This window comes from Novosphingobium pentaromativorans US6-1 (assembly GCF_000767465.1).
GTDB classification, from domain to species: domain Bacteria; phylum Pseudomonadota; class Alphaproteobacteria; order Sphingomonadales; family Sphingomonadaceae; genus Novosphingobium; species Novosphingobium pentaromativorans.
In genome coordinates, this window is the sequence record NZ_CP009291.1 from 1,715,950 (window position 1) to 1,773,620 (window position 57,671).

Genomic DNA, 57,671 nt, shown 5'->3' on the forward strand with positions numbered 1-57,671 from the left:
AAGTCATAAAGGCTCTCGGGTGGGCGACCTTCCTCGGCGAGCACGCTGGCGATGATCTTGCCGGTCTCGGCCTTGGAAAAGCCGCGCTTCCTCAGGAAGTCCTCGCGGTCCTCGTCCTTGCGGGCAACGATACGCTCGCGGGCCTGCTTGATGCCGTGGACGAAGCTTCGGGGCGAGGAATCCGCGAAGTGCGCCAAGGCAGGTGCAGCCTCATGCGCGAAACGGTTTGCGGCAAACTTCGAATGGCGGATATTAATCTCCTCGAAATCCTCGACGCCGTCGGGTAGGGGCGAGGGTTCCCGGTGGGATTGTCCTCTACCCCTCCCACGAAACCGGACTTGATAGTTTCCCATCATCCGGCTTCTACGCTTGCACCATACGATCCAGTCGTTCCTGTAGCCGTCCGGCATGATGCGCGACATGGCAGTCGCGGCAGAGCACCACACGCTTGCGCGTTCGGGCCGCCTTGATGCGGGTCCACAAGGTGGTCCCCTGCATATCACTCATCTTGCGAACGTGATGCACCTCCACCGGCACGTCTTCGGTGCCGCACGCCTGACATGCCCTTGCCCGCAGACGGTCGACAAAGTCATTCCGTCCTGCAAAGTGGATATGCGCAAACGTTTGGCGGTCAACATGCCCGGATGCCGGTGTTGGCCGAACATCCTTGAGGCGGAACATCGGCATGAAGCGCCGCTGATGGCGGCCCTCATACCACAGGCCGAGGCGATCCCCGTTCCGGAGCCTCTCTGCCGTCACCTTGACCGAACATTTATGCTTCCGCGAGATGGTCTTCATGAAGCTCCACCACCAGAGGTGATGAAGCCGTCCGACCTCATCTTTCCAGAGCGTGCCGAGTTTGTAATACTCAGCCAGCCCCCGCATCATCGCATTATATCCGGTCAGGATCGCGACATCGGAGTTGTTGATCAGTTCGCAGCGTGCCTCACCCCGGTTGATATAGATATTTCCGAGGCGTTGGCGTTCCGCAAACCGGGCAAGCCTGTCCACCGGCACGTGAAGTTGCATCCGGTCGCCAGGCAAACGCATGGTGACGGCACGGCCGCCCTTGATCATGCGTTTGGTTCGCCCATCGCCGTATGTCTTCAACTGATAGCCGAGGAACATGGCGCCCTCGTCCGCCTTCCTGATCCCGCTTTTCTCCTCAGACACCTCAAGCTTCAGGGTTTCCGCCAGATAGGTTCTGACTTCGGCCATGATACTGCGGGCATCGTCCTTGCTACCGATCACGCCGATAACGAAGTCGTCGGCATAGCGGCAGTAGCGGAGTCTGCGGTAGTTGGGGTCGAACGGGTCGAGGGCCGGCTCTTCGAGCCGTCGCCGCTCCCATTCCCTGATCTCTTCGACGAGCGCGGGGATTTCCTCCTCTTGGCCATTGGCCCGCCGCCGTTCGATCATTCTGCGTCGGATCTGGATCCGTTTCGAGGCTTCGAGATAGGCGGCACTGCGCCGTCTCGATTGCCCCTTGTCGAACCGCGCCTTCATGCCTGCCATGAACTCGTCGAGTTCATGGAGGTAGATATTGGCGAGGATCGGCGAGATCACGCCGCCTTGTGGAGCGCCGCTGAACGTCCGGTGGAACGTCCAGTCTTCAAGGTAGCCAGCCTTGAGCATCCGTCCGATCAGCCGTATCAAGCGATCATCATCAATGCGCCTGCGTAGGAGACCGAGCAGGATGTCATGGTCGATATTGTCGTAGTAGCCGACTATATCGACCTCGATCAGCCACTTCACGCCATGCCATGTGCGCCTGATTTCAGTCAGAGCGCTGTGACATGACCGCCCCCGGCGGAAGCCATGCGATTGATCGGCAAAGACCGGCTCGTAAACATGTTCGAGCAGAATCTTCACCGCCGCCTGCACCAGCTTGTCGTCGGCAGTAGGAATGCCCAACGGGCGTTTCTTCCCATTGGGTTTGGGGATGTATTGCCTGCGGGCCGGAGAGAAGCGATACGAACCGTCCAGCACGGCGGCCATGATCCGTTCCATCCTTTCGAGCGAGAAGCCGTCGAGGGTGTTATCGGGATCAATGCCGGGCGTGAGCGCCCCCTTATTGGGAGCGACCTGCTCATAGGCCCGTTCCCAGAGGGACGGACAGCCGAGCAGCCGGAACAGACCGTTGATACGCTTTCCCTGGCGTGACAGGTCGATGACCGAGTCCAGTCTCTTCTCTACGGTGAGCAGTTGCATCAGCAGACCTCCGTTATGAAGTTGAAAGACCCAGCAAGCGCGCCGCCCTTCACCCGCGCAGAGGGGATTCCCCGTCCGGTTACCCGGCCAGTTTCACCCATGCCCGTCCATCCTTGGATGGCTGTCCCGGGCATTACCCCGGGCGTTTGGCTAATATGGCGGCTCCGTCGCCTTACGGGACACCGGAGAGGTGCCCGCTTAGGCGATCCCATGTTTACACGATCAGTGAGATGCGACGTGGTTAGGTGGCCCGTTCGATCGTTGGCCTCTCGACGAGAGGTGGACCGTGCGACCAAGTTTAGGAGGACGCTATGGGGTAGTCCTCCCTTCGCACGGCATGACGCGTCAACCATTGCTGCGTCATGACTCGCATAAAGTTCCTGAATCTGGGCTTCACGCAATCCAGCATTCACCATGCACGTCTTGCCCTGACGTCCCGATAGCCTACAATGGCTTCGGCCCGGATGACGCCTTTTGCCCGACATGCTATTGTCCCCTGCCGCTTTCACGGTCGCAGCCATTGCTGGCCAAGGTAAGTCGGGTGAGCATCAGGCTGTTCTTGGTTTCCTGAGAAGTCATCCTTCACTCAATTGATCGCGCCACCATGGCGCACCCACAAGTTTCGGTTCATACACACCGCGCGAAGGTAAAACGTCGCGATTCCCAACGTCTTGGAGCCAACCTCGGAGTTCCAGGCATAGAAGCCCCGGAAGAAGAGATCGGGCTCGCCATTGGGCAGCTTGCCGGCCTCGATTGGATGGGTGTCATCGACCAGGAACAGAAAGACATCGCGGTCGGAGGCATAGAGCGTCGTCGTTTCGCTGCTGACATCGACATGGGGGTTGTAGACCATCGAGCCCCAGTCGAGCACGCCGGGGACCTTCCAACGCGTATCGCCAACGCCGTCTCCGGCAATCCGCATGACCGCGCTCACCAGTTCGTGATCCCAGATGCGGCCATTATCCCGACTCTTCAGGACCGTCTCACAGACGCAATGATGATGAGGCAGCTCCATGATCGATCGCCTTCCTGTTGGAGGTGCGATGTTTTGCCGGGGTGGGCTCGAGCCCACCCCGGCAAAACATCGGCGCCCGGAGACTTCCCATCCCCAAGCTCTTCTTCACCGATCTCTCCTCCCTCCCCTCCACCGTCGTAATCGATGGGCAGGTTCACGGGCTGACGCCTGACGAAATCTCAGCAGCCAGCAGGTGTGGACTGGTCGATGGAATGCCGTTTATCCTGCGCGATGACGGGAGCTATGATCATCAGCTCAACCGCTTCTTCCGCTCCTGTCCCACGATGGGCGTGCGGTCGCTCAACAGCCTTCGGGCCTACGCGCGCGATATCGTCGTCTGGATGCGGTTCCTGGGCGAACGCAGAAACGGCAAATCCCTCTGGCAGGCCGATCGTGATGACGTCACCGCCTTCCACCATGCCCGGCGGCTGTCGAAGCCGCCCTATCGAATCTCGGCCGCATCGTGGAATCGCGCCGTAGCCGCGCTCGACAAACTCTATCGCTGGGCGCGCGACGAGAATCTGGTCGCCGATCTGCCGTTCACCTATCGCCAGAGCTGGGTCCGTTCGGCGCCGGACGGACCACGTCAGGCCGTAGCCGCCAATTGCGCGCGCGAGCCTGGGGCACGCAAGGGTAACATGCGCTTCGTCGATCTGGAGCGCTATATGCTGTTCCGGGATGTCGGCCTGCGAGGCCGGCTGCCGGATGGACGTGAGGATCCATACTGGCGTGGACGCCACGGTGAGCGCAACGCTCTGTTCGCCGAGTTCCTGATCACGACGGGGCTAAGGCTGCAGGAAGCATCGAGCCTGCTGCTCGGCGAGCTTCCACACCATAAGCTCTCCGACCCGTCGATCCGATCGGTGCCGTATCGGCTTGCGGCGGCTACGGCGAAGGGAGGTCGCGGACGAGATATCCGCCTGCCCGTCAGGCTGCTGGCCCAACTGCACGACTATGCGCGCATCGAACGGGAAAATGCCGTCAGCAAGCGAGGAGGCCGCGCCCCACCTTCGAATGCGCGGCCAATCCTCGCGACGCCGACTGGGCGTAGATCCCTTCGTGTCAGCAACGGTGATCGTGAAGCTGTCGTCAGCGTCGATCGCTTGTCTCCGACCGAACGCGCCAGGCTCATCGATGCAGATACGTTCGCACCGTTAAGCCTGTGGCTCACCGAAACCGGGCGGCCGATGACGATGCCGGCATGGGAGGCGGTATTCATGCGCGCGAGCGCCCGCTGCCATGCACTGGGGGTTGAAATCGACGTGACCCCACACATGCTGCGCCACGCCTTTGCCGTCCATATGCTTGCCCTGCTTCTGCGCGAGCAGGTCAAATACGCCGCCAGCGGTGACGCGGGGCAGACCGGCTCGGTCTATCGGCGCCTGATCGGCGATCCGCTGCTCAAGCTGCAGCGGCTGATGGGACACAGCCGGATCGAGAGCACCTACATCTATCTGGATCATCTCGACGAAAGTCAGGCGATTATCGATGTGGCGGTGGAGCAGTGGGGGCTTGATCTCGCGCCGGAAAAAGCAGCGTGACACGCGGGCACCATGCCCGCTTCCCGGAAGCTGCGCCGGAGTCCCCAACAGGTGCAACGGCGCTCGATCCGCGGCGGTTCGCTGTTCGCTGCGATGACGGCAGCGAGGTGCTGGTAGACATGCGCAACTGGAAGCGCACAGCCCTTACAGCCGAAATGGCGGTGTTGCTCGATGAATATATCCGCCGGATGGGACCAAGCCCCATCGCCCGTTCGGTTCAACGAAAGGTCAGGCAACTGGGTCTGTTCTGGACGTTCCTGGATATGAATGATCTGTCGGTGAGCGGGCTCGGCGACATCGATACGACGCTGATCAACGATTACGAACTCTGGTTGGAGCGCAATGGCGGAGGGCGCTTCCACCAGCGTCACCTTCTCGCAACGCTGATTGGGCTTCTGCGCCTTGCACCGGAAATGCGCGGCGGCATCCTCTCGCAGGAGACGGTCGCACGCCTGACCTTCATCGGCCACGGCGAAGGCGGGGTCAGCCAGCCACGAGATGCCTATAGCAGCGGCATTGCAAACCGGCTGAGAAATGCCGCCCGCGTACAGATCGAAGACGCGCGACGCCGGATAGCACTGGGCGACGCGCGACCGCCGATTCCGAAGCGCATGGAGATCGGGACTCGCGTCCACGAGCATTATGCCGCCGTGGTCGACGCGATCGTTCGCTTGGGTCAGGTCGGCACACGCCGCAAGGACGTAAGACGCTTCGTCCAACTCGCCGGGCACCGTGGGATCGATAATACGATGGAAGCCCTGCATGCCGGCTTCTACCTGACCCGGCTCGACTTCATCGCGTTCCTCGTGCTCCTGTCTCTTGAGACCGGCATGGAAATGGAATGCCTGCTGCGTCTCAAGGCGGACTGCCTGCGTAATCCCACCAAGGGCTATGTCGAGATCGAGTATTACAAGCGTCGCGCGCGCGGATCGGAATGGAAACGCTTGCGTGTACGCGATGGTGGTAGTGGCACGCCAGGCGGCCTGATCAAGCTCGCCCTCGCGCTGACCGAGCGGGCGCGAGGGCATCTCGGAACAGATCGGTTGTGGGCGATCTGGACCATCACAGGGCTCCGCGTGGCTGGCGACGATAGCCGCAAAGGCATAGAGGTCTTTGTCCGTCACCACCAATTGCTCGATGATGACGGCGCGCCGCTACACCTGTCGCTGTCGCGCCTTCGCAAGACCAACAAGGCCGAATGGTATCGCAAGACCGGTGGGCAGCTCGAGCACTTCGCTGTTGGGCACTCGATACCGGTCGCGGCGCGGCATTATGCCGAAATCCCGGCACTTCGACCGATCCACGAGCGAACCGTCGCCGAGGCCATCGGAGACGCGCTGGAAATGGCGCTACGGCCAACTATCCTGTTGCCCGACGCCGATGGAGATCAGCATACTGCGGGCGAGCAAGGTGGGAAACCTGCGTACTGTAGATCTTCATCCGGTGAGGACCTGTGGCTTGCCCGCTGTAGCGGCTTCTTCAAAAGCCCGTTCGGTTCAGCGGGCGAAGCCTGCCCGACGCCCTTCTGGGGGTGCCTTGAATGCGAAAACGCGGTGATCACGGCGCGCAAGCTGCCGGCGCTTGTTGCCTTCCAAACCTTCATGGTTGCGCAGCGCGAGGTGCTCGACGCCGAAGAGTGGGCAAGCAAGTTCGGCCGGGCCTGGTGGCGGATTGCGGGCCAGATCCTGCCAGCCTTCCCCATGGCGCTGGTCGAGGCAGCCCGCACCGAAGCCGAATTATCGGGCACGGAACTGTTCTATCTTCCCGTGGAAGCACGACTATGAGCGAGAGCCAGCCAGCCCTTGCGCCGGGACTTTCCGCGATACGCGCCCATGATGACGTTGTGCTGGCTTCGATGGCGCTCAAGGATGGCACCGACCGTGCCAAACTGTCCCGATTCCACGACGATATCTGGGATATCGACCCCGCAATCATTCACGTCACAGCGCGCAATGCCTTCCGCACGATCGACTTCAGCGGGATTGCCTGCCCCATCGAACGTCTGACAGCCAAGGAATATATCTATGCATGGCTGAACGAACTACTCCCGGATCGCGCGGGGCGTTTACGCCCGCTATCGACCCGCACCGCGCTGGCGACGCTCTGCAGGTTCATGGCGTTCGTCCGGGAGCGAGTCGGACGGTTCGACGTTCGGATCATCGACCAGGCATTGCTCGATGGATATCTCGCCGAACTGAGGGCGCGAAACGTGCAGCCGAGCCGGGTGGCGGCATGCCTGCGGCCGATCGTGCAGCTTCGCCGCCTGGCACCCTTCCTGTCCCACGGTGGGCTGCGCTTCGTGCCTTGGCACGGACGCGCGATCTACACCGTCGCGGGCTGCAAGGGTCGGCCCTCCGAGAATCTCACGCCGCGCATACCTGAGCCGGTAATCGGCGCACTTATCCGTTGGTCGCTCAAATATATCGACATCTTCGCGGCCGACATCTTCGCAGCGCGCGCTGAACTGGATGCACTTGAAACGGCCTATGCCGAGCGCCCCGCCAGTACAAAGCATAGCCGTCTGGCGGACCGGATGGCGGAGTGGACCGCTGCCCGTCGGTTGGCGGGCCGTGGTGTTCCTGTCTGGAACCGCCCACAGCGGAATGGGGGGATGAGCCAGGCCATCGCGGAATCCGACCGTTACGACGGTCACGTCGTGAACATGCGGCTGATCGCCATGCAGGCAGGGATCCATCCGACCACGCTCAGTCAGCCCAACATGAGGGCGCTCGTGCTCTCGGCAATCGAGGAACTCGGCATCGAGCATGGCGGTATGGACACGCTAATCACCCTCGATCCCGATAGCGGACGTCCTTGGCGTGAACGGTTCGATGCGTTCGATCTTGTCCGAGAAGAGCGGCACCTGCAAACGGCAGCCTACATTCTGTGTTCCTATCTGACCGGCATGCGCGATGGCGAAATCCAGGCCATGCGCCCGAATTGCATCAAGCGAGGCAAAAGTGCCGATGGGCGGATCGAGCGGATCGCGGTGCAGAGCATGATCTACAAGGGACGCGGGACACACGGTGAGATCGAAGAATGGGTGACGATTGCACCCGTCGCACGCGCCGTTGAGGTGGCCGAGCGCCTTGCGCGCCGCCATCGCGCACCGCATCAGCATGACGGTTTATGGATCGTGCTCGAACGGGGCACAGCCGTTGAGCGCACGCTTCCCCACATCGTGCAGCAGATCAACCGCTATCGTGAGCACCTCGACGCGCAATATGGCTCTGTCGACATGCCTGCCGTGCCGCTCGTTGATGGCCGAAACTGGGTCTTCAACACCCGCCAGTTCCGTCGCACGCTTGCCTGGTATATCGCCAATCGGCCGTTCGGCGTGGTTGCCGGGAAAATCCAGTACAAGCACGCCTCGGTCGCCATGTTCGACGGCTACGCCGGAGCGTCAGCATCCGGGTTCCGGCAGGAGGTCGAGCAGGAACGCGCCCTTGGTCAACTCGATGATATCGTCGTCCAATATGAGGGCTACCGCAATGGCGAGAGACTGGCGGGACCTGCAGGCGCTCGGATCACTGCGGAAATGATGCGGGTAGCAACTGCCGCCGAGCTGCCCGGCATTGTTGCAGACGAAAAACGGGTGAAAGCGATGCTCGCTCATCTGGCGCGAACGCTGCATGTGGGCGTGCTCAACGACTGCTTCTTCGATCGCGCGACCGCGCTATGCCTGCGGAGCGCCAACGAAGGTGCGGCGCCGCGGCTCTCAAACTGCGCGCCGGATCGCTGTCCGAACTCGTGTATCACGAGCCGCCATGTTCCGGCATGGCAATCCGCCATCGATGATGCCGAGGCGGTGTTGAAGAGCAAGCGCCTGTCAGCCGCCCAACGCACGGCGATACGTGCGGATCGGGACCGCATGAAGAAGGTGATCGCGCTATGGGCGGATCCAGCGGCATGAAGCCGGTCAGCACCGAGACCGAACGCAGATTACGGGGCGCCCTGGCGCGCCTCGTGGCGAGCGGCGACCGGCTGTCGGTCGCGAACCTGGCGCGGCAGGCGGGTGTGAGCCGCGCTACCGCGAACAGGGCGGTTGCGGTCCGGGCAGAGCTGCGCGAGGCCGCAGCCGGGCGCCAAGGTGCCGCACCGGCAGCAATCGACAGCGGCGAGCAGTCGCAGACCATAGGCGAGAATATCCTCGCCCAACACGTGCAGGTACGTGCGCTGCTACGCGGCGAGGAACGCAGGCGAAATGCCGACGCCGGCAACGTCGTCCCCATCCTGCGGCGATGATACAATCTGCTCCGGCGGGGGCGTTGGCTGCTGAGCGTGCATCCAGTCCGCAGCCTGCTGCGCCTTGCTGGCAGCCGTGAAGATCGCGCGTGAGTCATTCTTCAACACCTCGAGCCAGGAGGCAATGTACGCTGCATGATCGGGACGTGGGTGATGCGCGATGCCGAGGTCCGCGAGCACGAGGCCGCTCAGAATCTCAACGCAGCACTCCTCGGCCGCATAAGCGGCGGAACCGAAGCGGCCGGAGAGGTCGCGATCGAGCCGATGCTTGGCTCCTGAGGCGTGGCCGTTCTCGTGAAGCCAGACACCGTAAAAAGAGGCAGCGTCGCGGAAACACTCGAACGGGGGCATGCACACCGTATCCGTCGAGGGGCGATAATAGGCCTCCGAACCGCCAAAGACAGTCGCGATACCCAGGCTGGAAATGAACGCTTCCGCTGCGGCATGGCGCGCCGTGTCCGGGAGCATCGTGATGGGCGGCACCTCATAGCCATCAACCTGCGCCACGTTGAAGACGGAAAATGCGCGCGCGAACATCTTGCGATGGCCATTCTCGTCCTCATCGCTGTCATCGTCGGCAGCGGAAGACACCTGCTTCCAGAACACCACGGTGGTGGCGTGCTCGCCCTTGCGGACTTGCGCGCCGGCCTCGATCCATTGGCGATAGGTGCCCCACAGCCCATCGCTGTAGCCGCCCGCCATCGCCGCCACCCAGAGCGCCACGGTGTTTATGCCGCGATAGCGCTTGGCCGAACTGACGTTGGTCGGGCGCGCAACGCTGGTGCCATGATGATGCCAAGGTGCGCGCCAGTCACCGGCCCCGTTCTCAATAGCTGCGATAATCTCGGCGGTGACGCGCGTGTAGACGTCAGCGCGCTCGCCAGCCTGCTTGCGATATGCCATGTTCATCTCCTGGGAAATGGCCGCGAGCGCACGTCGGCATCGCCCGCATCGGGGCGCGCACGGGGCTCAGCGGTGCGATGGAAAGATTAGTGAGCCGTCGGTGAGACAGGTTGACTGTTCAGATAACGCCCGTAATCGGGGCCCGTGACCGCGCGCAGTTCGGTACGGCCGTCGTCGGTCTGGAGCAGCTTCACCTGTTCGCCGCGATGGGAGAGTAGGCCGTGTTGCATGTTGATCCCGGCAAGGGCCGCAGGCAGCGTGCGCAGATAGGACGCGGGCGCCCCTACCAGGCTCGCGAGCTGACCGAAGGACCAGTTGGTCGGGGCAATCGGCGTGTCGTCGCCGGGCGCGATCAGCGTGAGCAGTTCCGGATCCTCGCTACGCGCCTCGACACGGACAGACCTGCTTTCGACGATCCGTGTGGTCGCCTGATCGGCCCGGCGGCGCACGCTGGCGTGAAGGTCGGTGAGTGAGAGATAACGTTCGTCGTCCGGGCGCGAGAACCATTCGGATGAAACGCGGGAGATGTTCTGGCCACGCGAGATATCGACGCGGTATCCGCCGCTGACGGGCGCGTCTGAGGGTTGCTCGATGATGCGGGCGATGGTGGCCATGGTGGTGTTCCTCGAAGATGGTGATGATCAAAAGCCCGAAGCGTCGCCGCCCTCAGGCTCATCCTCTTCATCCCCCTTCCCTTTCGTCACATGGCAGTTGACCCCGCCCCGTTGGGGCCGGCGATCAGCGGTTGCCATTCGTAAAGCAGGTGAGCATCCGGATCGTGTTCGTTCCCGATCGCGATCCGCACCAGGCGTCCATCGCAGGCAAAATTGGCGGCGCGCGGGAAATCGCAGTAGCTGCGCCCTTCGAACACGAAATCCCGGGAGCGAACCTCAATGATCTTGCGCGCTGCGCCCAGTGCGCGATGGGTGAAGGGTGCGTGCAGGAGGGTGAGGGTATCGCCGGGTTTGAGGCGCTTCCTGAAGCTGGCGAGCGAGACCAGATTGTCGACCGGATTGGCCTTCCCGCGCCGGGCAGCGAGCGCCGCCCAATAGGCCTGCCTAATGGCGACTTCTGCATAGAACGAGCAGTTCCAGTAATCCTGGAGCGGGTTGGTGCGGCAAAAGCCGAAGCGCTCGATCTGATCGCGCACCGTCGTGATGAACGTCTCCTGCGCGTCGCGCGTTGACAGATCACGCGGAGCGTCGAGAACTTCGGCCGTGATCTTGCGGCCACCGGTAAATCGCTCGCTGCGAAGGGCGAAGCGGATTTCAGGGAAATGGTTCGCAAGGTGCGTTTCGATCCGGCGGCACAATGTGCTGTGGTCCTCGGACGCACGATAGAGGTCGCCCTGATAGTGGAAATTGCCGCGTTCGTCGTAGGGGGTCTCGCTGTAGAGGCGCGCGGGCGCCTCCACCGGGGTGGTGGATGGCATCATCGTGTCCTTTTTCATTGAGTAAGAAGGAGTGTCAGACGCGGCCCGCGGCTACCCAGGCCCAGTACCCGAGCCGGGTGTCGTCATTGGCCACTTCGGCCTGCCAATCGGCGATGGGATATTCGGGATCCTCGCTCCAGCCATTGCGGCTTTCAGCGGCAGTGGCTGCATGAGATTTTCGCGACAGCATGTCATTCAGCACGGCGCCTGTGGTCTTGAAGACCATACCATCGGCAAAGATCGCGCAGGCCCCGCCCCCGAATTCACCCACCTTGGGACGAGAGCAACTGCATGCCCATTCGAACCCGATGGGCGCCTGACGCAGGGTTTCCTGGCAGCAATGCCGGATCAGCTGCGCGAGAGCATCCGGCTGGAAGTCAGTGGTCGAATAGAGGCAGACGGTGGATAGTTCCGGACGGTCACGCGGGTTTTCGGCTGCGAATTCCACGCCAAAGTCCGGAAAATCCGGATCGGCAAAGATGGCAAGAAACCCGCTCCACGGCTCGTCCGGATTGACCGGCGGAAAGGCGGCCAAAAACTCCGGCGATGGATCCTTGGGGGTGTCTTCGGCCATGAAGGCGTAGCTCGCCTCGAATGCCTCCTCGATCAGCGCCAGTTCGGCATGGGTGCAACTGAAGGAGAAACTGCCTTGGATGTAGGTGTCAGCCATTGTCCGTTTCCCCATTCACGTCGATGCATGCAGGGCCGCCTGCGATGGTGACTGGCGGGGGCTGGAATTCCGCGCTTTCGAACCATGCTTCGATCGCCTCCATGGTTCCAAGCGCGCAGATCATGCTGTGGGCAAGGACGATTTCCTCGTTCTCGGTCATGTCGAACTGTGCGGGCGTGCCGGTGCCGGTAAAGACCACGCGCTCAGGTCCGAAAACACCGCTGCAGCTGCCGGAATCGCGTACAAAGGCGATGCCATGGTCTTCGCAGAACTGCTCGGTCCACTCGAACATGCCGCCGGGCTGCGCATAGGCGAAGGCCGCGAGGGTCTCGCCGGGACGCAGCGATGCAGGATCGAGTGGCTCGCCTTCCCAGTCGGCGCGCCCTCCGTCGCGGTCAATCGCTTCGAACAGGCCAGAAATACACACATGAGGGATCACACCGCCGATGAGGATCGATGCACTTGCCCGGTCAGCCATCTGGGTTCTCCATATTTGAGGTTCTGAAATGCGCGCCCGGCCAACCGGGCGCACCTACCCTCCCCCCACTCCCTTCACGAGCCAGGGCGTGATGGTGCGGATGCCGGAGCCGAGAACCCTTGCGATATCGCGGAAAGGACCTCTTCAGCCCGATCGAGGGGCACGAAAATGCGCGTGGTGTACTGGATCACCTCGGTGAAGCAGCCCCGCGCCTTGAGCCAGTCCCGGTCGCCGGGACCGGCACCGCGCAGTTCCAGGCGGCGGCTGTTGTTGACGAAGACCGAGGCCAGGCGAACGCCGTCGAGCCCGGGAACAGGCACACCGCCGTCGCTTCGCGCGGCAGCAATCAGTTCGGCCGGCGTCAGGCGCACGGATGCTGCAAGGCCAAACTCGGCCTGAAGTTTCTCGACGGCGGCCGGCATAACGATCCGGCCGAGCAATGCTTCGCTGGTCCTGTCGGTAATCCTCCAGACCCGAACATCGTCCGATGGGAGCTTGTGCCAGACCGGCAGCAGGAGCCCGGTCGCCAGGCTGATGGTCTCGACATCAAGCTGGGCCGAGGCTGCCGTCACTTCGGTCTCCCACAATGTGCGGAACGCATCCTGCTCGATCGGCTGCCAGTGGGTGCCCTCCAGGGCATGCGCGGACAGGCGTTCGCTTCCTGTGGGCCGGACCAGTTGGCACATGGGCACCGGGCGCCCCTCGTCATCGGTGATCGACCAGGAGGGAACGCGCAGCGCGACCTTGCCCGAGCGGCCGTTCCGCAGCCAGGCAACGCCCTCGGTGCCTTCCCACATGCGCGTGAGCCGCGCCCATGACATGGTGCGCGGTTTGGTGTGAAGTTCGAGGCGCAGCAGGCGTGTCTGCGCACCGGTGACGGGATCCGTGCGCAAGACCTGCTCCCCAAGCGGCACGACCCGTTCGGCGACAATGGTCTCGACGCCCAGATCGAGCGTGCCCGCCTCGCGCGCGGCATCGATACGGGCCTGGATGAGCCCGCCATATTCCTCGAAAATGGCATTCTGCGCCGCGATTCTGAGCGCCAGGATGCGATTGAGCCAGCGCTGGATCGGCGGTAGGCGCTCCAGCAGAGCGCCGCTATCATCCTCGACCAGCTTGAGACCGGTCATGTTCGTAAAGTCGGGAAGTGTTGTGCTGGAAAGCTTGCCGGCGTGCAGCAGGTGATACCACTGGGTCAGGGCTTCGCGGGCATAGGTACTTTCGAGGCTGTCAGCCGGGTTGAAGAGGTTCTGCCCGCCAGTCTGGCGCTGGCCGCGCGTCAGTGCCCCCAGGCTGTCGAGCCGCCGTGCGATGGTACTGATGAACCGTCGCTCGCCCTTGCAGTCGGTGGTAACGGGACGGAAGACCGGCGCACTGGCCTGGTTAGTACGATGGGTGCGCCCGAGCCCCTGGATGGCGCTTGCCGCCTTCCAGCCCGGTTCGAGCAGGAAGTGAATGCGGCGTTTCCCGGCGCTGCCGCTGCCCAGGTCAGCGTGGTAGGAACGCCCCGTGCCGCCGGCATCGGAAAAGGCGAGAATCGGCTTGCGGCCGGCCATGAAGGCATCGCTGTCAGCCTTGCGCGCGCCGGGGCTGCGCGTTTCCAGTTTCTGGTTGCCGTGCGGATCGAGAACAATGCGTTTGGTCCGGCCAGTCACTTCAGCGACTGCATCCTTGCCGAAGTGGGCGATCAAGGCATCGAGCGCAGCGGGAATGGGCGGCATGCCGCACAGCTGCTCGATCAGATCGTCGCGCGCAGCCATGGCTTCGCGGCACGGCACCGGCGCGCCGTGTTCGTCGACCATCAGTTCGGAACGGGCGGTGCCATCGCTGGCCGTGAATACCCGCATCTGCCGGGTCGGAAAGGCATTCCTGAGGTAATCCACAAGCCCGTCCCTGGGCGAAACGTCCACAGCGAGATGCGCGCGCTCCTGCGCCGAGAGGCCCGACAGGCGCCGTTCAAGGACGGCTTCCCCCGTCGTCACCAGTTGCACGACGGCGGCATGGCCGGTCGCGACTTCGGTTTCGATCGCCCGGATCAGGCTCGGCATCTTCATCGACAGGAGCACCTGGCTGAAGAAACGCTGCTTGGCACTTTCGAACCGGGAGAGCGCCGAACCCTTGGCCTGCGCGTTCAGGGTATCGCCCGACATGCGATCGACGACGCCGGTGGCTTTCAGGGCCTCGTCCAAGTGCTGATGTATGATTCCTTATCGCGAGGAAGCGATAATGCGCAGGAACGCGGCGTAGGCCCCGCCAGACTGCGGAACATTACGGCATTTCCTGCGCATTATTTCACAGGGTGTCGAGCCACTCCATCAGGCTGGCATCCCGTTTCCACGAAGGGGGTACGTTGCTCGCCGCCGGCGCACCCACCTGTTCCAGCGCCTTTCGCTTGGTCTCGAGATTGGCCTGTGCGTAGTGGTTGGTCGTGTCGAGGCTGACATGCCCCAGCCAACTGCGGATAACGGTAATGTCCACTCCGGCTGCTACAAGGTGGACGGCGGTTGCGTGCCGGAAGCTGTGCGGCGTCACATGCTTGGACCGGAGCGACGGCACAGCCTTGGCTGCCTCGTCAACATAGGCGGCGAGTTTGAACCGCACGCCCGACGCGCCCAGCGGCTTGCCATATCGGTTGACGAAGATGCGCTCGTCTGGCGCACGCGGTTGGCGTTCCAGTAACTTTTCGATCAACGTCACGGTTTCCGGCCAGAGCGGACAGATCCGTTCCTTGCGCCCCTTGCCATTGAGGCGAGCGCAGTGGGGTGCATCGAACCGGATCGCGTCGGGGCACAGATCAAGCGCTTCCTGGATCCGCGCGCCGCTGTTGTACAGGAACGAGAGCAACGCATGGTCGCGCATTCCCGCGACAGTGCTCCGATCGGGTTGGGCGAGAATCGCCTCGACTTCCGCCGGCTCGAGATAGCACGGCGCGGATGTCGGTTCCCGCTTGAGCGGTACGGTCAGAACCTCTGCGCATTGCGCGACATATTCCGGATTCCTGTCCGCCACGAAGCTGAAGAAGCTGCGGATCGCGGCGAGCCGGCAGTTACGCGTGCCGATCGTGGACCCGCGCCCATGTTCGGTATGGTGGAGGAACGCGCGCACCTCGTCGGCAGAGATATCGGCCAGTGCGACTCGCGCGACCCCGCCGCCTTTTCGCTCGGCGATAAAGCGCAGCAACAGCCGCCAGGTGTCACGATAGGACCGGATCGTATGGACCGAAGCACTGCGTTGCTCGACCAGCCATTCCTGGAAGAACGCCCGCAACAGAGAGGGGAACGGGTCGCTTCTCGTCATGGCCGCGCCTCCATGGTGAGGCATCGGGCGCCGACGGCACGGAAGCGTTCGCTTGCTTCCTGCAGCAGATCCTGCGTGACGGTGATGTAGACCAGCGTGGAGTTGATATCCCGGTGGCCCATGTAGGTGGAGAGGAAGTGCAGCTTGTCCTGCGGATTGACGCCGGCCCGGTACCATTGGAGTATCCGGTTGACGACCATCGAATGGCGCAGATCGTGAACGCGCGGCCCCGTTCGCCCGGTCGGGGCCTTGAACCCGGCGCGGCGCATGACATCGGTGATCATCGTCGAGACAGACCGCGGCGTGTAGCGATCATTGAAGTGCCCGTGCCAGAACAGACCTGATTCCGGATTTTGCGGCGCACCTGCGCGCTGCCTTGCATCGATATAGGCGCGCAGTTCGGCGAGGACGCTGCCTGTCAATGGCAGGATCCGGGTCTTGTAGAACTTCGTTTGCCGGATCGTGATCGTGCCCGACTGGAAGTCCACGTCGCCCAGATCGAGTCTGGCGAGTTCGCTGCGGCGCAGACCGGCACAATAGGCCAGAAGCACCATGGTGTAGAGGACCATCGGTCGCAGCGGTGCATTTGGCGACGGGTAGGAACGGGCAACATTGAGCATGTTCCGGACATCGGACGGGCTGAAGATATGCGGCCGCCGATGTTCTCGCGCCACTTCCCGTTCGGGCCGGGCGTCAAAGCGTTTCGGCGGGATGCCGGGATCGAGGCGATGCCGCGCCTTGGTCAGGAGGCGCCCGAGCTTCTGGCATTCAGCCGCGTGATTGCGAGTTGGTTTGGCCGCCTTCCAGCACGCCAGCATGGTTTCAAGCGATGACCCGGCAAGTTCGGGGTTCGCCTGAAGGAACCGGTCGAACCGCAATATCCAGTGGCCCTGCGTTTCATACTGATAGCCCCGGCTGTGCATCAGCGCGACATGATCGCGCATGAAGTCGCCCAGCACGCTGCCGAAGGGTGCAGGCTGTCGCAACGCGGCGAGTTCCTCATCGGGATTGGACGACGCCAGCGCGCGCCAGATCGGCTTGCTGTGTTTGACGTTGTACCGACGGCGAAGCGCGACAATGGGATTGTCGGCGATCAGTCCGATTTCGGCGAGGTGGTCAAGGAAGCGATCGACGATGCAGACCTGGTTCAGCAATGTCGACATTCGCCAGCGTCTTGCCATTTCCTTCAGCCAGGCCTCGAGCATCTGCCGGTCCACCGCCGGATGCCGGCGGGCAACATCTTCGAAGGTGCGAAGGAACCAGCGATAGGTCGGTACGCTTCCCGGCCGGAACTGCGATTTTACCAGGAAGGCGTCGACGACGGTGCGATCGGGATCGTGCCAGGCGCTCATGACAGCACCTCCATTCCAGGCACATCGAGTGCCACGGCTCGGAGATCATCTGTTGCCAGTTTGAGATAAGTATTGGTGGATTCGGTGGATCGATGCCCGAGCACGTCGCCGATAATCTTTTGCGGGACCGACGCCCGCAGCATTTCAACCGCACGGGCGTGACGGAACACATGCGGTCCCCGCTTCCCGGGCGGTTCGACGCCTGCGGCCGACAACCGTCCCCTGACCATGCCATACAGGTTCGTCATCGCGATATAGGGCGCGCAGGACCGGACGAAGACCTCCCGCGCTTCGGTCCGGGGCCGCCCATGGCGAAGGTAATCGAACAGCGCCTCGCCAACCGGCGCCAGGAGCGGCATGGCGGAATGCGCATTGGTCTTGGTGTGGCGGATATGCAGGGATTCTTCGCGCCAGTTCACGTCCTCAAGGCGCAGGCGACAGATTTCGCCTTCGCGCAGGCCATATGTCGCAAGCAGCTGAAGTATCGCATGATCGCGCAGCCCTCGCGGCGACAGGTCCGTCTTCGCAGCTGCCAGCACCGCCGCGATTTGCTCCGTGTCCAGCGTCGAGGGCACATCTTCATAGGCGTAGAGCATGGGACCGATGATGTGCGGGGTGAGATCGGTCGGGATACGACCCGTCCGGTGCAGATAGCGGACCACCGAGCGGAGCCGCTCCGCAACATCCGCCAGTGACTTGCGCCGCAGGCCAGGCCCGCGCATGTCCATGTAGAGATCGACATCCCTGACATTCAGTGTTGCGAGACCAGCTCCGCCGCCGCGATCGAACTGCCAGCGCAGGAAGTTTCGTGCCTCCCACATCGCCGCCGCAATGCTCGCACTCGCCAGACCGCGTTCGTCGCGCAGCCATGCCTCGTATTCGCAGCAGATCGCATGGCGGAACGCCGCGTCGGGTCCGGTCAGTTCCGGTTCGGGAGGCCATTTGCCCTGGGCAAGCCGAAGCAGCTTGGAAATCGCCGTGCGCGGCAGCTTGTGCCAGCGTGGGCTGGGATCCCGGCCATACCGGGCCTGAAAATCCTCGATCGCATAGTGGAAATACTGATCGACCTGCCCGGGCGTCACGGATTCCACCCGGATATCGCATTCGGCCAGGTAATCGAGAAACGCACGAGCATAGAGGCGATGGTTCGCAACCACCACGGGATTGTAATTTCGCTCCGTCAGGAAATTCGTGAGCTTGGCGATCAGCTCATCGTGCAACTTCAACATGATTGTCTCCTCGGTTGGTCCAGAGACCGCCGAGGTTCGCAACCAAAATAATGCGCAGCAAATTTGCGCCAGATAACGGAAATTCCGCGACTACGCCGCGTTCCTGCGCATTATCGCTTCCTCGCGATAAACGATCTTATGCGCAGCTGCTCATAAGATCGCCCAGGCGTCCGCGTAAGCATCATAGATCGCGATCTGGTCCGGCGTCAGCTTGTGTTCGAGGGCCTCGTATTCGACGCCGGCAAAGCTGAGAGCCCGGGCGGTATAGAGCCCCATGGCTTTCAGATCGCGTGCGACGATTTCCATGGCGGCAATGCCGCCGTCCTCCATCGCCGCCATGAACCCGGCCCGGTCACGAAAGGCCGTACCCGGTCCCCACAGCCCGAGACGCGCGGCGTAGCACAGGTTCGCTGGATCGGTGGCGCCGGTCGCGGAAACATAGAGCACGCGTGCGCGCGGCAGCGCGTGCTGCAGGCGCACGCCGGCAAGACCCTGTTCGGAACCCTTGGCCGCGCCGAACTCGGTCTCGGTTCCCGCCGCATTGGCCATGGCGTGCGCCTCGTCGAACACCAGCATGCCTTCGAAGTCCTCGCCCAGCCAGGTGCGGATTTGCTGGAGCCGCGAGGCCTCGTCGTGGCGCGAGGAGCGCAAGGTCGCGTATGTCAGGAACAGGATGCCGCTGGTCATGGCAATCGGCTTGCCAAGCGGGAAGGCATCGAGCGGCTGGATATCAATGGGAAGGCCGCCCAGCGCCGCCCAGTCGCGGCGGGCGTCCTCGATGAGGCCGGAGGCAAGCGAGATCCATACAGCCTTGCGGCGTCGCCGGTTCCACTGATCGAGGATTGCAGCGGCAACTTCGCGCCCCTTGCCGACACCGGTACCGTCGCCAATGAAATACCCGGTACGATAGACATGCCCGTCCGCGGCCTCGGCCAGTTGATCGCCCGCCTCGTTGGGAATGAAGGCGCCCGGCAGATCGCGCTCGAATGCCTCGCCGGCCTGGATAACGGTTTCAAGCTGCGCATCGGAAAGCGCGGCAAGGGCGCGCGCCTGCAGCATGGGCCGATAGCAGGGGGCCGGCGGCAGGACCGAAGCCATGGCAAGCGATTCCACAAGCTGGTCGGGATGCGCAGCCGCTCCCGGGATTGCGATGCGGGAAAGCCGCCAGGGCACGTAGATGCCGACGGGATCGCCCGCTGGCAGCGGCGTCTCGCGGACTGCATATTCGAGCGGTTTCGCCGCATCATCGACGCGCGGATCTCGCCGGGGGACGGTGCGGCGTGGCGATGCGAGCCCCGAGAACAAGGGCGAGGCGGCAGGCCGCGCTGCGGCACGCGCTGGCGGTTGCGGCAGTGCCGCCGCAGGTGGCAGTGTCGGCGAGGGATCAAGCCGGGGCGGCAGTGCCAGAATGACTGGCAAGGCCTCTTCCAGCGTATGGACAGTATGGCGCTCCACCGGCCCCGCCCAGCCCTTGTCGTAAACAAGCAGACGCACCGCGATGCTTGTGCCATGTTTGGCGAAAGGGCTGCCCAGGATCGTCAGTTCCATGCGCGGCGGCGCAACCTCGGCCACTGCGGTGTATCCCGCCGAAGCGCTGCCATCACAGGCGAAACCCGGCGGCATGATCGCCACGCAGCGCCCGCCATGGCCGAGCCGCAGAAGTGCCGATCGCAGATGGCGCGCGCCGGCGTGACGATCGGCGCCGCGCCCCTCGCTGCGGCTGAATGGCGGGTTGATCAGAATGACGTCGGGTGAAACGCCAGCGGGCAGTTTGTCGTGAATGAACTCGGCATCATGCGTGGTGACCTCGCGGGCCATCGCCCTGCCCAGCAATGCGGCACGGCCGGGATCGCGTTCGTTGAGGAGCAGCCGCGCACTGGCCCGCGCCGCATGCACCGCGAGCATGCCGGTCCCCGCCGAAGGTTCGAGCACGAGGTCCGACGGCACAATTCGCGCTGCCTTGGCTGCTAGCCAGGCCAGGGCTAGCGGTGTGCTGAACTGCTGCAGATCGATCTGGGCTTCGGACCGGTAGGTCTGTGTCGGCAGGCTCTTCTGCAAGGCGAGAAGCGCTGCAAACATGGCACAAGGATCGTCACTATGCAGCGTCTCCCAGTCCTTGCGACGCAGCAATAGGACCTGCGACGTCTCGAGCGCATCATAGGCATCGCGCATCGACCAGGCGCCGTTGGCGTCCGATGCGCCGAACGTCTCGGCCATCAGCTGATTAAGGTTTCGGCGGGAAATGGGATGAGACCGTGACAGCCTGTCGGCCACGGCCCTGGCGACGACAAGCAGTTTGTCAGCCTTGGTGGTACCGGCAGCGCCATCGGCCCCGGCGAGATCGAGAAGTGGGAGGTTCATCGAGGTGATCCTTGGATAGAACAGGCGTCTCTTCCGCCGCCTTGCCCATCCCTCCTTTCCCCCTCGGTCAGTGTGAGCGGGACGCAAGGAAACGGGGCCACGGCATGATTGCCGCAGCCCCGTGAGGAGGGTTCAGTCGAGTTCAGGCGGCTGCGGCGATCGGATCGCTGTCGTCCTCGTCAGCCGGGTTCGGTTCTGCTTTGACGCCGGGACCGGTTTTCAATTCCGGTTCACTGCTCGGCGCGTCGGTCGCGTTGTCATCCGAAGCGAGGTCCGTGCTGTCGGCAGCGTCGAGCGGCGCGAAGCGCATGGCATCGGGCAGCCAGGCCAATGCCCGTTCCTTGATGTCGGACTCGACCAGAATGTCGCCGGCAAACAGCTTCTCGGCCGAGGCGGCAAGGTCATGCTTCTTCGAGGCGCCGTAACGCTGGCGAAGTTCGCCGCCGCCAACTTCGTCAAACAGATCGAGGATCGCCGGCTTGGTGATGCGGTCGAAGTAGTTCCGGGCCGTCGGCCGCCACCAGGCCGCGACATCGATATCCAGCTTTGTGCCCAAATGATCGATGAACGCACTGCCCGTTGCGCCAGCTGGTACGGCGTCGATCGTGCGCGCTACCGCCCATCCCAGCCAGGCCGCGATGGCTTCCTCGGGAAGCGCGCAGAAGGCATCGTAGCGCATACGAACATCGTCGTGATCGCACCAGCTACGGTCGAGGGAACCCTCGATCCGTGCCCATTCCTCGGCTGCCTGCGTGCCGCTCTCGAAGTTGGAAACGCGCGGGCTCGGCACCCGGGCACGCAGGTCGCTGGCGAGTTCCATGCCGCCGTAGAGCCGGGTTGCCGCATCGGCCATGATGAAGGTTCCGAGGTCCAGGGCGAAACGCGGATCGCTCGCGACATGAACCGCCAGCATCTCCGTCTTCATCATGGCCAGTTCGTCGATGAGACGCTGGCTGTGCGCGGGCCTGGATGCGGCATCCGCCTGAGCGTCCTCACCATCTTGGTCATCGCCGCCGTCGATCCCGATGCCCTCGTCGTCGCCCGCCGGCTCTTCGACTGGCGCGACGTAAAGCTGTTCGTGAACCCTGGGCTGGCCATCACGGCCGATCACCACGTAGGCGAGCGAGGACGCCTTCTGCTCATCGGTGAGGATGGGGACCCGATTCTGGATCGCCTCGTATTCCGCCTCGAGTGCCTGGACGCGGGCTTCATCGTCCGCGGTGTAACCCTCGCCATCCTCGTCGTCGGCCGTCTCTCCGATTGCCTCGATCTCGGACTGGATCGCCTCGCAGCGCGCTTCCTGCTCCGCCGTGAGCGGCGGCAGTTCCCCATCGACATGGCGCAGGGAATAGGTCTCGGTGTAGGGAATGTGGGAAGCCGGAACCGCGCGGATCTGGGCATAGCCTTCGCGTGTCCGGATCGCTTCGGCTGCGGCGGTAAGCTTTTCCTCGGCGAGGTGATCGAGGATATCGCCGTCGATCCACATTTCGCTTTCCACGTCGGAAAAGAGATCGGCATCGATCCGGCCGCCAGAGGCAACGTAGGCTTCCCGGCCCACCAGCAGCGCCTTGGGGTCGCTGCCGCGATAGCCGCCCGAGGCAAGCTGACGGCGGATTTCGCTGAGGTTGCTGCGGTAGTAGCCCTGCCCCAGTTGCTCGAACACCGAGGCCTGTCGTGCGGTGTCCGATGTGCTGGCGTAGGCCATTGCAACATCGAGCGTGATCTCGCCTTCGCGCAGAGCCTCGAAGACCGGTTCGGCAAGATTGGCCAGCCGCAAGCGGCCGAGCACGAAGCGCTCGGTGAGACCGAAACGCTTGGCTATGTCGGCAGGCGTCTTCTTCTCGGTCTCGATGATATCCTGAAAGGCGCGGCAGGCATCGGCAGGCGACATTGAGAGCTTGAAGAAGTTTTCCGAGAGGCTGATTTCGATGGCGTCGTTGGCCTCGGCAACGACCATGACCGGCAGTTCGGTATCGGCGGCGAGGTCGCCTTTTTCGATTGCGCGGTGGACGGCATCGAGGCGGCGGCCGCCTGCAGTGATCCGATAATGGCCTTTCTTGCGCGTGACTGGCAGGCCGATAAGGTTCTGGATCACGCCTCGCGCGACGATACTGGCTTCGAGCTGAGCATCGGCCTCGGGATCGCTCATCTTGCGCACGTTGCTCGGCGACTTCGTCAGTTTTGAGGCCGAGACGAAGATGATGGGCTGGGACATGGATATTCTCCTGGCGGACGAGGCCCGACCATTCAGGCCGCTTGCCGCGTCTTCTTCCCCACCCCCTTCCTCCTTGACCGCAGCAAGTCATTCCAATCGTTGAAGCCTGCGGGCGGCCAGATCGTCTCGATGGTGCGGCCTGGCACGACATGGGCCTCGCTGGCCTTGGATGCACCGATGCGCCCGGCTCGATCGTTGTCGGGTAGCAGGATCAGACGGGTGACGGTTTCCGGCACAGCGACGTAAGGGAACCGTTCGCTGCCGAGCGTTGCCCAGACCGGGATGCCCAGCAGGAGCATGACTGAAAGAGCGGATTCCACCCCTTCGGCAAGGCTCAGCACCTCAGTCGCCGGTGCGAGACTGACAGCGCCTCGGCCCGGTTGGGCAAGAGAGCGGCGCGGATGGGCAAGGTCACGGGCGCGGCGCGGTTCCTGTGCGTCGAGGAACGTCCGCTGGAGCGCGACGAGGCGGTCATCTTCGTGGATTGCGGCGAGCATGGCGGGACGGAATGCCGCCAGCTTTCCTCTCCCAAGCGGCGTGCGGGGGTGATATCGCAAGACGGGCGGCGTCAGCGGGATCGCGCGGCGGCGGAGGTAGGTCTGGGCCGGTGTTCCCGCGATCGGCAGGGCTTCGTCCCACAAGTCCTGTGCTCGTCGCCGGAGCCAAACCGGGCTGTGGGGCGAGCTGGGTGATCCGGCGAGCCGCTGGCCACCAGCAGGGATGCTCATGTCGAGCCCCCGGATTGCCCGCATGACATCGATGGTCTCGCAACCTGCGAAGCATTTGAACAACAGGGCTGTCCTGCCCACCCTCACCGACAGGCTGGGCGTGCGGTCATTGTGCGCCGGGCACCGGCACATTCCGCCGTCCGGCGTCCAGGTCCCGCCAAGCCGTTTGACGAGATCGGCCGCCTCGCTTTCCAGATCTCGATAGGGGTGAATAATGGACGATGTGGGCATGGCGGCTCCCCGAACGGAACATGCCCTTCCCCCTCACCTCCTCCAGATTTCCGAAGCCATGTCCGACTACCGGTGAGTTCCGGTGGCAGGTTGGTCGGGGGCTTGAGAGTTGGCCGGTCTCGCAACCGCCGCAACTCGCGTACTCAGCCTAATTACCCCACTAGAATACAAGCGCCCTGCAGGCCGATCGTGACCGACCTGCAGGGCTTCGGGGATTATTAGGACTTGCCGCGCCGATCTGTGGCTCGCCGGCTATTCAGCGATAGGCCGGTGTCAGCGTCTTGCGCTCCTTGCGGGCGGGCTTGGCCTTGGCACCGTCCTCGGACATCGCAGCCCCACCTCTGGACTTTCTGGATCTGCCCTTTGTCGGCTTGGTCGCAACAGGTGCGACCGCTGAACTGGCTTCGGTGGCCTCGGATGCTTCGACCGGAGCCGGAGTTACAGTAGTGGTCTCCGCCGCCGGTTGCCTTGCCATACGCCGTTTGGGGGCCGGCTTTTTGGCTGCGGCCTTCTTTGGCGTTTCGACTGCCTTTGCCTGCTCCGTCTGAGGTATAGCCTCGGACGCCGGTGCCGGGCTGGCGTTCGGGGTTTCCACAGGTGCCGGGACGGCATCGGCGGCATTTACCGGTGCGGCACTGGCGGCGGCAGCCTTAACTCGAGATTGCCGGGCCGGCGCTATCGGGGGGGCAGCAGTTTCCGCGCCGGCAGCCTTCTTGGGCGAAGCCACCTTCTTCTTCGAGGCGCTCTTTTTGGAAACAGCCTTCGCTTTGATCGGCGTGGCAACTTCTTCCGTGACTTCAGGTGCCGGTGCTTCCACGGCCTTGTCCCCTGCACCGGCATCCTTGGCACTGGCGTGCATCCTGGTCGCCACATCGCGGCGTAGCGCGACGTAAGCCGGCGCAACCATCGGATAGTCATCGGGCAGGTTGAAGCGGGCTTTGTATTCGGCCTCGGTCAGACCGTGTTTGGTCAGGTGCCGCCTCAGCATTTTGAATTTCTCGCCCGTGATCAGCGAAACGATGACATTCGGATCGGCCAGCGATTCCTCGATCGACACCGCAGGTGTATTGGCAGCTGAAGCCTTTGGCGCGGGCTTGGGTGCCGAGGCTTTCGTTTTTGTGGCCTTTGCCGGTGCAGCCGGTGTTGCCGCGGGCTTTGTTTCAGGCGCAGGTGCGGCCTCGGGTTCAGCAACAATCTCGGCCTGCTTGCCTTCCGGCTCGACGGTTTCTCCGGCCTGAACTTCAAAGCCGGAAATCGCCTTGAATACATCGCCCAGCAATGTCGGCAGCTCGGCAGCGCTGAGCTTGTTGTTGTTCACAAACGCCGTAACCAGATCAAGCGAAGCGCGGCGCGCGTCAAAGTCGTCCATAACTGTCCATCGGGAAATTTTGTGCAAGGAGCGGTGAAGACGTGCTGCCCCGCGTCAGGTTGAAAGTCAAATTCCGGCGACTTTGGCCACCATCGGCACCAGAATTTGGGATTCGACAATGCGCCACCTATGGAACGGCGGAACGTAGCCCGGTAGCAGGAAGCCGTGAACACACTATCTTTCAGTCAGGTCGGGATCGTCGGAACCGGCAGGGTCGCGCGAGCACTTGCGCTCGGTCTGCAAAACCATTCATCGGCGCCCCTCATGGTATGGGGACGCGCACCTGCGAAGTGCCGCGAGGCGGTTGGACATCTTGCCCATGCCCGGGCTGTCAGTTCACTCTCCGACATCGTGGATGCCTGCGACGTCGTTGCCATTGCGGTTGCCGATGATGCCATCCCGGAGATCGTTCGCGCAATCAGCGAGGCCGGGGCGCTGAGCCGAGCTCCGCTCGTCTTCCACGTCAGCGGCGGAAGCGGGACAGCGGTGCTTGAACCTCTGCGCCAAATGGGCGCGAAGACCGCGGCAATCCATCCTGCCATGACATTCACGGGCGACCCGAAACTTGAGTTGGAACGCATGGCCGGCTCGCGCTTTGCCGTCACCGGATCAAGCGCGGAAAGCTCCCAACTTGCGCAATCCATCGTGGAAGCGCTGGGCGGAATTTCCGTCGAGGTCCCGGAAGCTTATCGCGCTCTTTATCATGCCGCGCTGTGCCACGCCGCGAACCATCTCGTTACCTTGTTCGCCGGTGCGTCCCATGCTCTGCGCGCCGCAGGTGTAGAAGATCCTGCAGGTCTGCTTACGCCACTGGCACGGGCAGCCCTGGAAAACAGCATCGCCAATGGATTTGACGCGCTGTCGGGACCGGTACTGCGCGGAGATACGGAGACCATCCGCCGCCACCTCGCGACACTGGAAGGCGATTGCCCCGAATTGCTCCCCACCTATCGCGCCATGGCGCTCGCCGCTGCCGAAGAACTCGAACGCCGCAGCGACCCGCTCAACCGAGCTAATTTGCTCAACCTTCTCGGCAAATAACGACAAATCTCCTTGAGATGGCGAACGCAGCGGGGGATAGGGCTCACGGTAAAGTCAGTCTCCAAACCTGTCGCCGAAAAGCCTTTTCTTCAGTTCGGCGGGAGACAGACTGCTCCAATCTACCTGATGGTCACTACTGCCCGGTCTCGTCTGATCCATACTGGAAGCGGCTTGATCCCCTGCGGCAGCGGCCAGACTTTCGACGTCCTGCATATGAAGGGTGGGAGGACGGCCGTCTTCATGCCCCCGAGTTCGACGCGAAAGCTCTGACCGGCGGCCTGGATCGGTGGGTAAAGCGGTCTCAACCGCCGGGTTCCGGGAATTGTACAACCACGATCTGTCTGCCGCGAACGCGATGGCATCTGCGATCCGCCCGTCGGGCGAATTGCGAAACGGAGAGAGGTCGACAGCCATCGCGGAGATGCCTGCCTGTTCGAACGTTTCTTTGCGGGGCGGAGATTTAGCGCGCTTTATCGTAAACAAGATGCAAAGCTCACGCCGAATATCGCCTGAGCCTCGGACGATCCGGACACCGGCAAAGCCGCCGAACACCTCCGGTATTGCCTCAGCAAACACGGTAATCTGAGCCTTGCCGGGAATTCGGGGAATTCTGACTTTGCTCAATCGTTTCAGCGCATCAGCCGCAAATTTGCTCAGGGCATTAAGGTGCGCTTCCTTGCAGCCCTCGGCTGCCCCTGAAGCGTGGGCAAAATGGTGGGCACGCAGATTGCCTTTGCGTGCGATCAGGTCTGCCCCGCATTCGCATTTCAGGCGATCCGCGCCCCCTCTCCGCGCCTCGTCAATGAACAGGCGGGTACCGTCCGGCTTGATGCCCCAGACGATCATGGCGTCCTCGGACCCCACGCCGATGCCGCGCTTCATGATCACATAGCCAAGGCTGTTGCGGTGTTTGGGCTGTTCCATCAATTGCTGCACCATCGACATTGGTATTCAGTCGAGGAATTGGCAGGTCAGGTAAATCTACGATACGACCGGTCCACTGTCGAGAACAGCCGCGCGCCGGTAAGCGACACATCTTCACGTGATGATCGGCTGGGACTGCCGGTGGTTTTCCCGAATCCAGAACGGGAATCTGGACGCTCAGCCGTGGATTGGGATAGGGAGCCAGCCACATGAGTGAACTTGCCTCCTACCTCGATGAACTCGATCAATTGCTTCTCGATCAGGGCGAGGACTGGATGTTGCTTACCCAACTCGACGGCTACCTCGCCGGCATATTGGTCAGCCCGGATCTGGTTCCGCCGGGCGTCTGGCTGAAGCACATCTGGGCCGGAGATGACGGCGCCGGCTTGCCGCATTTCGAGAAGATGGAGGATTTCCAACACATCATCGATCTGATCATGCGGCATTACAACGACGTTCTGGCTTCGCTCGCCCAACCGGGTTGCTATGAACCGTTGTTCGATATCGACACCCGCAATGACGACGTTCTCTGGGAGTTGTGGGTCGAGGGTTTCATGCAAGCGATGGACTTGGCCCCTGACGGATGGGAGCGCATCGCCGTCAGCGGCGACGCCGGGTGCAAGGCGGCGCTCAAGGGTATGGCGAAGCTTCATGTGATCGCAAATGGCGAGGCGCAATTGTCCCACGGCAAAGTTGAGCAGTGGACTCGCGAGGCACCTGACCTCATTCCGATTTGGGTTGAAACACTTCACGCATGGCGATTGGAGAATGATCCAAGCCGACCGTCGTCACCTCGGCAAGGAAAAGTCGGGCGCAACGATCCATGCCCTTGCGGATCAGGGAAAAAGTACAAGAAGTGCTGCGGCCTGAATTGAGGCAGCTTCGCCGCGACGCATGAAGCGAATTGACGACTCAAGCCGGCAGAGGGGCGTTCCCAGGCCCGGACAAGCTTGTCGAAGCCGCCCTACATTCACGTGAGTCTCGACGAACTGGAAAGGGAAAATCTGGGACATTCACGACTGTCGGCTCCGGGGTGAATATCTGAGGATGTGGACGTTCCCGGGGGCAAGCGTTGATGAACGCTGACCGTTGCTACAGGCGATGTTCGAAACCGCGAATCGATCCGGCTCGCGCTTGATTCGGCAGCGGTGGCGGTCAGACGTTATCAACGCGAAATGACGTGACCCTTGGGGTGAGGCGAGCAGATGACTTTGGACGGTTTTTTGACGGTGCTGGCGTTACTGGCGGCAATCTATGCCGTGCTGCCTGAGGTCCAGCGCCTACGGCTCGGGCTCGCATGGAAGAGCCAAGCCCTGCTAGGGATCGTCGCGGTCGGAATCATCCTCGCGTTGGAGCTCTATGAGGTGCGGCCGCCCGTCTGCCCATCCATGTTCGGCGGTTTCTGTCGATGGCTTGTTCTGCCAGAAGGCGAGGTCGGCGCGTCGCGGAAAGTCGCGTTCCTGGTTGCGTTCGGGTGGCTGGTTCTTGCGGTTGTGATCCACAATCGTTCACGCCCGTCCCTCGGGAATGTTCCAACATTCACGCAGCTCGCCCAGGAGCTTCTCGACGAAGAACAATTCGGGGATGCGCTCAAGCTGCTCGAGCCGAGAATGGATCTCCTGGCGCGAGCGAGCCGAAGGCGCTGCTGGCAGCAACGGTTGCATGATTGGCTCGAGGAATTCGGCCCCACTGACCCGAATTCATTTGCCACGTTGGCACACAGGCCAGGGGATCGGCGATTTTCGGCGGAAACCTGGCCGACCTGGGCTTCGGGGCCAATCCGTCTGCTCGCGTGCGTCGTTCCGCATTGTCAGCGCTCCGAATCTGCAGCGAGCGACATGCTCCAGATGCTGTTCAACTCATCGAAGTTGCTCGACTATGTCGCCGAACGCCGTCCCTATTTCGGCCTAGCCCTGATCAGGCACCAGGTCTACGGGGCGGCTGATTTCAGCGAACGGTTTCTGTCTCGCCTGATCGCGAGCCCGGGTAGCGCACTCTACCATGAGCTCGCGACGAACCTCGTCACGGATGGTCCGGTTGCTTATGCCCTTCCGATCCGGAACAGGCTGCTCCACTTCCTCTTCGCAGATGCCCGACATGCTGAGCAGCTCTCTGCGTGGAAGGGCGTTGGCGGCTATATCGAACGACTCCTCGATGGCGAGGAGCGGCCTGACTATTGGACATGGCTGAACGGGGATCAGAGCTGGTTCGAGGACGAACGGTATCGCGATCCGATCTTCATGGGCCTGGTGTTTTTCGACATCATGGTGCGCTCGGCCGCGCATCAGAATGTGTTGGGGCACATGTGGCTCTACTATCTCCGGCACTTTGCCCGCCGTCTCGAGGCGGGATATGATTCGAGCGGCGAAGGGATCGACCAAGAAGCCGAATTTCCGGTCCGCGCCGCGCGGCTTCTCTACGAGCTGGCCCAAATCGTGAAGGGATGGGTCGAGCTCTTCGAGAACCTCCCCGAAGATTCAGTCCATCGGCAATTCCCGCCCCGGCGGGAGTCACCGGGCTCTATTCCGCATGCCGCTGCACTCACGCTTGGCGACGTGCTTGCAACTGTCGCATTGTCGGATCGCATAGATCGTGGTGTTGCCCAGACGCTCAACGACGTAATTTTGCGCAGTATCCGCGACTTCCATGATGACGGCGGTGAACTGTCGCGGATGCGGGGGTGGCTGATCCAGGCATTGCTCGATGGCGGCAACACTGCCGATCGCCGGCGCTATTACAACAGGCTCGCGGACCTATTCGCCGATACCGACCATTTCCTTCGTCACGAGATCGAGGACTACGCCACCGAGCTCGTGAACCGAATGAACGAAGCGGGCGCCGCCTGAAGCTATGCTTTTGGCGCGGCGCTCCGTGCCGTTCGGGGCTTTCTCGTCAAGGCCGAATAGGCAGGCGCCTTCACCCGTATCCGTCGCCATTGCTGTCGTACCACGCCTGAAAGCACCAGTTGAAACTCGTTGTCCATTCATCGCGGATAGGCCTCAGAGCTAAACGCGCGGTGCGTCGCTTCTCCAACTGGAACTGCCCTGTTCCTTGGTGTGGTGCGCACTCAAGCCCCGCCACCGGAGGACCTGAAACTCGGGCAGGTTGCCATGGCTTTGTAGATGGCCAAGGCCTGTCTCGCTTAGCTCAACACGTTGCCCCTCGGCCCAGCGCGCGTTGTTGTGCGACATCTCCTGCTGCCAGCCGTCGCGCCAGAAACGCGTAGTTGCCATGACGCCTCCGTTCTGGTCCAAGAAAGAGAAGGGATCGTCGCTCGAGTGGTGCCAGCCCAGACGCTTCGCGAGCGTCGGATCGAACATCATTATCTCCGATCTCTCGCCAACAAGGGATACCCGAACATTTCTCGCCATCGTTGAAGGCTTCTTAGAATCGGCATTGACTATCCCGCCACAAGTCCAGAAGGCCTTGGGAAGCTCTCCGATCGCCTCGCCAATATCATCGCTGGAACCGATCCGCATGCCACGAGTAACGAGCAGATCTTCACTGAACAGCGAGCGCGAATCGAGCACCGTGAAGCGTGCCCACTCGCAGACCACCAACTCGGACGCAGCTGGCCGCTGGATGCTTTCGGCATGCAGCCAGTCCTCAGCCCGTGCGCTCCAGCGCTCCTCAGGCAGTATCGGCCAATCTTTGTCCGTAGGCCGTGACGAGGTAATGGTGCGAGGTGGGAGGATCGGGCCGCCATCAAGTTGATGGAGCAGCAAGTCAAACTCCATTTGGGAGAGGGTCCCCGCCCGCCAATGCTCGCCGACGATCACGTGCAGCGCCTGGATGCACGCGCCGATATGCGGGCGCGTAAAGGGAAGCCGCAGGCCGAGCGGCGTAAGCCGCAATTCAAGCTCCTTGGTAGCTTTGGCGCCATAGGCGCTGGCACCGCCCCAAGCGTTTATCAGCTGTGCGGCGCGGTGTCGGATGTTCGCGGTAGGCACGCCTGAATAGCGCGCAATCAGCTCGAGCCAGCTCTCAAATCCTTCGGTCCAAGCAGCGGCATCGTCGATGACCGGGCTCAGCGACTCCGCATCGCGCAGACTTCTGCCTGTGGCGAAATCGAGCGGCGGCAATTGCAGCGCGTAGATCGGCGACAGCTCGATTTCCGGCACCTGCGCGGCACCGCCCCAGATGCCGCTCAATATTTCGGCCAGCACTGCGACGCATCCGTCCTGATGCTCGACTAGCCCATCCATCTTGTTCATGAATGATTGTGAGATGCCATCACAGCTTCGCGCTTCAAACAAAAGGCGGAGGCCGAACAACGCGGTTGGCCCATCGCCCTCGATCAGCTTTTCGCAGGTCCGCGAGAAGAGGGCTTTCGCCTCGCTCAACTCCGCATGAGCGAGTTCCAGCAGACCGGCAGCCGCTTGCTCCATTGGATCGGAAACGCCGAACTGCGCTGCGTCGAGGAACAGAAGAACGAGGAGGTCGAGATCGTCCCTCTGTTCGCAATCGATACGGGGGATTTCCACGGCTTTTTGATAGTCTCGATATTCAAGGATCTGTTCGTCAAGCCGCGCCCAAAGTGCCGGCCAATCGATTTCCTCGAACAGCAACGGAAAGATTTCGTCCACGCCCCATAATGCGCTGCCCGTTCCGTGGCCGCCTGCGGCAAGGTCACGCAAAAAATCTTCCCGGGCGCGGTTATGCGCGTCGGGACAGCTGAGAAGGTGCCGCGCTCGATGATGGTTAAGTAGATTGCTGTCTGCCCAGCCGCCCCACCCTTCGCGAGTTTCGGTGCCGCGTAAGAACAGCGCTTCGGCATAGTCACGCCTGCCTGCTGCGAGCGCGGCGCTGGCAAGGGCGTTCTTCACCGGCGGGTCCCGAACGAGTTCGGGATTTCGCGAGGCGAATGCCTCCACTTCTTCCCAAGCCTTTTTCGCGATGATCCTGCCTATCCGCTTGCCGAGCTTGGAGTTGACGTAATCACCATAATGGACACTGGTCTGTGCTTTGCGTCGGGCGCGCTCCACAGCAACCGCGCGCTCGACATCCTCGAAGGATTTGAGTTGGAAGTAGTCGGGGAGCGTATCTTTGTCCTGAACGGGCTCTGCATTCCAACGGTCGATTGCCAGTTCCAACGTTGGAGAAGTATAGTCGCGATCAGCCAAACCGTCCCGGAAGACCCGGAGGAGTTGCGCTCGCTGCGATGGCTTGGCATCGCGTTCTAGGCTGGCGACGATCATTCGCTCGATGGGGGGGAGCGTTTCCTGAGGCGCTGCGGCAGCGAGATCACGCAGGAACTGCCCGGTACGAGTCAGGCTGTTATAGACTTCCTCATAATAGGGAAGCGCGAGCGCTGACCAAGTGATGGCGAGCGGGATCGCAAGATCCGGGCGTCGTCGCAAAATCCCCCGAGTAACCGCGTCGACCAGGGCATCCCAATGCCAAACGCCCGATTCCTTTGCCCACCTATAGGCATCCCAAGCCGCTGCTGTGCCACTTGCGATCGAATCGACAAGCACCGATTTTGCCATGCGCCAGGCCTGGTCGTGCGCATCGCTATCGTCGACACCGGCCGTAAGCCGCAGCATCCGAAAGGCACGATCGGCCGAACCGGACGGATCCGCGCGATTGGCGGCTGTGAGCACCCCTTCCCATAGCTGATAGAGCCCGTCCTTCTTCGCCGCGAGGTAACAGCCTAGCGATTGTTGCCGCATCATGTGCAGCAGCTCGCGTGCTCGCTCATGCAAGCCGATATTGCCGAAAGCGATCGCGAGCTCGGAAAGCAAGTCGATCGCCTCTTGCGGAGAACGGGCATGGCCCAGTCCGGCATGCGGCCTTTCTAGGCGGCCGACCGCGGCGGCAGCATCGCCATCGAATGCGAACATGGTTTCGGCGAATCTGCGATGGATTTGCGGGGTTTGGCGGAAGCTGCAAACAGACAATTGCAGGCATGCATCGAACTCGGCCGCAAAGCCGGGCGCAGCATCAGGCACTAGTCGGACCAGCTTGCAGATGGCATCGAATAATGGCTTGTCGGCGTGCCGGAGGCGATAGCCGAGCAGCACGTCATCGTGTCGGTTGGTTACTGCGCCTGCCAGAAATGCCAGCGACGCCTTTATTTGTGTCACGATCTGCGAAGACGCAACGGGTCGCTCCGCCCTGACCTCCCCGATCAACGTGCCTAGCCGCACTGCTTGGGCTTGCACTCCGCGGAACAGAAATTCTTTCGGAAGCGCGGGTTGAGCCGGCGCCTCGCCAAGCTGGGCTGCGATCGCCGTATAACCGAGAATGGCGTCGACTGCGTTCTCGACCTCATCCGACTTGTGCTCGAGACCGGTCATGTCTGGGACGGCGGCCCTTGCGAATAACCGTCGCGCAAGTTCGTGATCCTTGCCAGCAATCGCGATGCGGGCCGCATGCAGATGCCAGCTGTCGTGCAGATTCTGCCCTTCGGACAAGGTCGCATACGCGGCCACGCATTGAAGCGCTTCCTCGGTACGCGATGCAATCATCTTTGCTTCTGCGCTCTCAAGATGAAGGATCGTGAGGTGGGCGCCTCGGTCTACTCGATGCTGCGTCGCAATCTCGGCGACTGCCCTATCGGGATCGTGGCGCACGATTGCGCGCGCAAGCAGGTAGCGCAACTCGAGGAGGTAATCGTCCCGCGTCCTGCCGGAGAAGGAATCCTTATCACTGCCCTGTTTGCCGATCGGAAGGCGGATGCGCCGTTCGATCTGTTCGTCTTCGAGAAGCACGACTGCGAGCTCGGCCCAGGCCTCCATGGCTTCTCTAGTGCCTTGGCCGTGGCTTTCGTCGAACCATTTCCATGGATTCTCACTGTCGAACAGCAGACGTGCCCTGTCTACTTGGCCGTCGTCGAGCAGGGCATCGATAACAAGCCATTCATCGCCGGCGACATGATTAGAATCGAGCTGAGCAACCGCCATGTCGAGGTCGCCAGCTGCGATCTGGGCCGTGACGATCCGCTCGGCCATGGTCAGTGCGTCCTGGCGTCGCCAGATCTCGTCACGAGCGAGCATAAGGTCGAACAAGGCGGCGGGATTGGGCTCGGCGCCGAGACAGGCCACGGCATCCCCGATATCGTTGCTCACCTCATAACTGCGTCGACCATCGACAAACTGGCCAACAAAGTACCGGCGGCTGACCAAGGCTGCGGCTTGATCGAGATCGCCAGCGAGAAAGCGGTACCGGAATTCAAGGAAGCGCTGCACGCTTGTCTGCGGCGCTGATCCGGCCAGTTCAGCCAGGCCCCGATAGATGACAGGATCACTGAACGCCGGGTCTGGCTTGCCATAGAGCGTGATGCGCTGCTGACGCAGGAAAAGACGGAAACTGTTGTGAAAAATCCTCCAAGCACTACCGCCATGGTCGATCAAATGATGGGCAAGTGTGAACGCCTTGTCGACCGCGCTGCTCGACAACCATTGTGCCAGCAACTCTGGCTCGATCCGACCATCGGCGAAACTCAGGACAAATAGGGTCTTCGAGACATCGGCGCCGGCGCCCTGCGCCTCGCGCCAAGCCTGGCGATAGACTTTCTCAAGGTCGCCATCATATTCAAAACCGCCAGCCAGCAGAGCCTCGCGCTCCTCAGGTCGGGCACTCAGGAGCTTGCCGAGTAGGTAGCGCGTCACCAACGGATGACCGAGGCTCACGGCGAAGACCTCGGCGGGGTCGACCTGCTCGCGATCCAGGCCCACCGAGATGACCATCTCCGCCACAGCATTGCGACTGAGCGGTGCGATCTCGATCCGTCGGCCGCCATCCGATGCCTGATCACGGACCTCGGGCGGAATATCGGCGAGGTCGATCCGCTGGCTACCTAGCAAGAAGAGGACGCCCTTGGGGACGCTCTGCGGAAGTGGCAACGCGCGTAGGAAACTGGCATCGGGCCGTTCCTCGCGCGGAACATGGTCGAGGCCGTCGACTACGATGACGGTCATTTGCCCATCGACCGCATATTGGTTGCCTGCTTGCTCGAGCAGCCTTTCGAACGTCTCGCGTTTCTGCTCGAGCGTGTCGTCCTTGGCGCGCTGAGACTGATATCCGAAGCCAATAAGCTGGCTGTTCAGGTCATCAAGAAAATTGGCATCGACACCGCGACCTTGCCCCTGTGCCTCGCCAGGTACGAACGCAAGGTAGCGCGCAACATTGCATTCGGGACTGGGCTGCACGAAGCGCTCGAGCAAGGTAGATTTGCCAGCTCCTGGCGGACCGAGCAGACAGAGATAGCCCGAGGCATGCGCGCCCAGCGCCGCTTCTAATTCTGCCTCACTCTTTTCATTGCTCTGTACATGGGCACCAAGCGGAAACCGGTGCTCGAAACGGAGCTGAAACCGGTCGGCCCAACCGAGTGCATCCAGCAGTTCGCGACGCGTCCATCGCGTCCTGCCATCATTGCGTCCGACAAGGTCGCCCAATGTATGGGCTAGGTCATTGATTTGCGCGCGAGCGGCGGCGTCCTGAGTGACGGGAGATTCCGCATTAGCCGATACCCCGAGCGCGAATTCGAGACGGCCAAAGAAACGCTCGAAATCCGGCTCCGTCAGGCCAGACGCCCGAAGTAGCGCTTCAATGAGCGGCTTCCACTCGCTTGCTCGCCAGTCGGCCAACGACCAATCAGGATGGCGCGCCTTATCGCGAAAGAAGTCTGCCGAATCCCGCTGGGGTACTCCAAATTTGCCGCGATCCGATGTCGTCGGATAGTGCGACGATACGTAACGGAGTTGGACGAAACGATCTGGAAACTCGCTTTCGAGCATGACGAAGGACGCGGCGCAGTCCGCGATAACCTTGTCCGTACCGAGCAACAGGCCTGTGATGCCCACAGGCTTGGGCTTGCCCGATGATTTATACTGATGCCCGATGACCTTGCCAGCGATGCCGATTACGAGATCGTCGAACATGCCGGCATGGTCATCTGCTAACGCCACAAACGTCAGCGTACCATCCAATATTGCCTGATAGGCAAGGTGGGCGGAGGCCCGGTCCTGATATCTAAGCCCCAGCCTTGCGGCCCGTTCGCCGGCGCCGGATGTATGTGCCATTGTTATGTTCGCCGATTAATTAATGAAGCTGGACCGTCCATGACAAGCAGAGGTGCCCGCCGACCGTTAAATAGACATTAGGTTATCTGCCATTCGCGATAGTGGCATCGAAGGGTAGCTATCCGCAAGTCACACCCCGAGACGTGTCTGTCCGGGCCGTCCAACATAGCCGACAAGATCTCCATCCTGATCGCAGCACTGGAATGTCCGACATTGGGAAAGGCAATTTGGTCATTGAATGACCAAGAAGGGTCGGTTGCGATGGGGCAGGGGTTGGGATAGTCCAGCCAATCGGCGGCGCGATTGGAAACATTCGGTTACGCTAACACCGATCATTCGTGGATTCGCAGGGGGAACAATGTGGGCGTGGCACAGGTCGGTCGCCGCGCATTGCCGCGTCCGACAGCTAATCCCCGCGAGTGTCATTTGCGCTCCGCGGGCCGGCTGATCATCGTGACGTTCTTCGGATTGATCACGACGTTGATGCCGCTGGTCGTTGCCATTTCGGCTCCATAGTCGTCCAGATCGATGACCGCCGGCCGAACATCCAGCAGCTCGAACCCGGTGGACGCGAACGCGCTCGCCTCCTCTCCTTTCTGCTCGAGAATGACCTTGGTGGCGAGCGTGATCCCGCATCCGGCAAACTCTATGGTGTTGAAGTAGATCGCCTCCAGCCGGACCTCGTCGGTTACCCCGCCGATCGCGTCGAACTCAAAGCGTGCCGCGGAGGAGGGATTGAACATCATGTCGAGCGACATCTGCATCGCCGGTGCAGCCCAGATGTCTTCGAGCGAGAATGACTCCGATGTCGATATGCCAGCGATATCGAGGGCTTGTCGGAACCGCTCGACGAACTCCAGCAGGCGCGGAAGATCGTCGAGATAGGGTCCGTCCAATCCCTCTTGCGTGGGAATGCCCGGTATCCGAATGCCCCTGAAGTCCAGTTCCACCGTAGCCTTGCCACTTGCGAGGTAGGTCAACCCGCGCAGCAGTGGAATCCAGGTCGCCAGATCATGGTGGTCGGCCCTGAAGTTGCCGACGCTTTCGAGGTGGAAGCTGCCCTCGTAGAACAGCAGATTGAGGGCGGCATGGCGGATCGCAAGCATCGGTCCGCCCTCGACCGGGAACGGAATCGCTGTCTCACAGTCGAACACGGCGGCCGGAAGCAGCGGCCCTGAGCGCACGATGATCGCGCATGGACCTATCGTCGGCAGATCGATCGGGAATTCCTCCATCCCTTCCAAGAGGGAGCCTTTGTAGGGGACCCGGATCCCGAAGCGACGATCATAGGCCTGGAGCTGGACCGGCCTCAGCGGCACCTGTCCGGAGATGATCTTGAGGAAATGGTCCTGGTCCTCGATCCAGATGAGTGCCTCGCCCTCGACTTCGTGGCCCTGCTCATAGCCGAGCGTCGCCAGCTGGTGGCGCTTGGCCTCGAAGTAGCCATCGACGTCTGTAGGGCAGATCTCGGCGAGCGCATCGCGCAGCCCTTCGGCAGTGGGCTTGAAGCGGCGCCCTTTTCGATAGTCGAAGGACATCCAGATGTGGTTGATGTCCGTCCGCCCCTCGGCCTCGGCGACGCGTAAGCGGCGTAGGATTTTGGCGAGCTCCTTGCCGAGAAGATGGATGACATAGCCCATGAGCTCGGTCCCGTCCGGACGCATCCGGAAGACGACGATAGCGGACGGCCCCCGGTCCTTCGCCAGACGCTCCATCGCCGACAGGCGCGCGCGCACCGCCCCGCTCTCGCCGGCCATGCATTTGAGCTGGACCATGCATGCGCGCGGCTCGCGTTGATCAAGCGTTTCCTGCGGCGTTCCTTTCATCGGAAACTCAACACGAAAATCCCAGCCTGCCCGATCACGGCTCGTACGGCTGCAGATCAGCTTAGCCTGGGCGCACAGTTTGGCGAAGAGGTTCTCGCCGGCTTCGCCCAGTTCATCGGGGGTCAAGGCTCCGGTCATGGCGCCCGTCAATTCCTGTTGAGGCCCATCGCGCGGCTCTGGAGCTTGTGCTTCCAGAGCTGCTCGACTGCGACGATCTCCTCATGGGTCGCCGACGATCCGCTGACCTCGAGGATGCTGACCTGATAGTCGCTGGGCTCGCTGCTCTTGAGACCAATATTGCCGCCATGTCCGTCCTGGGCATAATTCTGCCAGCGGCCGAAAAAGCCGGCGTCGCCAGTTGCCGAGCCGACGTATTGCTCTCTGGTTTTAGCCGACGTGAGGAGATAGACGCCGCGTGCCGCGCGTAGGGCAGAGACCCAGGTCGCTGGCAGCCCCTGCACGTCGGAGATGTTCGCGATGAAGTGCGTGTATCCCGGAAACGCATCTTCCCGGAACGCGCGGGTCAGCTCGACGATTGGCTTATTCTGTCGATCCGGACGCTGTACCCAGGACCTGGCGCCCGCCCCCCATTCGATCCACAGCCGTCCAATATAGAGTTCAAGTTCGCCGACCCGAGCCGTCTCATAGAGGTCGAGCTCGCCATTGCTGAGAGTCATGCCAGGAACGAGATGGAGCGGATCGATCCACGAAGCATCGACCGTGCCGACGCGCCGGGCTGTATAGATCCCTGCGAACAGCGTTCCACCGGTCGGCGGAGCCACGAAGCTCGCCCAGAAGGGCACCGCGAGCCCGGCGCGGTTGCCAATCGTCTGCACCCGTTGATACTCTTCGAAGGAAGGCCGGTCGTCCCGCCAAAGCAAATAGGGCGTGCGGCCGTTCGGCGCCTTCGTCTGGTGGCGGAGCAGACGGACCTGCCCGGCGGCGAGCCCCGCTTTCTCGAGCAGATCTGTGAATAGCAGCATCAGAACCCCCTAATCTGCTGGACGAGGGTCGAGCGCGGCGGCTGTGTCACGCCAAAGGCTGCGGCGATCTCTCCCCATGCGGTTTCGAGCTCAGTCAGCCGCTCGTCCTCGCCCAAGCCCGCCAAAGTGAACTCGGCCGTGGCGCTAGGCTCAAGGGCCACCGGCTTGCCGCCCCACCGTGTGTCCGAGATCCAATGCAGCCCTTCGAGGCCGGTGGCACCGATCATGACATCGAACGGGCCTTTAGCGCCCTGCCGTTGCAGGACTGGTAGGTTCTCGTCGATGAAGTCATTGATATGCGAGATAAGCGCATCGGCGAAGAACAAGGCCCGATCCTCCCGATCGGCGATGAAAGGGTCGACGCCCCAAAGCTCGCCGGTGCTGCGAAACTGCATCACACAATTGGTCAGAGGCCTTTCACCTGATGCCCGCAGACTACCGCTGTAAACGATGAAACCGCCCTTGGTGGCACCCCAGCTATACCCCTGCGTCGGCCCCATGATCCGCGGGCGGACGCCATCTTGGACGGTCTCGCGCGGCGCCGACCAATGACGCGGACGAATGCGGACATAGCCGTAGGGGCCTTCGGTCAGGACTTTGGTGCCGGGCGCGCCATCCTCGTTGATCGTCAGTGGAGTGGCGGGATCGAACCACAGGGCCGGATCCGCGGGATGAGCGTACTGCCATGCCGGTGAGCTGGGCTCAGGCAGCGCCGGCGTTGCGACGGCGATCGATGCTCGCAGGGCCTCGCGCAGCGCGGACCGGAGCTTGTCCCGTTCCGTTCGCAAGTCCGCCGAGGGCGCGCCTTCCGGCAGATGGAAACTCATCGGCCCCCGCCGTCCGCGCATGTCGAACGGGAGCTGCTCGATGGTCGCCCCGGGATAGGCCGTGTTCCACACGGTGATAACGCGCTCGAGTCCAATTGCGCGCTTCGCATAGCCGAGTTCGATCAGAACGTTGGGATTGGCGATCGCCTTGCCGTTGGCCGCTACCGCGATCGGGGTGACGTCTCCGACGAAGACCTTGGCAGCCTCGATTTTGGCGAGGATGGTGCTGACGATATCCGGCGAGCCGGCGACACCCTTCGTATCGGAGGTAAGCTCGTGACGTTCCTCGAGTTCGGCATCCAAATCCTCGATTGCCAGCGCGAGGGCGTCGCGCACGATATTGCGAGTGACGCGCGGGTCGAGATCACTTTGCCAAGACCAGAAAATAGTACTCATCGCCCCCCTTTGTAATGCTCCCCCCGCGACATGCCATGTGTTAATATACGTGCATACCGTGATAGGTCCTCGGCGCGTCATTCGCATGTGTGTCGCCGCCCGAACGAACGCAATGTTTCTCAGTGCCCGCGCCGGATGGGACCTCCCGATCTACATCGGATCGACGTGTCAGCCAGCGGAATACCCGAACACATATCACGACGAATACCGTCGGCCGAACACGGCGGCGCACCGCCTCGCCGAACGAACGGCGAATTTCGAAGAACGCGCGCGGGGCATCGAACGGCGGCTATGTCGGCGGTTCCGACCGGGCGGCCTGAGGCAGCCCGAATGACTCATCATTTCAGACTGCGACGTCCGTGCAGCCAGTAGCGAGCGTCTTAATCTTGTCGACACCTGCCGGGATAGCAGACCGTCGGCAGCTGGGGATCAAAAATTGGGTGCTGAGAGTCTTAAATGGGTCGTTCTTGCTGGTCCCGACCGCCGGCTCTTGGGACTTTTCTGCCTTTCCTATGCCGTAGGATGAAGGTCAGCTCCTGCCAGAAGCCGACATTTGACCTCGGGCCACGCAGGGCGGTGGTATGACTGCAACTAGCATGAATACGGGTCTGCAAGCTCAATCACCCGGCTCTGCTACTCCCACGAGATCACGCCGTCCGCCGAACGCCAGCTCGCTGGCCGGATCATTTTCTCATGAGCGATTCGGACTGACCTTATCTCCGCCTCGATCTCGCGCCGCCAATGCGCGAGGAAATCGAACAGCACCGGAAAATCCGGTGCTGCATCGTATTCCTGCCAGGCATAAATCTGCAGGAGCGAGGGGTGATCCGGCATGAAATAGCAGATTTCTGCCGTGGTCAGCCCGTATCCTTCCAGTTGAACCAGGAAAGCGCGGTCGGTCATTGCAGTGTGGGCTGGCTGTCTGGGCCGTCGAGCGAGCGCAGTGCCGCGAATACATCGTCAACGGAAACCGGAGCTTTGAGTTCGGGAGGCTGGCGCATTGCAGGATGATTTTCGACGGCATGCCGATCGGACGCCCAGGAAGCCAGCATGGCTCGCTTCACTTCGGGCTCGAGCGAGGGATGATGCGCTACATCGAACGGATGCAGGTAGCGCGCGAATGGTTGCGACATAGGAACATCCTCCTTTCTGCCTTGCCGCTGATCACTCACTGCGGATTGCTCCGCTCACCATATTTTGTGAGTCCATTTCAGACCGTCAAGACCCTGATAAGGCGTACGGAAAGTGCCCATTGGCAGTCGCAATCGGCGAGTGCCAAAAAATTTGGTTTGGACCTCTTGAAGCCGTTTTCAGCAAAACTAGATCGCGCACTGCCTCCTGCCGATCATCCGGGGGAGGCGCTTTAAGTCATTTCGCTTTGTAATGGAGGTTATGCATGCATTTCCGACCTTTGCACGATCGCGTGTTGGTTCGCCGCATCGAGGCCGAAGAAAAGACGGCCGGTGGCATTATCATCCCCGACACCGCCAAGGAAAAGCCGATGGAAGGCGAAGTCGTCGCCGTGGGCCCTGGTGCGCGTGACGATTCCGGGAAGCTGGTGGAACCCGCCGTCAAGGCAGGCGACCGCGCCCTGTTCGGCAAGTGGTCCGGCACCGAAGTGCGGATTGATGGCGAGGACCTGCTCATCATGAAGGAGAGCGACATTCTCGGCATCATCGAAACAACCGCCGAACTCAAGAAGGCGGCGTAAGCAATCAACCCAATCTTCAGTTCAATCGAAAGAAGAGAAAGGAGCAGGCCAAAATGGCTGCGAAGGAAGTAAAGTTTGCGTCTGACGCGCGTGATCGCATGCTGCGCGGCGTGGATACGCTTGCAAATGCGGTCAAGGTAACTCTCGGCCCCAAGGGGCGCAACGTGGTGATCGAGAAGAGCTTCGGCGCTCCCCGCATCACCAAGGATGGCGTCACCGTTGCCAAGGAAATCGAACTCAAGGACAAGTTTGAAAACATGGGCGCGCAGATGCTGCGCGAAGTCGCCAGCAAGCAGAACGACAAGGCGGGTGACGGCACGACCACCGCCACCGTTCTGGCCCAAGCCATCGTGCGCGAAGGTGCCAAGGCGGTTGCTGCCGGCATGAACCCGATGGACCTGAAGCGCGGTATCGATCTCGCCGTCGGCACCGTGGTCAAGGACCTTGAAAGCCATGCTAAGAAGGTGTCGGCCAACAGCGAGATCGCGCAGGTCGCAACCATTTCCGCCAATGGCGACGAAACCGTCGGCCGCATCCTTGCCGAAGCGATGGAGAAGGTGGGCAATGAAGGCGTGATCACGGTCGAGGAAGCCAAGAGCTTCGAGACAGAGCTCGAAACGGTCGAGGGCATGCAGTTCGACCGCGGCTACCTCTCGCCCTATTTCGTGACCAATGCCGAAAAGCTGAAGGTGGAACTCGAGGATCCGTACATCCTCATTCACGAGAAGAAGCTGTCGAACCTGCAGGCGCTGATCCCGCTGCTCGAACAGGTCGTGCAGTCGGGCAAGCCGTTGCTGATCATCGCGGAGGACGTCGAAGGCGAAGCCCTTGCTACCCTTGTGGTCAACAAGTTGCGCGGTGGCCTGAAGGTCGCGGCGGTCAAGGCACCCGGCTTCGGCGATCGCCGCAAAGCCATGCTGGAGGATATTGCCATCCTTACCGCCGGCAATGTGGTCAGCGAGGAACTTGGTACGAAGCTCGAGAACGTCACGATCGGCATGCTCGGCCGGGCCAAGAAGGTCATGATCGACAAGGACAACACTACCATCGTCGATGGTGCCGGCAACAAGGCCGACATCGACGCCCGGGTCAGCCAGGTCCGTGCCCAGATCGAGACCACGACCAGCGACTACGACCGCGAAAAGCTGCAGGAACGCGTAGCCAAGCTTGCTGGCGGCGTCGCCGTCATCCGTGTCGGTGGTGCCACCGAGGTCGAGGTCAAGGAGCGCAAGGACCGCGTCGACGATGCGCTGCACGCGACCCGTGCCGCTGTCGAGGAAGGCATCCTGCCGGGTGGTGGTATCGCCCTGCTGCGTGCGCTCAAGTCGCTCGAAGGGCTCAAGGCCGCCAATGACGACCAGCAGTCGGGTATCGACATCGTGCGCCGCGCGCTGCGAGCACCGGCTCGCCAGATCGCCGAGAACGCAGGCGAGGACGGTGCCTATATCGTCGGCAAGCTGCTCGAAGGCGACGATTACAACCACGGCTTCAACGCCGCGACCGGCGAATACGAAGACCTTGTGAAGTCAGGCGTCATCGATCCGGCAAAGGTCGTACGCACGGCGTTGCAGGATGCGGCTTCGGTTGCCTCGCTGCTGATCACCACCGAGGCTTTGGTGGCTGAGCTGCCGAAGGAAGACACGCCAGCACCGATGCCGGCGATGGACTTTTAATCGCGAGAGGAGAGCGCGGGTATCGCACCGCGCTCTCCAATCCGCGAACACCAGGCAGTTAGCAATGCCAGTTCGGCACCTGCTCACGCGGCCTGACACCGGGCAGGTTCTGAACGGGGCTTAACGGATCAATCGGTCGAATGAGAGAGGAGAAGTCTATGGCCGACAGGTATCTGGAGTATCTTTCACGCGAACATGCACGGCTGGAGGATGAAATCCGGCTGGAAAGCAAACGACCCCGGCCTGACGAAGTTATGATTGCCCGGCTGAAGAAGCTCAAACTGGCGGTCAAGGACCAGATGCAAAACTGGGCTTCCAGTCACGCGAGCAGCGATCGGCTGACCGCGTAAACGGACTTGATCCTATCAAATTGTCTCCTGGAAGAAGGCTAGGCGCACCTCCATCGGTGCGCCTGGTGTTCTCTTGCAAGGCGCTGAAAACAAACCCATAAAAATTTTTAATAGGTCTTGAAACCAATTGCGCGTTTCATAATTTTATCAATGCCGGATGCCATAACGGGTCCGGTTGGACAGAGGGCGTCGGCTCTTGGTTCCCGGCGCCTCTCACGCCCAGATTGCTCAACAAGGAGGATTTGGAAATGAGAACTGCATTTGATTTGACCCCCTATCGCCGCTCGACGGTCGGTTTCGATCGGCTCTTCGATGCGCTCGAGAACAGCTTCCGCGCCGAGACGCAGGATGGCTACCCACCCTTCGACATCGTTCGCACCGGCGAGGACAGCTACCGGATCACTCTGGCGGTTGCCGGCTTCCGTCCGGACGAAATCGACATCACTGCACAGCAGAACCAGCTCGTCATCTCCGGTCAGAAGACCGAGAAGGACGAAGACGGTGTTGAATTCGTTCACCGCGGTATCGCTGCCCGCGCGTTCGAGCGGCGGTTCCAGCTGGCCGACTATGTCGAAGTGCGCGATGCGGATTATGAGCACGGCATGTTGACGATCTCGCTCCAGCGGATCGTCCCTGAATCGCTCAAGCCGCGCAAGATCGCCATCGGAAGCCGCGAGCATGTCAACGACGACACGCCGCAGCTGACTGAAGACAAGGCGGCCTAAGCCCCAATCATCGGGCAAATCCTCGGCGGGGTGGGTGCAATCGCACCTGCCCCGCTTGACGAAGCTTTGCCCAAACCAGCCGGTACATTGGAGGAATGTCGAGATCGCTATCGTCTTTGGCTTAGCAATGAATAAACGGCAGCTTCCGGCGGCTTTATTTGAGCGAGTGTATGGCCGAGATGTTCGTGGCTTCTGTCCGGGTGCTGAGAGCCACACCAACGGCAGGTTTTGGCGTGAACGGTCCTTCATGATGGTTGATGGGAACGACCGGGTCTGGTCGTCAGTTGCCGTTCTGAACGGTCCGCAGCTTAGGAGAATACCGCTATCGGAATGCTCAAAGATTGGGTAGAAATTGGCCACCCAGCGGTTAGACATCCGGCATGGGATGCCGCAGAAGTTCAATTGGCATTTCGGGATGGTTAGACAATGCATCCACCTGAAATACCTCGATTAGGAGAGTCCGGCTCGGGCCTCCATCCACAGTGGCGAAATTTCGCCAATCGTGGCACGTATGTGGACCTATCAGGCCAGCACGATTGCCGCCTCATGGCTGGCCTCACGCTCGCGGCAAGATCGCGCCTCCCGCAACTTCCAGCAACGTCATGCCGGGAAAATGTCGGTCCAACATGATCGAAACCCGACTATGCCAGCAGTGCGCCCCGCTCCTGTTCGACAATGCGAACGCGAAGAGCCCCGGCAACGCTCCTGCGCAAGAACGACGCCAGGGATTCCGGTTTCAGTGGGTTTACTGCCCCCGAAAGGCGACCAGTCTGCTCGCGACCTCGTCGACTGCAACCTCAGGGCAATCGAGCGCGAGATCAGAGATCCTGGGGGTGTGCCAGCACATCGGCGATATGCCGCAAGAAACGTGCCGCATCGGCGCCGTTGATCACTCGGTGATCGTAGCTCAGCGACAAGGGCATCAGCGAGCGCGGCTCGAATGCCTCACCGTTCCAGACGGGGGCGATGCGCGTCTTCGTAACACCGAGGATCGCAACTTCCGGAGGGTTCACGATCGGCGTAAATGCGGTTCCGCCGATCCCGCCCAGCGACGAGATCGTCATCGAACCGCCTTCCATCGCGCTCATCGGCAGGCCCTTTTCGCGCGCTGTCTGGCTCACCGACTTGAGTTCATTCGCCAGATCCTGAATTGCGCGTGTGTCGGCATCGCGCAGGACGGGAACAAGCAGGCCGAGGGGACCGTCGACGGCAATGCCGACATGACAATATTGCTTGCGATAAAGCGTCTTGCCGTCTTCCGACAATGAGGCGTTGAAGTCGGGAAAGGCCTTGAGGCCCGACGCCAGCGCCTTCACCAGGAAGATCAGCGGCGAAATCCTGGTGCCCGCCTCGCTCAAGGCCTTGCGATGCGCTTCCAGTGCCGTCACGTCGATATCGTCATGATGCGTGACATGCGGGATCGTGGCCCATGCCTGACTGAGCCGCTTGCCCACGACCTGCTGAAACTTGGTAGTCGCTGCGGACTCGACCGGCCCGAACTGTTCGAAATATCCCTGCATATCCATCACGCTTGCTCCTCAAACTTTTCAATGATCTGCGCCCCGCTCGCCCGATTGGCGGGCGAGGAAGGTCTTGCGGGCGTCACTCTGCCGGCCAATAGCGCGCCTTCACCTCCTTCTTCATGAGCTTGCCTGTATCGGTGCGCGGCAGAGCGGGATCAAAGTCGATCGATCGCGGGCATTTCACGTCGGCAAGCCGCTCCCGGCACCATTCGATCAGCTCGCTTGCCAATGCGTCGCCCGGCTGCGCAGAGGACTTGGCCTGCACGACGGCCTTCACTTCCTCGCCAAAATCGGGATTGGGCACGCCGATAACCGCCACATCCTCCACCGCGGGATGAGTGATGAGCAGATTCTCGACCTCCTGAGGGTAGATGTTGACGCCGCCCGATATGATCATGAAATCCTTCCGGTCGGAAAGATACAGGAAACCCTCATCGTCCAACCGCCCGACGTCGCCCATCGTCGACCAGTCCGGATTGAGCGGATTGCGCGAGGCGGCAGTCTTCTCCGGATCGTTATGGTACGAGAAGTTATAGGCACCGGAAAAATAGATCGTGCCGATCTCACCCACCGGCAATTCATGTCCATCGTCATCGCAGATATGAATCGACCCCATCACAGGACGACCGACGGATCCGGGCTTGCGCAACCATTCCTCACTGGTGATACGCACATGGCCGTTGCCTTCCGATCCCGCATAGAACTCCATGAGGATAGGACCCAGCCAGTCGATCATCGCCTGCTTGACCGGCACGGGACACGGCGCGGCCGCATGGATCACCGTTTTGAGTGACGACAGATCGTACCGTGTACGCACCTCCTCCGGTAGCGCCAGCAAGCGGATAAACATGGTCGGCACAACCTGCACAGCCGTGACATGGTGACGCTCGATGGCCGCAAGGAAGGCCTCGGGTTCGAATTTCGGCATCAGCACCACGCATCCGCCCAGCGCCTGCACCCCGGTTGTCGCTGCCAGCGGCGCAGAATGATAAAGCGGCGCGGGCGATAAATAGACGGTCTCCCGATTGAAACCATAGTAGCGCGAGAACATCTGCGCCGCCGGATTGGGAACGATCGGCGATCCACCCGGTGGCGGGAAGCGAATACCCTTGGGCCGACCGGTCGTGCCGGAAGAATAGGTCATGCGTCCGCCGGCCCCTTCGTCCGCAATGCGCGTACCGGGCAAATGCGCGGCGATTTCGGCAAGATCGCGAAAGCCTTCGACGGGGCCAAGCGTCACCAAGGCCGCCAGGCCGGGCATCTGCGCCTCGATCGCCCGAAGCCCCCTGGCGGTCGCCGCAAGGGTGTCGCCAACCACCACCGTTTTCGCTGCGCTATCGTTGACGATGTAAGCGATCTCGTCCGGCTTGAGACGAGAGGACACAGGGACCAGGACGAGGCCCGCGCGCTGCGCCGCCCAATAGAGATCGAGATATTCAGGCCGATTGTCGCAGACAATGGCGATGGTATCGCCGCTGGCCATTCCCAGCGAGCGCAAGCCATGAGCGAAGCGATTGGCTCGTCGTTCAAGTTCGGCATAGCTGATGGAATCGCCGGTCGCCGTGAATACCAGGGCATTCTTGCCCGCGGCTTCCTCGGCATGAATCTGCGGATGCATGCAAGCCTACTCCTTATCGTTTGGCGCCGACTTGAAAGAGACGCGAGCCGGTGTAAAGCGTGTTTCACTAAATACACAATTTTTCGGCACCTTCGAGCGCGTCCGCGCAATTCCACCATAACCGGGAGAACACCATGGCCACAACCGCAACCAGGAGTGCGCAGTTGCGCCATCCGGATGCATTCTTCATCGGCGGCGAATGGGTCGAACCTTCGACCGGATCGACCATAGACGTGATCGACAGCAGCACCGAAGAGGTCTTCCTGCGCGTTGCCGAGGCGCAGGAAGAAGACGTGAAACGCGCGATAAGCGCCGCAAGGCGGGCGTTTGACGAGGGCCCCTGGCCGCGCATGAGCCCGCAGGAACGTGCGCCCTTCCTGGAAAAGATCGCCGCTGCCTGGAGCGAACGCGCCAACGCCCTCGCCGATAGCTGGACCGCTGAATCGGGTGTGCTTCGCGCCATATCGGCCTCAGCCGCGCCCGGACTGGCAAGTACATTTCGCTACTATGCCGAGCTTGGCCGCGACTTCGCATGGCAGGAAGAACACGTTTCACAAACCGGGCAGCCAGCGCTGCTGGTGCGCGAGCCAGTGGGCGTGGTGGCGGCCATCGTTCCGTGGAACGCGCCCCATCAGTTGATGACCGCCAAAGTGGCCCCTGCATTGATCGCAGGCTGCACAATGATCATAAAGGCGTCGCCAGAAGCGCCCAGCGCCCCCTACCACCTCGCCGAAATCTGCGAGGAAATCGGCTTGCCGCCCGGCGTGGTGAACGTGCTCACGGCCGACCGCGAAGTATCGGAACTGTTGGTGCGCGATCCGCGCGTGGACAAGGTCAGCTTCACTGGTTCAACCGCCGCCGGGCGCAAGATCGCCTCGATCTGCGGGGAGAGGATTGCGCGCGTCACGCTGGAACTGGGAGGCAAGTCTCCAGCGGTGATCCTTGACGATTACGACCTTGGCACGGCTGCCCGGTCGATCGCCCGCTATGCGCCGATCATGACCGGCCAGGTGTGCTCCTCGCTGACCCGGATCATCGTCAACAAGAAGCGTCACGACGATCTGGTGGCCGCGCTTGCCGATACCTTCGGCAAGATCCAGGTCGGCGACCCGTTCGAGGCGACCAGCCAGATGGGCCCGCTGGCGATGGCGCGGCAACGCGATCGCGTGGAGGAAATGATCGCCATCGGCAAGGCTGAAGGCGCGCGATTGGCAGTCGGCGGCGTTCGCCCTGCGCACCTGAACCGCGGTTACTACATCGAACCCACCGTATTCGCGAATGTCGACAACGAGGCCACCATTGCGCGCGAGGAAATCTTCGGCCCGGTGCTCAGCGTCATTCCCGTGGCAAACGAGGAAGAAGCGATCGCGGTTGCCAATGACACGATCTACGGCCTCAACAGCAGCGTCTTCACCAACGACCCGCAGCGCGCCTATGCGGTCGCTCGCCGGCTGCGGGCCGGCACGGTCGGCCACAATGGCTTCAAGACCGATTTCACCGTCGGCTTCGGCGGTTTCAAGCAATCCGGGATCGGGCGAGAAGGCGGCATTGGCGGGCTTCATCCCTATCTTGAAGCCAAGACGATGATTTTCGAGGACATGCCGACGGACCGCTGACTGTCACCATCCGCCGGCTTCGGCCTGCTCCTCCCAGTTATGGCAACGGGGGCAGGCTGGGGCTGCGCGGCTGGCCGGTGTAGGCAGTCATGCCTCCATCGGCGACGACGACCGAGCCGGTCATGAACGACGCATCGTCCGACAACAGGAAGGCGATGACGCCGGCAATCTCGTCCGGCTGCGCGGAACGGCCCATCGGGATCGCGCCAGTCCATTGTTCGCGCTGGGGAATGCCGCTTGTCATCGCCGTGTCGACCAGCCCCGGACACACGGCGTTGACGCGAACCCCGTCCCGCGCGCAGTCCATCGCAACGCTGCGGGTATAGTTGATGACCGCCCCCTTGCTGGCGCAATAGGATCCCATGCCGTAATCGCCGCCCAGGCCGGAAATGGAGGCGAGATTGACGATTGCACCGCCGCCCGTTTTCCGCATGGCCCGGATCGCGGCGCGGCAACCGTACATCACTGCATGCATGTTGACCTGAAAGACCCGGAACCATTCCTGGTCCGACTGGACGGCTGCATCGCTCAGGCTGCCGGTCCCCGCGTTGTTGACGAGCATGTCGAAGCGACCGAAGCGTTCACATGCCAACTCTATCGCCGAGGGGATGGCTTCGGGATCAGTCACGTCTGCCTCGATCGTCACGATGCCGTCTGGCGCATCGCACCGCTTGCGATCGAGCGACAGCACATGCGCGCCCTCACGCGCCAGACGTGCCGCCGTGGCAGCTCCGATGCCTCCCGATCCGCCGGTGACGATCGCAACCCTATCCTGAAATCGCTGTAACAACTGCTTCTCTCCCTGAGCTATGCGTTCACTGTGCAGCGATGCCCGCGCCAGGCCCGGGCAAAAAAACAACAGCCAAGCAGCGTCGCCGCATTGTCGAACGGGAACATCCCCTTGCATGGTTTGCGACCGTGGACACAAGCCCGCTTCACTGTAATTGATGCACAATACTTGACGCACCGGTCGTTGTAGTGCTCAAACGAATACTCGCTGCTGTCCCGTGATGGTGTCGACAGCCGCAGAATAATCGAGCCATGCCGAACGATGATCCCCGATCCCAACCCGTGCTGAGACGCCGCTGCGAACCGGCGCGGTATGGCCCCGGCCAGCAATCCTCCGCAACCCACGGATGAAGATTTCGTCCCGCGCCCTTGCGCCATTATCCGACACGGTATTCCGCCGGATATGGAGCGCCAGCCTGCTCTCGAACCTCGGCCAGTTGACGCTTGGCGTCGCTGCCGCCTGGGAGATGACACGGCTCACCCCTTCTCCGGAAATGGTGGCATTGGTGCAGACATCGCTGATGCTGCCGATCATGCTCGTTTCGGTTCCCTCCGGTGCCATCGCCGACATGTTCGATCGGCGCAAGATCGCGCTTGCCGGACTCGGTTTTTCCGCCGTCTCCGCAGCCCTGCTTGCGGCCTGCTTTGCAGGTGGCCTGGCCAGCCCCGTCGTACTCCTCGCCTTCTGTTTCTGCGCCGGCGCAGGCATGGCGCTCTACTCACCGTCCTGGCAGGCATCGATTCCTGAACAAGTACCTCCCGAGCACCTACCGGCCGCAATTGCACTGGGATCGGTCAGCTACAACATCGCCCGCAGCTTCGGACCTGCCCTGGGGGGTGTGGCCGTACTGGCACTGGGCGCAACGGCGGTATTCGGCGCGACCGCCCTGCTCTATCTGCCCCTGTTCGCCGCATTCCTGTTCTGGCGGCGGGAGACGATACCGCCGCGCCTGCCGCCCGAACGGCTTGACCGGGCGATCGTCTCCGGGATCCGGTACGTCTTCTATGCGGGCACCGTTCGGACCGCGATGCTGCGGGTGCTGCTGTTCGGCCTGACCAGTGCGTCCTTGATGGCCCTCACGCCGCTGGTCGCGCGCAACTCGCTTGGCGGGGACGCGGGCACTTATGGCCTGCTGCTCGGCGCCAGCGGCGTAGGTGCCGTGATCGGGGCTTTCGTGCTGAGCTGGGTGCGGGAAAACATACCGACCGATCCTGCGCTGGCAGTCGCGACGCTCGTCCTTTCAGCGATGCTCCTTGTCGTCGCCTGGGCCGGCAGCATCTGGCTTGTCGCTATCGCCATGGCCGTTTCCGGCGCGGCAACCATGCTTTCGGTCGCGACTCTCAATGTCGTGGTCCAAACCTCCGTTCCGCGCTGGGTTACAGCCCGGGCCTTGTCCTGGTTCTCCTCGTTCCTCACTGGCGGCATCGCATTCGGCTCGTGGTTCTGGGGGGAGATCGCGGCAATCTCCGGACTGTCGAATGCCCTGTCGATCTCTGCCGGAGCGCTTGCCGCTACTCCGCTGCTGGCCCTGATCTCACCGCTGCGCGATTCGGACAGTCCGGATCTTTCGCCAATGGAGCCGAGACCCGACCCCAACGTGGACCTCGCGGTCACCAGCCGGAGCGGACCGATCGTTATCGAGGTGGAGTACCGCGTGGAGCGGGATCTGGCGCGAGCGTTCTACGATGTGATGCTCAAGGTGCAGCGACTGCGCCTGCGCAACGGCGCCTTCGCCTGGTCGATAGCGCGCGATATCGGCGATGCCGAATTGTGGACCGAACGCTTCGAATTTCCGACATGGCAGCAATACTTGCGCCATCGGGAGAGATTCACAACGGCCGACTGGGATTTGCAACTGGCCGCAAACGGCTTTCACAAGGGACCGCCAAGCAACGTCCGGCGACGACTGGTCAGGCCGTTTGGCTCGGTCCGCTGGCGCGCGGAAACGCCGGTGCCGGCAACCGACGAGGTCGGCATCTACAATCCTTGAGAACTTGGCGATGCGGTGCGCTCCTGCCGGAAGAATGGCGAATGCCGAACCCCGACAGGGAGACCGTCATTCCAACAGCGCCTGCTCGTTGAACCAGCTGCCGGCCAGCGCAAGGAGGCCTGCCCCCAGCAAATGAATCGCGGGGACCAGCAGCAGTGCGAGGCCGAGAGCGGAAGGGCCGAGCGATGGGGTCAGGGCGTCGCTGATCATGCCCACCGCCAATGGTCCGAGGCCCCCGGCGATGGCATTGCAGAACAGCATCAGCGCCGAGGCCGTCGCGCGCGCATGCGATGGGACCAGGCGGTGCAAAGCCGATATCACGGGCGGTGCATAAGCAATGACGGTGATGTTGGCGACCGCGAGGCCAATCATGGCGAATGTCGCGTCGGACGTCACGAAGGCCCCTGCGGAAGCCAATGCGACCACTGCCATCAGTATCGCGGTCGACCATAGCAGCCACCGCCCGTCGCGGGCGGCCAAACGGTCGGCAACAAAGCCCAGGCCCAGCAGCCCGACCGTCCCCAGAAGACCGGTCAACAGACCGAACTCCACTCCGATTTCACCAAGCGTGAAACCATGCGCGCGGATCAGGTAGGCAACGCCGAAGGATGTCAGCCCATAGGCCCCGATACCGATACAGGCCGAACCGGCGAGGACGAGGAGAAAACTGCTCCCCCGGAAGTGGACAAGCGTATCGACCAGCGAGGGGTGCTTTGCCCCTTCCACCGAGAAACCGGCCGGTTTCCGCCACCCAAGAACCAACAGGACCACCGGGGAAAGCAACAGCCCGCAAAGGCCAACCAGCATGAAAGTCTGGCGCCAGCCAAGCCATTCTCCGATCAGACCGCCGGCGAGAAAGGCGATACTCGTCGCGAAGGGAACCGCAAGAGTCAGGACAGCCAGAGGCGCGCTTCGCTTGTCTGGCGTGAAATTGCGCGAGATGAAGGCGTGCGCTGCCGGTGAACTGCCGGCTTCGCCCAGGGCCACGCCCATCCGGGCGACAGCGAATTGCATCGCATTCTGCGCCAGCCCACCCAGCGCAGTCATGATGCTCCATAAGGTCAGGCAGACGGCGATGACGACGCCGTAACGCCCGCGGTCGGATATCCGCGCGATCGGAATGCCGACGACGGCATAGATGACGAGAAAACCGAATCCGGTAATCAGGCCGATCACCGTGTCGGACAGTTGCAGGTCATGCTTGATCGGTTCGATCAGCACGGCCGGCAAGATCCGGTCAACGACATTGAATACGGCAACGAACGTCAACAGCACGACGGCCGACCATCGCCGTGCGGGGGTCAACGTGGGAGCGACGCCTGCCCCAGCGGACGATGCAACGGTCATTCTCTCAACCTCAGCCGTTGGGTTGCAGCACCATGCGCCGCTCACTGTCGCCACTGGCGATGCGGCGATGCGCCTCGGCGGCGGCCGAAAGCGGCAGCGTCTCGGCAGGTGGCGGCACGACTTTACCGCTGGCGATGAGGCCCAGCAGATGCTTCGCATCCTCCATGTAATCCTCAGGATGTGATTCGCGGCGCTCCTGAATGTTGTAGAAGACAGTGTCGCGTCCGGTGCCATCCCGCTGCCCTTGCGCAGGCCACTCGACCGTCAGGAGCTTCTGCGATTTCATCGCTTCTTCAGCCGGCTTTTCACCATCGATGAATTCCTGGAAGCCATAGGCGACCAGACGACCACCCTTGGCAAGGGAATCCCAGCTCGTCTGCCAGCTCTCAGCACTGATCGCATCGAAAGCGGCGGCAACGCCCCCGCCGCTTGCCTGGCGAATCGCATTGGCAAGATCGTCGCTGCGGTAATCGATCGGATCCGCGCCGAGCGACTTCACCAGATCGAGCTTGCCTGCCGAGGCGGTTCCCACCACCCGCAGGCCCAGGTGGCGCGAAAGCTGCACAAGCGCGCGCCCGGTCGAGCCGCTGGCACCCACTACCAGAACCGCATCGCCCGCCGACAGGTCGACGCAGCGCGTCAACATCTGCCATGCCGTCACCCACATCAGGGGAACTTCGACTGCCGCTTCGGGAGCAACGCCCCCAGGCACCGGAACCAGCGTTTCCGCTGGGCGGATCAGGACCTGCGAGTAACTGCCGGACACCGGCATGTCCGCTACCCGCTTGCCCATCCAGCTTTCGGATACTCCGGCGCCGACCGCCTCGACGATGCCTACTGAATCATAACCTGGTATAAGCGGGAGGCCGCCCTTGTAGGCGACATAACGGCCGCGCCGCAGGATCGTATCGGTAAAACCGACGCCAGCCGCTTCGACGCGCAGCCGCACCTCTCCCTCGCCCGGCTCAGGAAGCGCGGCCATGTCCTCGATTTCCAGCACTTCGGGTCCGCCGAAACTACGTGCAATGATCCGCTGGTATCCTGACACTTTCGTCTTCTCCCAATTCTCAAACGTCTTGATTCTGACCTCATGCACGTTCAAGCGATTTCACGCAAACCATGTATTCGGGAAACGAGGGAGATCGAACGCCATGAAGGAATTCAAGCGGGCCTTGCCTGAACCGACGCCAGAAACCGAGCATTTCTGGGACGGTTGCCGTCAGGGCGAACTGCGTATTCAGCGCTGCATGTCCTGCAATCATTCCTATTTCCCGCCGCGCCCCGTTTGTCCTGAATGCTGGAGCCGCGATATCGAGATCTATGTCGCATCGGGCAAGGCAACGCTGCATTCCTATATAATCAACCACCGCCCTCGCCCCGACATGGGAACCGAACCGCACTCCATCGCCATGGTAAGACTGGCCGAAGGCCCCCAGATGATGAGCAATATCGTCGACTGCCCGCAAACGCCCGAAGCGCTTATCCTCGACATGCCCCTCGAAGTCACCTTCCTGAAGCAGAGCGATACGATCAGCCTTCCCCAGTTCAAGCCGGCAAAGGACCAAGCCGATGGTTAAACCGCGTTCTATTGCCGTAGTCGGTGCTGCCGAAACGACGAAGATGGGCATCGTGCCCGAAATGTCTCAGCTCGGCCTCAACATCGATTGCGCGCTCAATGCAATCGAGGATGCGGGCCTGAAGCCCGGAGACATCGACGGCATCGCCACTGCAAACGAGCATCCGTGGAACGTCGCCGCGATGCTGGGAATCACCCCCAGGTGGCTCGACGGCACGAACGTGGGTGGCTGCTCGTTCATGCTCCATGTCCGCCATGCCTGCGCCGCTATCGAGGCCGGGCTTTGCAATACCGTGCTGGTCACGCATGGCGAGTCGGGCCGCTCGCAGGTCGCGCCCACGCGCTATGCGGCCAATCCGGGCAGCCTGATCGGCCAGTTCGAACTGCCGTACGGGATCCATGCGCCGGTTACCCAGTTCACCATTCCTGCACTTCGCTTCCTGAAGGACACCGACACCACGCAGGAAGACCTTGCACGGCTGGTCGTGATCCAGCGCGAATGGGCGGCATTGAACCCGCGCGCGACGCGCAAGGAGCCAGTGACCGTCGACGAAGTGATGAACGACCGGATGATCGCCTATCCGTTCCGCAAGTCGATGTGCTGCGTCGTCACCGATGGCGGCGGCGCGCTGATCCTGACCAGCGCCGAACGGGCGAAGGACTTCCCCACCAAGCCAGTCTATATCCTGGGCACCGGCGAAGGGATCGAGAATCCCGTCATCAGCATGATGAGCGATCTCACCAGCTCTGCGGCCTTCCGCATTTCCGGGCGACAGGCCTTCGAGGAGGCCGGGATCACCCACGCCGACGTCGACCACCTGATGCTCTACGATGCCTTCGCGCATGTGCCTTTCTACATGCTGGAAGATCTTGGTTTCGCGGGTCGGGGAGAAGCGAAGTACTTCTACCGCGAACGGCGCTGCGCGCCTGGCGGCGAGCTGCCGATCAACACCAGCGGCGGCGGACTTTCGTACATGCATTCGGGGATGTACGGCATGTACGCGATGCAAGAGAGCATCCGGCAGATGCGCGGCATTGCCCCGGCGCAGGTCGAAGGGGCGAAGATCTCGGTCTCTCACGGCGTGGGCAACATGTTCAGCGGCGCCGGAACCATCATCTTCACGAACGAGGGCTGAACCCATGACGCTTGCTTATGACGACCTGATAGAGCGCCGCAGCGAACCGCGTGCCTATTCCTACACCGACACACAGATGCTGTTGTACAACATAAGTGTCGGGATGGGGCGCGACCCGACCGACCCCAGGGAACTGGGCTACATATACGAGAAGCCAGAACTGCGCGTAGTTCCCACCGCCGCCGCGGTTTTGCTGAGCGGCGATTCCAGTCTGCTGGGCAATGCCCCGATCGATTGGGCGCGTGTGCTGCACGGCGAGCAACGTATTGCCTTCCACCGTCCCATTCCCCCCTCTGGAGACCTGGTCTCGTCCAGCCATATCTCGGAAGTGGTCGATAAGGGGCCGGACAAGGGCGCGATCATCACCGTCACCGTCGAATGTGCGCTGGCTGGCGGCGAGCCGCTGTTCACGATGGACAACGTGATCTTCGCGCGCGGCAACGGCGGCCTGGGCGGTCCGGAAAAGTCCAGACATACCCCCCACGCCCTTCCGGAGCGCGCGCCCGACATGCGTTTCGTCACCGAGACCCGGCGCGATCAGGCCGCGCTCTATCGGCTGACCGGCGACCGCAATCCGCTCCACATCGATCCGGCCTATGCCAAGAGGGCCGGATTTCCGGCACCCATCCTGCATGGCCTTGCCAGCTACGGGATCACCTGCCGCGCGCTGCTTGCCAGCGTATGCGACTATGATCCGGCCCGAATGAAGTCATTCGATTGCCGCTTCACCTCGCCGGTATTCCCCGGCGAAACGCTGGAATCGGACATCTGGGTCGACGGCGACATCGCATCATTCCGGGTCCGAGTGGCCGAGCGCGACGTTGTTGCGCTGAACAATGGCCGATGCCTGATAACCAATTGATAGCCTGGAGATTCTACAGATGACCACCCCCATCGACAAACCTGTTGCCATCGTCACCGGCGCAGGCCGCGGCCTTGGCCGCGAACACGCTCTGGCGCTTGCCCATGCCGGCTGGGCCGTTCTAGTCAACGATCTGGGCGGGGCCGGAGACGGCACCGGATCGGACCCGACCGCGGCCGAACAAGTGGTTGCCGAGATCGTGGCGATGGGCGGAAGCGCTCTCGTCGACGGGAGCGACGTTTCGAACTGGGCTGCGGCCGGCGAGATGATCGAGCGCGCGGTAAGCGCGTGGGGACGCCTCGATGGCTTGGTGAACAACGCCGGTATCCTGCGCGACAGGACCATCGCCAACATGACCGAGGAGGACTGGGACCTTTCGATCGCAGTGAACCTCAAGGGAACGGCGGCACCCCTGCATCATGCCGCAAGTTACTGGCGGCGTCGCTCGAAGGAA

Annotated in this window: 43 protein-coding genes and 2 pseudogenes (2 of these 45 only partly in view); 17 read left to right on the forward strand and 28 right to left on the reverse strand. The window is 62.1% G+C overall.

The window, feature by feature from the left end; all coding sequences use genetic code 11:
- From JI59_RS07925 to JI59_RS07935, 3 genes and pseudogenes are all read right to left on the reverse strand, one after another.
- Positions 1-278 (reverse strand): annotated as a pseudogene (locus JI59_RS07925) (hypothetical protein); its annotated part reaches 100 nt to the left of the window's first position; the annotation flags it as partial.
- An 85-nt stretch (positions 279-363) separates the two neighbouring features.
- The gene (locus JI59_RS07930) at positions 364-2,211 is read right to left on the reverse strand and encodes a reverse transcriptase/maturase family protein (RefSeq protein WP_007013286.1); all 1,848 of its coding nucleotides are present in this window, start codon (positions 2,209-2,211) and stop codon (positions 364-366) included.
- A gap of 613 nt (positions 2,212-2,824) precedes the next feature.
- Positions 2,825-3,175: pseudogene (locus JI59_RS07935) on the reverse strand (hypothetical protein); the annotation flags it as partial.
- A 92-nt stretch (positions 3,176-3,267) separates the two neighbouring features.
- On the opposite strand from JI59_RS07935, the gene JI59_RS07940 reads away from it, so the two are divergent.
- The 4 genes from JI59_RS07940 to JI59_RS07955 are packed head-to-tail and all read left to right on the forward strand — an operon-like array spanning position 3,268 to position 9,012.
- On the forward strand, positions 3,268-4,767 hold the full coding sequence (locus tag JI59_RS07940; protein WP_013831463.1) for a tyrosine-type recombinase/integrase: 1,500 nt from the start codon (positions 3,268-3,270) through the stop codon (positions 4,765-4,767).
- Positions 4,764-6,551, forward strand: a complete 1,788-nt coding sequence (locus JI59_RS07945; protein WP_013831462.1) for a hypothetical protein — start codon at positions 4,764-4,766, stop codon at positions 6,549-6,551. The genes JI59_RS07940 and JI59_RS07945 overlap by 4 nt, the downstream gene beginning before the upstream one ends.
- Positions 6,548-8,680, forward strand: a complete 2,133-nt coding sequence (locus tag JI59_RS07950) for a hypothetical protein (RefSeq protein WP_007013282.1) — start codon at positions 6,548-6,550, stop codon at positions 8,678-8,680. Before JI59_RS07945 ends, JI59_RS07950 begins: the two co-directional genes overlap by 4 nt.
- A complete protein-coding gene (locus JI59_RS07955; RefSeq protein WP_079731798.1) occupies positions 8,677-9,012 on the forward strand; it encodes a hypothetical protein in 336 nt (111 codons plus the stop codon). The genes JI59_RS07950 and JI59_RS07955 overlap by 4 nt, the downstream gene beginning before the upstream one ends.
- On the opposite strand, the gene JI59_RS07960 is transcribed toward JI59_RS07955, so the two are convergent.
- From JI59_RS07960 to JI59_RS08020, 13 genes are all read right to left on the reverse strand, one after another.
- Positions 8,947-9,915: an ArdC family protein gene (locus tag JI59_RS07960; RefSeq protein ID WP_013831460.1), complete on the reverse strand. Its 969-nt coding sequence runs from the start codon at positions 9,913-9,915 to the stop codon at positions 8,947-8,949. The genes JI59_RS07955 and JI59_RS07960 overlap by 66 nt on opposite strands.
- Positions 9,916-10,001: 86 nt before the next feature.
- Positions 10,002-10,529: a hypothetical protein gene (locus JI59_RS07965; RefSeq protein ID WP_007013280.1), complete on the reverse strand. Its 528-nt coding sequence runs from the start codon at positions 10,527-10,529 to the stop codon at positions 10,002-10,004.
- An 86-nt stretch (positions 10,530-10,615) separates the two neighbouring features.
- Positions 10,616-11,347 (reverse strand): hypothetical protein, encoded by a 732-nt coding sequence (locus JI59_RS07970; RefSeq protein WP_038577295.1) that lies wholly within the window; start codon positions 11,345-11,347, stop codon positions 10,616-10,618.
- 34 nt (positions 11,348-11,381) lie between these two features.
- Positions 11,382-12,017: a hypothetical protein gene (locus JI59_RS07975; protein WP_038575790.1), complete on the reverse strand. Its 636-nt coding sequence runs from the start codon at positions 12,015-12,017 to the stop codon at positions 11,382-11,384.
- Positions 12,010-12,495, reverse strand: a complete 486-nt coding sequence (locus JI59_RS07980) for a hypothetical protein (protein WP_007013277.1) — start codon at positions 12,493-12,495, stop codon at positions 12,010-12,012. Before JI59_RS07980 ends, JI59_RS07975 begins: the two co-directional genes overlap by 8 nt.
- Before the next feature lie 74 nt (positions 12,496-12,569).
- Complete coding sequence (locus JI59_RS07985; protein ID WP_007013276.1) at positions 12,570-14,684, reverse strand: strawberry notch C-terminal domain-containing protein; 2,115 nt, start codon at positions 14,682-14,684, stop codon at positions 12,570-12,572.
- Positions 14,685-14,787: 103 nt separating this feature from the next.
- On the reverse strand, positions 14,788-15,792 hold the full coding sequence (locus JI59_RS07990) for a tyrosine-type recombinase/integrase (RefSeq protein WP_007015940.1): 1,005 nt from the start codon (positions 15,790-15,792) through the stop codon (positions 14,788-14,790).
- Complete coding sequence (locus tag JI59_RS07995) at positions 15,789-17,144, reverse strand: tyrosine-type recombinase/integrase (RefSeq protein ID WP_007015939.1); 1,356 nt, start codon at positions 17,142-17,144, stop codon at positions 15,789-15,791. The genes JI59_RS07990 and JI59_RS07995 overlap by 4 nt, the downstream gene beginning before the upstream one ends.
- Complete coding sequence (locus JI59_RS08000) at positions 17,141-18,373, reverse strand: site-specific integrase (RefSeq protein ID WP_004212848.1); 1,233 nt, start codon at positions 18,371-18,373, stop codon at positions 17,141-17,143. The genes JI59_RS07995 and JI59_RS08000 overlap by 4 nt, the downstream gene beginning before the upstream one ends.
- A 150-nt stretch (positions 18,374-18,523) precedes the next feature.
- On the reverse strand, positions 18,524-20,734 hold the full coding sequence (locus JI59_RS08005; RefSeq protein ID WP_007013275.1) for a strawberry notch-like NTP hydrolase domain-containing protein: 2,211 nt from the start codon (positions 20,732-20,734) through the stop codon (positions 18,524-18,526).
- 142 nt (positions 20,735-20,876) lie between these two features.
- Positions 20,877-22,949 carry a ParB/RepB/Spo0J family partition protein gene (locus tag JI59_RS08010; RefSeq protein WP_007013274.1) on the reverse strand — a complete coding sequence of 691 codons (2,073 nt, stop codon included), beginning with the start codon at positions 22,947-22,949 and terminating at the stop codon, positions 20,877-20,879.
- A gap of 32 nt (positions 22,950-22,981) precedes the next feature.
- The gene (locus JI59_RS08015) at positions 22,982-23,908 is read right to left on the reverse strand and encodes a DUF7146 domain-containing protein (protein ID WP_007013273.1); all 927 of its coding nucleotides are present in this window, start codon (positions 23,906-23,908) and stop codon (positions 22,982-22,984) included.
- Between the two features lie 256 nt (positions 23,909-24,164).
- Positions 24,165-25,277 (reverse strand): MucR family transcriptional regulator, encoded by a 1,113-nt coding sequence (locus JI59_RS08020; RefSeq protein WP_007013272.1) that lies wholly within the window; start codon positions 25,275-25,277, stop codon positions 24,165-24,167.
- Between the two features lie 165 nt (positions 25,278-25,442).
- Here JI59_RS08020 and JI59_RS08025 point away from each other — a divergent pair, with 165 nt between their 5' ends.
- Positions 25,443-26,318: a Rossmann-like and DUF2520 domain-containing protein gene (locus JI59_RS08025; RefSeq protein ID WP_038575797.1), complete on the forward strand. Its 876-nt coding sequence runs from the start codon at positions 25,443-25,445 to the stop codon at positions 26,316-26,318.
- Positions 26,319-26,372: 54 nt separating this feature from the next.
- On the opposite strand, the gene JI59_RS08030 is transcribed toward JI59_RS08025, so the two are convergent.
- A complete protein-coding gene (locus tag JI59_RS08030) occupies positions 26,373-27,242 on the reverse strand; it encodes a competence protein CoiA family protein (protein ID WP_203226091.1) in 870 nt (289 codons plus the stop codon).
- A gap of 209 nt (positions 27,243-27,451) precedes the next feature.
- Here JI59_RS08030 and JI59_RS08035 point away from each other — a divergent pair, with 209 nt between their 5' ends.
- Together JI59_RS08035 and JI59_RS08040 are read left to right on the forward strand one after the other, a co-directional pair.
- The gene (locus JI59_RS08035; protein ID WP_007013269.1) at positions 27,452-28,117 is read left to right on the forward strand and encodes a UPF0149 family protein; all 666 of its coding nucleotides are present in this window, start codon (positions 27,452-27,454) and stop codon (positions 28,115-28,117) included.
- A gap of 330 nt (positions 28,118-28,447) precedes the next feature.
- A complete protein-coding gene (locus JI59_RS08040) occupies positions 28,448-30,088 on the forward strand; it encodes a hypothetical protein (protein WP_038575799.1) in 1,641 nt (546 codons plus the stop codon).
- 159 nt (positions 30,089-30,247) lie between these two features.
- Here the strand turns inward: JI59_RS08040 and JI59_RS08045 are convergent, their stop codons facing one another.
- The 6 genes from JI59_RS08045 to JI59_RS08075 form a co-directional block, all read right to left on the reverse strand.
- On the reverse strand, positions 30,248-36,268 hold the full coding sequence (locus JI59_RS08045) for an AAA family ATPase (protein WP_138921368.1): 6,021 nt from the start codon (positions 36,266-36,268) through the stop codon (positions 30,248-30,250).
- Between the two features lie 422 nt (positions 36,269-36,690).
- On the reverse strand, positions 36,691-38,232 hold the full coding sequence (locus JI59_RS08050) for a hypothetical protein (protein WP_007013264.1): 1,542 nt from the start codon (positions 38,230-38,232) through the stop codon (positions 36,691-36,693).
- Positions 38,233-38,240: 8 nt separating this feature from the next.
- The gene (locus JI59_RS08055; protein ID WP_007013263.1) at positions 38,241-39,077 is read right to left on the reverse strand and encodes a GIY-YIG nuclease family protein; all 837 of its coding nucleotides are present in this window, start codon (positions 39,075-39,077) and stop codon (positions 38,241-38,243) included.
- The gene (locus JI59_RS08060) at positions 39,077-40,300 is read right to left on the reverse strand and encodes a hypothetical protein (protein ID WP_007013262.1); all 1,224 of its coding nucleotides are present in this window, start codon (positions 40,298-40,300) and stop codon (positions 39,077-39,079) included. The genes JI59_RS08055 and JI59_RS08060 overlap by 1 nt, the downstream gene beginning before the upstream one ends.
- Positions 40,301-40,933: 633 nt before the next feature.
- On the reverse strand, positions 40,934-41,203 hold the full coding sequence (locus JI59_RS08070; protein WP_007013261.1) for an usg protein: 270 nt from the start codon (positions 41,201-41,203) through the stop codon (positions 40,934-40,936).
- Positions 41,200-41,433: a hypothetical protein gene (locus JI59_RS08075; protein ID WP_007013260.1), complete on the reverse strand. Its 234-nt coding sequence runs from the start codon at positions 41,431-41,433 to the stop codon at positions 41,200-41,202. The genes JI59_RS08070 and JI59_RS08075 overlap by 4 nt, the downstream gene beginning before the upstream one ends.
- A gap of 263 nt (positions 41,434-41,696) precedes the next feature.
- Between JI59_RS08075 and JI59_RS08080 the strand changes: the two genes are divergently transcribed.
- From JI59_RS08080 to JI59_RS08095, 4 genes are all read left to right on the forward strand, one after another.
- Entirely contained in the window at positions 41,697-42,011 is a 315-nt protein-coding gene (locus JI59_RS08080; protein ID WP_038575804.1) for a co-chaperone GroES, read from the forward strand.
- Between the two features lie 53 nt (positions 42,012-42,064).
- Positions 42,065-43,684: a chaperonin GroEL gene (groL, locus tag JI59_RS08085; RefSeq protein ID WP_007013258.1), complete on the forward strand. Its 1,620-nt coding sequence runs from the start codon at positions 42,065-42,067 to the stop codon at positions 43,682-43,684.
- Positions 43,685-43,842: 158 nt separating this feature from the next.
- A complete protein-coding gene (locus JI59_RS08090) occupies positions 43,843-44,034 on the forward strand; it encodes a YdcH family protein (protein ID WP_007013257.1) in 192 nt (63 codons plus the stop codon).
- A gap of 248 nt (positions 44,035-44,282) precedes the next feature.
- Positions 44,283-44,759, forward strand: a complete 477-nt coding sequence (locus tag JI59_RS08095; RefSeq protein WP_174523909.1) for an Hsp20 family protein — start codon at positions 44,283-44,285, stop codon at positions 44,757-44,759.
- Positions 44,760-45,577: 818 nt separating this feature from the next.
- Here JI59_RS08095 and JI59_RS08100 read toward each other — a convergent pair.
- Positions 45,578-46,285, reverse strand: coding sequence for a 2-oxo acid dehydrogenase subunit E2 (locus JI59_RS08100; protein WP_052117859.1), 708 nt, complete (start codon positions 46,283-46,285; stop codon positions 45,578-45,580).
- 76 nt (positions 46,286-46,361) lie between these two features.
- Positions 46,362-47,900 (reverse strand): acyl-CoA synthetase, encoded by a 1,539-nt coding sequence (locus JI59_RS08105; protein WP_007013254.1) that lies wholly within the window; start codon positions 47,898-47,900, stop codon positions 46,362-46,364.
- 134 nt (positions 47,901-48,034) lie between these two features.
- Between JI59_RS08105 and JI59_RS08110 the strand changes: the two genes are divergently transcribed.
- A complete protein-coding gene (locus JI59_RS08110) occupies positions 48,035-49,516 on the forward strand; it encodes an aldehyde dehydrogenase (protein WP_007013253.1) in 1,482 nt (493 codons plus the stop codon).
- 37 nt (positions 49,517-49,553) lie between these two features.
- On the opposite strand, the gene budC is transcribed toward JI59_RS08110, so the two are convergent.
- Positions 49,554-50,306 carry a meso-2,3-butanediol dehydrogenase gene (gene budC / locus JI59_RS08115; RefSeq protein WP_038577305.1) on the reverse strand — a complete coding sequence of 251 codons (753 nt, stop codon included), beginning with the start codon at positions 50,304-50,306 and terminating at the stop codon, positions 49,554-49,556.
- Positions 50,307-50,652: 346 nt separating this feature from the next.
- On the opposite strand from budC, the gene JI59_RS08120 reads away from it, so the two are divergent.
- Complete coding sequence (locus JI59_RS08120; RefSeq protein ID WP_007013251.1) at positions 50,653-52,296, forward strand: MFS transporter; 1,644 nt, start codon at positions 50,653-50,655, stop codon at positions 52,294-52,296.
- 66 nt (positions 52,297-52,362) lie between these two features.
- Here the strand turns inward: JI59_RS08120 and JI59_RS08125 are convergent, their stop codons facing one another.
- Together JI59_RS08125 and JI59_RS08130 are read right to left on the reverse strand one after the other, a co-directional pair.
- Positions 52,363-53,643, reverse strand: a complete 1,281-nt coding sequence (locus JI59_RS08125) for an MFS transporter (protein WP_052117860.1) — start codon at positions 53,641-53,643, stop codon at positions 52,363-52,365.
- A gap of 10 nt (positions 53,644-53,653) precedes the next feature.
- Positions 53,654-54,691, reverse strand: coding sequence for a zinc-binding dehydrogenase (locus JI59_RS08130; RefSeq protein WP_038577311.1), 1,038 nt, complete (start codon positions 54,689-54,691; stop codon positions 53,654-53,656).
- Positions 54,692-54,794: 103 nt separating this feature from the next.
- Here JI59_RS08130 and JI59_RS08135 point away from each other — a divergent pair, with 103 nt between their 5' ends.
- The 4 genes in view from JI59_RS08135 to JI59_RS08150 are tightly spaced (at most 19 nt apart) and all read left to right on the forward strand, a layout consistent with a single transcriptional unit that may run on beyond the window.
- Complete coding sequence (locus tag JI59_RS08135; protein ID WP_007013248.1) at positions 54,795-55,220, forward strand: Zn-ribbon domain-containing OB-fold protein; 426 nt, start codon at positions 54,795-54,797, stop codon at positions 55,218-55,220.
- Positions 55,213-56,355 carry a thiolase C-terminal domain-containing protein gene (locus tag JI59_RS08140; RefSeq protein WP_007013247.1) on the forward strand — a complete coding sequence of 381 codons (1,143 nt, stop codon included), beginning with the start codon at positions 55,213-55,215 and terminating at the stop codon, positions 56,353-56,355. The genes JI59_RS08135 and JI59_RS08140 overlap by 8 nt, the downstream gene beginning before the upstream one ends.
- Before the next feature lie 4 nt (positions 56,356-56,359).
- On the forward strand, positions 56,360-57,217 hold the full coding sequence (locus JI59_RS08145; RefSeq protein WP_007013246.1) for a MaoC family dehydratase: 858 nt from the start codon (positions 56,360-56,362) through the stop codon (positions 57,215-57,217).
- A gap of 19 nt (positions 57,218-57,236) precedes the next feature.
- A protein-coding gene (locus JI59_RS08150; protein ID WP_007013245.1) for an SDR family NAD(P)-dependent oxidoreductase crosses the window boundary here: on the forward strand, positions 57,237-57,671 show its 5' portion. Its footprint extends 495 nt past the window's final position; only the first 435 of its 930 coding nucleotides appear in the window; it begins with the start codon at positions 57,237-57,239; its stop codon lies beyond the right edge, outside the window.

Bases quoted from the DNA above. Each gene is read 5' to 3' on its own strand.
- JI59_RS08075 (WP_007013260.1), bottom strand. From the start codon at position 41,433: ATGTCGCAACCATTCGCGCGCTACCTGCATCCGTTCGATGTAGCGCAT.
- JI59_RS07975 (WP_038575790.1), bottom strand. From the start codon at position 12,017: ATGGCTGACACCTACATCCAAGGCAGTTTCTCCTTCAGTTGCACCCAT.
- JI59_RS08040 (WP_038575799.1), top strand. From the start codon at position 28,448: ATGACTTTGGACGGTTTTTTGACGGTGCTGGCGTTACTGGCGGCAATC.
- JI59_RS08125 (WP_052117860.1), bottom strand. From the start codon at position 53,643: ATGACCGTTGCATCGTCCGCTGGGGCAGGCGTCGCTCCCACGTTGACC.
- JI59_RS08100 (WP_052117859.1), bottom strand. From the start codon at position 46,285: ATGGATATGCAGGGATATTTCGAACAGTTCGGGCCGGTCGAGTCCGCA.
- JI59_RS08095 (WP_174523909.1), top strand. From the start codon at position 44,283: ATGAGAACTGCATTTGATTTGACCCCCTATCGCCGCTCGACGGTCGGT.
- JI59_RS08015 (WP_007013273.1), bottom strand. From the start codon at position 23,908: ATGCCCACATCGTCCATTATTCACCCCTATCGAGATCTGGAAAGCGAG.
- JI59_RS07960 (WP_013831460.1), bottom strand. From the start codon at position 9,915: ATGGCATATCGCAAGCAGGCTGGCGAGCGCGCTGACGTCTACACGCGC.
- JI59_RS08140 (WP_007013247.1), top strand. From the start codon at position 55,213: ATGGTTAAACCGCGTTCTATTGCCGTAGTCGGTGCTGCCGAAACGACG.
- JI59_RS08135 (WP_007013248.1), top strand. From the start codon at position 54,795: ATGAAGGAATTCAAGCGGGCCTTGCCTGAACCGACGCCAGAAACCGAG.
- JI59_RS08030 (WP_203226091.1), bottom strand. From the start codon at position 27,242: ATGGAACAGCCCAAACACCGCAACAGCCTTGGCTATGTGATCATGAAG.
- JI59_RS08005 (WP_007013275.1), bottom strand. From the start codon at position 20,734: ATGAACCTCCCACTTCTCGATCTCGCCGGGGCCGATGGCGCTGCCGGT.
- JI59_RS08000 (WP_004212848.1), bottom strand. From the start codon at position 18,373: ATGTTGAAGTTGCACGATGAGCTGATCGCCAAGCTCACGAATTTCCTG.
- JI59_RS08105 (WP_007013254.1), bottom strand. From the start codon at position 47,900: ATGCATCCGCAGATTCATGCCGAGGAAGCCGCGGGCAAGAATGCCCTG.
- JI59_RS08020 (WP_007013272.1), bottom strand. From the start codon at position 25,277: ATGGACGACTTTGACGCGCGCCGCGCTTCGCTTGATCTGGTTACGGCG.
- JI59_RS08010 (WP_007013274.1), bottom strand. From the start codon at position 22,949: ATGTCCCAGCCCATCATCTTCGTCTCGGCCTCAAAACTGACGAAGTCG.
- JI59_RS08145 (WP_007013246.1), top strand. From the start codon at position 56,360: ATGACGCTTGCTTATGACGACCTGATAGAGCGCCGCAGCGAACCGCGT.
- JI59_RS08080 (WP_038575804.1), top strand. From the start codon at position 41,697: ATGCATTTCCGACCTTTGCACGATCGCGTGTTGGTTCGCCGCATCGAG.
- JI59_RS08035 (WP_007013269.1), top strand. From the start codon at position 27,452: ATGAGTGAACTTGCCTCCTACCTCGATGAACTCGATCAATTGCTTCTC.
- JI59_RS07950 (WP_007013282.1), top strand. From the start codon at position 6,548: ATGAGCGAGAGCCAGCCAGCCCTTGCGCCGGGACTTTCCGCGATACGC.
- JI59_RS08120 (WP_007013251.1), top strand. From the start codon at position 50,653: ATGAAGATTTCGTCCCGCGCCCTTGCGCCATTATCCGACACGGTATTC.
- JI59_RS08045 (WP_138921368.1), bottom strand. From the start codon at position 36,268: ATGGCACATACATCCGGCGCCGGCGAACGGGCCGCAAGGCTGGGGCTT.
- JI59_RS07930 (WP_007013286.1), bottom strand. From the start codon at position 2,211: ATGCAACTGCTCACCGTAGAGAAGAGACTGGACTCGGTCATCGACCTG.
- JI59_RS07995 (WP_007015939.1), bottom strand. From the start codon at position 17,144: ATGAGCGCCTGGCACGATCCCGATCGCACCGTCGTCGACGCCTTCCTG.
- groL (WP_007013258.1), top strand. From the start codon at position 42,065: ATGGCTGCGAAGGAAGTAAAGTTTGCGTCTGACGCGCGTGATCGCATG.
- JI59_RS07980 (WP_007013277.1), bottom strand. From the start codon at position 12,495: ATGGCTGACCGGGCAAGTGCATCGATCCTCATCGGCGGTGTGATCCCT.
- JI59_RS08110 (WP_007013253.1), top strand. From the start codon at position 48,035: ATGGCCACAACCGCAACCAGGAGTGCGCAGTTGCGCCATCCGGATGCA.
- JI59_RS08060 (WP_007013262.1), bottom strand. From the start codon at position 40,300: ATGAGTACTATTTTCTGGTCTTGGCAAAGTGATCTCGACCCGCGCGTC.
- JI59_RS08050 (WP_007013264.1), bottom strand. From the start codon at position 38,232: ATGACCGGAGCCTTGACCCCCGATGAACTGGGCGAAGCCGGCGAGAAC.
- JI59_RS08090 (WP_007013257.1), top strand. From the start codon at position 43,843: ATGGCCGACAGGTATCTGGAGTATCTTTCACGCGAACATGCACGGCTG.
- JI59_RS07990 (WP_007015940.1), bottom strand. From the start codon at position 15,792: ATGACGAGAAGCGACCCGTTCCCCTCTCTGTTGCGGGCGTTCTTCCAG.
- JI59_RS08055 (WP_007013263.1), bottom strand. From the start codon at position 39,077: ATGCTGCTATTCACAGATCTGCTCGAGAAAGCGGGGCTCGCCGCCGGG.
- JI59_RS07970 (WP_038577295.1), bottom strand. From the start codon at position 11,347: ATGCCATCCACCACCCCGGTGGAGGCGCCCGCGCGCCTCTACAGCGAG.
- JI59_RS07955 (WP_079731798.1), top strand. From the start codon at position 8,677: ATGAAGCCGGTCAGCACCGAGACCGAACGCAGATTACGGGGCGCCCTG.
- JI59_RS08070 (WP_007013261.1), bottom strand. From the start codon at position 41,203: ATGACCGACCGCGCTTTCCTGGTTCAACTGGAAGGATACGGGCTGACC.
- JI59_RS07965 (WP_007013280.1), bottom strand. From the start codon at position 10,529: ATGGCCACCATCGCCCGCATCATCGAGCAACCCTCAGACGCGCCCGTC.